This window comes from Bacteroidota bacterium (assembly GCA_018266835.1).
In the GTDB taxonomy this organism is placed as follows: Bacteria; Bacteroidota; Ignavibacteria; order Tepidaquicellales; family Tepidaquicellaceae; genus JAFDZO01.
The window spans coordinates 1-57,671 of sequence record JAFDZP010000001.1; the positions used below are offsets into that span (position 1 = coordinate 1).

Consider the following 57,671-nt stretch of genomic DNA (forward strand, 5'->3'; position numbering starts at 1 on the left):
GGAGTTACGTTTACCTGTCCTCTTTTTAATGTTAATGCTCTCGGACCGTTTGTTGATTTTAATGAATCAGCGCCCGGTGCTCCGGGAGCTTTGAATGCCCAAACATCCCATTGACCAACAACTGAGTCAGTTGCTGCACCTGTATTTGTAAATCCGTTAGCAGCTAAAATATCATCAAGAGCGCCTAACGTTGTTGTGATTGAATTTTGACCTGCAGGAATCGTTAATCTTCTTGTCGGTAATGAAGCACCGAAAATGAATTTATAATTTGCAGTAATTGTTGCTGTATCCCATGTAATTGTCACAGGAGTTGTTGAACCCGGGAATGTAACAATTCTTGCACCTGCTGTAGGTGTCTGAATATTGAATGGGCTTAAAGCATTTAAAGAAATTGTAACTGAACCAACCCATGTCTGGAATAATGTTGATGCTGATGCATTCTTATCATCCATCCATGCAGCATATAATTTACCGTTACCTGAAGTTACGCCAATGTAATCACCCATTGTGTTTACGCCCGGTAATAACTTTGGTTTGAAGTTGTGGTCTGCAATTTTTTGGTCTGTCCATGTGGTACCGCCGTCAAGTGAACGTGACATATATACTGTACAAGAGTCACCTGAAGATGGAAAATCTCTGTTATCATAATAAACTACGTTTACGCCGCCGGCTTCGTCAACTCTAACGCAAGGGAAGAATTGTACTTTTCCGTTATTAAGTGCATCCTGGTTTACTCTGATGTTTGGTGACCATGTTACACCGCCATCTGTTGATCTGTTTAAAATAATATCAGCGTCAGTTCCTGCAGGTGCTAAGTTAATTTGTGATGTAACAATATAGATATTGCCATTTCTGGGTCCGCCTGATTTATCGCAATCTATTCTTGGGAAACCGTTTGTTCTGATACCCCATCCGTTGAATGAAGATGAACGTGAACCGTTATCATCGCAAGCATTTTCAGTAACTGTGAAATTCAATCCGCCGTTAGTTGATTTAGCAAAACCGATAAAATCTTCCGTAAATGGTGAAGAAGAAATACCTGCTGTCCAGGTCACATAAACTTGTCCTTGAGGACCTGTTACAACGTCATGTCCTTGTGCATTATGTCCTGTTGGTGTTGCATTTAAAACTATTGGTGTTGACCAGCTTACGCCGCCGTCTGTTGTTCTGGAGAATCTTCCGTTACCGGGAGTTGTTCCGAAGCTTGTCCATGCCATGTACGTGTTACCATAGTAAGGACTGGCAGGTGCGTTGTCTGAAGTTGCTAAATTCTTATCACAGTTAGCATCTAAAACAACATCAAAAGTAGAAGACCAAGTTACACCTTTGTTAGTTGAATAATTTGCACCCATACCTTTCAAACCGCCGAAGTTGGTTGTAGATGTTAGGTGTGTAAATAAAAATCTTCCGTTCTTATCAATTGCAGGACCTGGATCTCCTCTTTGGTCTGCCTGACTTGGAGCGCCGAGTGTATCAGTACCGTACCATGATGTTCCTCCATTTGTTGAAACATAAGTACCGGCATTGATAGAAGCGCCGCCTACAATATTTTGTGAAGCTACATATAAAATTTGGGGGTTAACCGGGTCTCTTGTCATGTAAATTTCGCATTGTTGGTTTAGCGAAGGATACACTCTGATACTTGGGTTAATAACGAGAGTTTGTTGTGGTGTGTAAACAATTCTCGAATCTGTAGATCTTTGTTCTATTCCAAGATCAGTCGCAACAGGGAGCTGCGCGCCGTTCTTTTGTGCTGCCATCATCTGAGGATTGAAAGACCACCTGGGGCTTTCATCCGTTTTTTGACCTGTGAAATACACAAAGCCAATGATAACTAGTGAAAAAAGTAATATTAACTTCTTCACGGTTTCTCCTTAAGGTTTAATTTAAATTAACAAAGTCAAATTAACTCATTCGGATTTTAAAATCAATTATGAACAAGTTACAAGTGTAAGAGTTTTTAGGACTTTAGGATTGATTTTCAAGAGCATCAAGCTCGTCAAGTTTATGCTTTGAATGTTTATTGTAGAAGTAAACTGATATTACCCCAACAACTACTGCAAACCATAAAGTGGCTACGCGAATGATAATGGTTGATGCAGCGGAAACATCTTTAGGAATTTTTAAGATAATTAAAAGTCCGGTGAGAGATGCTTCTGTAACACCGAGTCCTCCCGGAAGCATAGCAATAGCCCCGACAAGAGTTGAGAAGCAATAAATAAATGATGCGGTAAGCAGACTGGTTTCTATATTTGAAGTAGATGAGAAAATTTTTAATACAAAATAAAATCCGCCGCATTCAAATCCCCAGGCAACAAAACTCATTAAAATAGCAATCAGAAGTGGTTTTATTTTTACTAACTGATATATACTTTCATAGGCGACATGAATTTTGTGAACATGTTTTGAGATGAATTTTATCTTTTCTAATGAATCTATAATTGCTAACGAAAGCTTTTGAAAGCTGAGAATTAAAGTTACTCCTATGAAAAATATTCCAACTCCTATGATAATAGTGCGACCATAATCAAAAAAATATGCTCCGACTATACATATAATTATTATTGAAATAAAATCAGTGATTCTTTCGGCAATGATTATTGGGGCAGATTTTGCAATAGGCGTTCCGGTTTCTTCTTTAAGCAAATAAGATTTTAAAACCTCACCCATTTTCCCGGGAGTAACACTCATTACAAATGCAGATAAAAAAATTTTGAAGCTAAGAAGAGGTGCGACTTTTATTTTTAAAATTTTAAGATAATATTCCCACTTAAAAAATCTTGCTACGTAATTTAAAAATGAAAGTGAAAGTATAACAGGAAAGTACCACCAGTTGAATTTTCCTAAAGCAGTTACCAGCTTATCAAAATCAGCATAGAGACTGATACCTAAAAATATCAGCGCCCCGAATGCAGCTGAGAGTAAAATTTTCTTTTTGTATTTGGAAAACAAATCAGATTACTTTTTTAATTGTACTGTAAAGATTTACAAGCGGTAGTCCCATTATATTATAATAGTCACCGATAATTTTTTCAACAAAAAGGCAGCCGAAATCATCCTGTATCCCGTAAGCTCCTGCTCTATCCAATGGTTTAAACTTATTCACATAATAATTAATTTCTTCATCGTTAAGCTTTCGGAAAACTACTTCAGTCTTTTCATATGAAAATTGCTCTTTGCCGTTCTTTGTATTGATAACATTCAATCCGGTATAAACGTAATGTTTCTTTCCGCTTAGCTTTTTCAGATATTGTTTTGCTTCTTTTAAAGTAGCAGGCTTATGAAGGATTGTATTACCTATAAGTACAATAGTATCTGCACCTATTATTATTTCGTTTTTATAACCCTCAGCAACTATTCTTGATTTCTTTAATGCATTTATCTGAACAAGCTTAATAGGATTATACCTTGCGACTTCCAGCTCTTCAGATTTACTGTCAATAATTTTATGCTTTAATCCAATCTGTGTTAATAAATTTGCTCTGCGCTGAGACTTCGATGCAAGAATATACTTTGCAGCTAATATTTTTTTTAGAGACATTATTTTAGAAGCTCTTGAAGTTTGTTCATTAAATCATCTTTTGAAATAATATGTCTCTCGCCCGTCTTTCTTATTTTAATCTCAACGTTGCCGTTCTTTAAATTCTTTTCGCCTAAGATAACATGAATTGGTGTTCCAATTAAATCAGCATCTTTAAATTTAAATCCTGCAGATATTTCCTTTCTGTCATCATATAAAACTTCAATTCCTTTTTCATTAAGTTCATTATAAACCTGTTCCGAGTAACTTACTACGCTATCGATATTCGTATTTGCACAAATAAGCTGTACCTGGAAAGGAGCAATTTCACCGTTCCAGATTATTCCGAACTTATCGTGATTCTGTTCAATGTGCGCAGCCGCAATTCTCTCAACTCCGATTCCGTAACTTCCCATGATAATCGGATGTGAGTTTCCCTGCTCATCTAAAAAAGTTGAACCGAGAGCTTCAGAATATTTTGTGCCTAATTTAAATATGTGCCCGACTTCAATTGCCTTAGTAATTCTTATCTTATCTTTTTTATCAGTCGTAAGCTCGCCGTCTTTTACTGTTCTTATATCATAGTATTTAATTGAAGGTACATCTCTTTTTAAATCAATATTCTTAAAGTGATAATCGTTTTTATTTGCTCCGCTGATTAATTCATCTGCATCTTCTAATCTTAAATCTGCAATAACTGAAATTTTTGGGTTAGAAATTTTCAAGGGACCTATAGAACCTGCATCTGCACCGCTGATTGACATAAGTTCTTCAGGATGTCCGGGGCGTATATTCTGCCCAAAGATATTCTGAAGTTTAGTTTCACTGACTTCATCATCTCCGCAGACAAGTGTAAGTACATATGAATCGCCGTTCACAAATAAACGTGACTTTGCTAACCTTGTCCAGTCGCTTTCTGTTCCGACAAATTTTGCAAGCTGCTCAATTGTTTTTATGTCCGGTGTATGAAATTCTTCGGGTTCAAGATTGGAATTCTTTCTTTCAACTTTATCAATGTAAGAAACTGCAACTTCTATATTGGAGCAGTAAGAATTATTTTCAGTTACTACAATGTTGTCTTCGCCTGCATCAGATTCAACCATGAACTCTTCTGAATCGCTTCCGCCCATTGCACCGCTGAAAGCAGTAACGACATAGAAATTCAATCCGCAGCGTGTAAAAATATTACGATAAGCCTGCGCATGTTTCTCATATGATACATCTAAAGCTTCCCATGTAGAATCAAACGAATAAGCATCCTTCATAGTAAACTGTCTGCCTCTCAATACGCCTGAGCGTGGACGTGCTTCATTTCTGAACTTAGTCTGTATCTGATACCAGATCTGTGGTAAATCTTTATATGAAATTAAGTTGCTCTTCGCTATTGTTGAAAAAACCTCTTCATGAGTCGGAGCAAGTACAAGCTCTCTGTTCTTTATTCTGAATATTGTATCACCGTAATCTTCAAGTCTTCCGGTTTGACTCCAAAGTTCGTTAGGGGAGAGTGCGGGAAGGAAAAATTCCTGTCCCCCGATTGCATTCATTTCTTCTCTGATAACTTTTTCAACTTTTTTGAAAACTCTGAGACCGAAAGGGAGATAAGAATACACGCCTGAAGTAAGCTGGCGGATCATTCCGGAACGAATCATTAATTTGTGTGAAGTGACAACTGCATCAGCAGGCTCTTCTTTGATAGTCGGTAAAAAAAACTGTGTTAATCGCATTGAATTATTTTGATAAGCATTCAAAATAACTTTATATATTTGGTAATTCAATTCAGAAATAAATTACGGGATTTGTTCAGAGATAAGTTAAACGCAAAGACCGCAAAGTTTGATGCGAAGTTCTGCAAAATTTGAAGTATTTATTTAAGTAAAACTTCTTTGCGTTTAATAAATATTTAATTCAAAGTTGTAGCGCACTAAACCTACAACTTGCAACACATAATACTGCGTTGTAAAAAAAATAAATTTTGGCTATTGTGATAAAAATCAATTTAAAATAATTTATGAGCTCTGCATACCTACACATTCTGCTTAACCATATCCCCGTTATCGGAACAGCGCTTGCAGCATTTGTACTTCTTTGGGGTTTTTTCAAAAGAAGCGATGAAATAAAAAAACTCAGCCTTGTTATTCTTTTTCTTGTTACGCTGGTAACGATTGTTGTCTATACTTCCGGTGATAATTCAAAGGGAAGCGTTGTGAGTATTGAAGGTGTTAATTCCGATTTTATAGACGCTCACGAAGAATTTGCCGAGAAGGCATTTATTGCTTCAGACGTAGTAGGAGTGCTTGCATTGACTGCACTTTTTATTTACAGAAAACCTAAGCATATCCCTATGTGGGTTGCGATTGCTTTTTTTGTACTAATACTTGGACTCAACGGAATGATGGCATGGACGGCGCATCTTGGAGGTATGATAAATCATACTGAGATAATGGGTATATCACCTTTGAAAAAGTAGAATAAAATACTATATATTACCTTTGATTGGTCTTATTGTAATATCTTCTATTACAACTTTTTTGGGCTGGTCAAAAATACTTACTACAATCTGAGCGACTTCATTAGGAGTCATCATCTTGCTTGCATATTTTTGTCTGGTCTTGCTATCCCACATTGCTGTTTCAGTAGGACCGGGCAGAACATTAGAGACTTTAATGTTTAAATGCCTTACTTCTTCCCTTAAAGAATTTGTTAGCGCAAGTAATCCCGCCTTTGATGCAGAGTAAACTGTGCTGTTTTCAAAAACATGGGTAGCTGCAATTGATAAAATGTTGATAATATGTCCTCTCTTATTTTTAATCATCTGAGGAAGTACATATTTCATTGCGAGAAATGAACCGCGGAGATTGGTATTAATGATGTTATCGAAATCGAATGATTTTGTTTCCAGGAATGATTTGAAAGATGTAACTCCCGCATTATTTATCAGGCAGTCTATCCTTCCGTATTTTTCTCTTATCCTTTTGGCAGTTCCTATTATGCTGCGCTCGGAGAGCATGTTGCATACAAACGCAGTTGCTTCTCGGCCTGCGAATTTTATCTCGCTTGCAATTGCTACAAGACGTGATTTTCTTCTTCCTGTCACAACTACTATATGCCCGGCTTTGGAAAATTCATTTGCAATTTCTCTTCCAATTCCGGTTGATGCTCCTGTAACCCAGATAACTTTTTGCACTGCAAAAATTTAATTGCAAAATTTGATTGATAATACAAAAATAGTTTTTCAATTATCAATTAGCAATTTGTTTAAAGCGGACAAGTAATTATTTAAAAAGATTAAATTGTTCTTAATATACTTTGAACCTCGCTAACTGAAATATTTCCTGTTTCCGATTTATCGTAAATTGTTAAAAGATATATATCAGATAAATCCTCTTTCAGACTAAGTTCTATATAATTGATTACTCGGAATCCTCCACTTTTTCCTTTAGATTTACTTTTGACCTTTAATCTGATTTTATATAAATTTTTCCCTAGAGGTGTACCAAAGTTAGCTGTGTATATTATATCTTTTTGGAGCTTTAATAGATCTGATTTTAAAGATGGGAATTTTTTTGACAATCTTTTTACTTCCTTTTCAAATCTGGAAGAAGTGAAAAAATTATAGTGCATTTAAAACTTCAGCTAAAGTTTTCAATTTTTTTTTACCATTTCTATGTTGCTCGACTTCTTGAAATGATTTTTTAATATCGAGTAAAGTTTCTAGCTTCTTGATTTTCTGAGAATAGGATTTGTTAACCCTATTCCAGTCTTTTTCTGAAATAACAACTGATTTCCTCTTTCCGTTTATATCTGTTATATATTCTATATTCATGATTTTGCTTTGTTCTTTAAAAATAATATAAAAAGAGAAAAATTAATTGAAAAGGGAATTGATAAGCAATAAAATCTCGTTAAGATTACTCTATCTTAACGAGATTATTAATTCTACCCTTTGTATTCTCCCCATACACTTCTCAGTGCATTGGAAATTTCACCTATGGTAGCATAGCTTTCAATTGCCTCAAGGAAATAGGGGAGCAGGTTTTCACTCGTCATCGCTTTTTGTTTTATCACTTCAAGCTGAGCTTTAACTTTTTCATTATCTCTTTCTGATTTCAGTTTTTTGATCTTTGCAATCTGAATATTTCTAACTTCATCGGAGATTTTATTTACTTCGTGAATCGGTTCATTCTTAGTTGTGAATTTATTCACACCGACAATAATATTATCACCTTTCTCCAATCCAATCTGAAAATTATATGAATTATTTTCTATTTCGCTTTTCTGATATCTTACTTCAATTGCCTTGGTAGCTCCGCCCATCTCTTCTATTTTATGAATATATTCCCAGGCTTTATCTTCAATCTCATTTGTAAGATGCTCAACAATGTATGAACCGCCCATTGGATCAACAGTATCTGCAACTCCGCTTTCATAAGCAATTATCTGCTGTGTTCTTAAGGCAGTCTGTACTGCTTCTTCAGTCGGAAGTGACAACGCTTCATCTTTTCCGTTTGTATGCAATGACTGGCATCCGCCCATTACTGCAGCAAGCGCCTGCATTGTTACTCTTATAATATTGTTATCGATTTGCTTATCTGATAAAGTCGAGCCGCCCGTCTGCGCATGGAAACGAAGCTTCATGCTGTTCTCATCTTTCGCATGGAACATATCTTTCATTATCTTTGCCCATATTTTTCTTGCTGCTCTGAATTTCGCAACTTCTTCAAGGAAATTATTGTGGGCGTTAAAGAAAAATGACAAACGTTTTGCAAATTTATCCACATCAAGACCCGAGCTTATTGCCTGTCTTACATATTCAATTCCATCCGATAAAGTAAAAGCAACTTCCTGCACTGCGTTTGAGCCTGCTTCTCTTATATGATAGCCCGATATTGAAATTGTATTCCACGAAGGTAAGTTATCACTGCACCATGAAAAAATATCGGTGATAAGTCTCATAGATTCCTTCGGAGGATAAATATACGTGCCTCTGGCAATATATTCTTTCAATACATCGTTCTGAATCGTGCCGGATATTTTCTTCAAGTCCGCATTCTGTTTCTTTGCTATTGCTACATACATTAATAATAGCAATGATGCAGTTGCATTGATTGTCATCGAAGTTGTTACATCTGCGAGTTTTATTCCATCGAAGAGAGTTTCCATATCTCTCAATGAATCTATCGCTACACCGACCTTACCAACTTCACCTTCGGACATTTTATCATCTGAGTCATATCCGATCTGCGTTGGTAAATCAAATGCAACGGATAAGCCCGACGAGCCGTTTGCTATTAAATATTTATATCTTTGATTTGATTCTTCTGCTGTTCCGAAGCCTGCGTACTGACGCATTGTCCAGAATTTTGAACGGTACATTGACTGGTGCACGCCGCGTGTGAAATCGAATGTGCCGGGATTTGCCTGCTGATTTGTAGATGTTAGATATTCAGGAAAAACAATTCCTGAATCTGTTTTGAATTCTTCTTTGCGATTAGCCATCTTCTCAGGGTTAATTTTTCGAATTACTTTTCAAAATCACTTTTAGAATTACTTAATGTCCACGCCCGATTTTAAAAACTTATAGTGTTTCTTTGATTCTTTTGAATAAAACTCGTTTGCATTAATTGCTATAATATCCCATGAGTTTTTTTCCCAGTATTTTGGCTTTTCTTTAAGCTCTACTGTGTATGTTGAATCATTAATGGTCTTAATTGTATATTCTGATTTATGTGTCGCAACTCCCAATGAATCATCCCATTTCAGATAAATATATTTTTCATCGAAACCTGCCATCTGTTTTTCGGGTCCGTTTGTATATACGAATACTTTATCTACTAAGTTGAGTTTCTTCTCGTTGCAGGACATAAGCGCAATTGATGTTATAAAAAGTAATACTAATAAATATTTCATAAAATTGTTTTATAGATTTAAAATTACATTACAATACCGCCGTCAACACAGAGTGTCTGACCTGTGATATATGATGCATCATCCGATGCTAAAAATTTTACTACGCTTGCAACTTCCTTTGTGCTCGCAAATCTTTTCATTGGAATGCTTGCCAGATAATTTTTCTTTACTTCCTCGCTGAGTTTGTCTGTCATTTCAGTTTCAATAAATCCCGGAGCGATTGCATTCACATTAATATTTCTTGAAGCAAGTTCCTTTGCAACAGCTTTTGTAAAGCCGATAACACCTGCCTTTGAAGCAGAGTAATTTGCCTGTCCCGCATTACCCATTACACCTGAAATGGAAGTGATGTTTACAATCTTACCTGACTTCTTTCCCATCATGGGACGTGAAACTGCTTTTGTAAAGTTGAATACTCCTTTGAGATTTGTATCAATAACTGCATCCCAATCTTCCTCTGACATTCTCATTAACAATCCGTCTTTTGTAATACCGGCATTATTTACAAGTATATCAATCTTGCCAAACTCTTTTACTAAGGCATCCACTAATTCTGATACAGCTTTTATATCAGAAACATCGCATTTATGATGCTTTATATTTTTTGAGTTGAAGTACTCTTCATCAATTGCATTTTTATATGTAACTATAACCGTAGCTCCGTCATTTAAAAATGACTCAGCAATTGCTTTTCCGATTCCTCTTGAACCGCCTGTAACTACTACAACTTTATCTGTGAAATCCATTATTTTGTTTCAGGTAATTTGATTGTGTATTTAGGGGTGTAATTCTGTTTATAATAGTCTTCAATTTTATTGTACATATCTTCTCCAAGTACATATTTTATTTCCTCTCTTGTTCCGTCAAATGTAGTCTGTGTGAAATTGTGTTCTTTATCAATTCCGCAATAAGCTAAGTCCTGTGAGTGTTCATCGTCGTATGTCAAAATTTTATTTACTATGGTTACGGGGTACATGATACAGTAAGTCGGCTTAATTGCCCACTTATGCATTCCATTTTTAACTGCTGCAACCTGTAAAGAACAATACTGATTCTCGTCATTGAAAACACATTTCTCCACACCTTTTGAATCAGTATAAATATTTGAACCTGCTGCATAACCGGAAGGGAAGTCAGCATCTTCAACCACTTCCTCATCGAACCATTGCGACTCGTCTTTTATCTGGTCAGCGCTCATTACATCTTTAATCATGTCTTTGTGAGCAAGTATGACTTCAGGAAAATGTTTATCCATGTAAACACCTGATTTGCAGCACTCGCCGAAACAGATTTTCATATCACAGCCTGCAACAAAGCCTTGTGTAAAAATAGAAGTGTTAACTTTCTGTCCGTCAAATTCTACAACTTCGTCTCCGTTTGTTATCTCATATTCGTGAGTAGTACCTGAGGCAATTTTATCTTCTGAATTGTGTTCCAAATTATTATTTTAAGTTTTCTAAATTATCAAGATCTTCCGCAGTTGAAATGTTGAAACATTTAACTGACGGATCAATTTTTTTAACTAAACCTGTTAAAACTTTTCCTGAACCAATTTCATAGAACATAGTCGCTCCAGCATGTACCATATTTCTTATACAGGTCTCCCATTTAACCGATGACATTAATTGTCTATAAAGAGCATTTTTAATTTTATCTTTATTTTCAAACGGCTCGGCTTCTACATTGCAGAATACAGGAATCTTTGCATTACTAAAATTTGTAGTATTGATTGCAAGTCTAAGCTCTTCTGCTGATGTAAGCATTAAGTTTGAGTGGAACGCTCCGCTCACTTCAAGCTCCTTTACCATTCTTGCGCCGTATTCCTCTTTTGCAATTTTCATTGCGCGGTGAACTGCTTCAACATCGCCTGAAATAACAATCTGTCCCGGAGAATTATAATTAGCGGGCTGTACAATTTTTCCTTCGCCTGCTTTATCACAGACTTCTGTTACTTTGGTATCATCTAATCCTATAATAGCTGCCATAGTGCCGGGCTGCTGAACTCCCGAGTTCTTCATAAGCTCACCTCTTTTTTTCACAAGTCTTAGTCCGTCTTCGAATGAAAACGATTCAGCGTAAGCGTTTGCAGTGTACTCACCGAGTGAATGCCCTGCAGTAACATCTGCTTTGATTTTATCTCCGATTAATCGTGTTAAAATATATGAGTGAACGTAAAGTGCGGGTTGTGTAATGTGTGTTTCTTTAAGAACGTCTGCAGGTCCTTCAAAGCATAGATTTGAAAGATGAAATCCCATAATCTCATCAGCCTTATGATAAAGCTCATTTGCCAAAGCATGTTTTTCAAACAGATCTTTTCCCATTCCAACTGCCTGGGAGCCCTGTCCCGGAAATATAAAAGCAATTTTACTCAATGTTTCGTCTTCTTAAATTCTATAAAAAACTGATTGTTTTGAAAGTTAGTCATTATGTAAAAGACATTCAATTTAAGATATTTTCCCATGTCATAAGGAAAAATCTTACATTTTAAAATAAATAGTTGTAAATTATTATATCTAAACACCCAGTCAGAATATTTTAAACAAATAAAACTAAATGAAATGAAAACCACTATTTCTCATTTCAGGATAGTTCTGTTTGCTTTAGGATTCTTGGCGTTCTCATCTTTAACATATTCACAAATCAGTTCGCCCGGAACACCCCTCAGCATTCTAAGAAATCTTGAAAGAAATAATATAGAACAAAAAATAATGCCTGGCTTCGATATGGAAGAAGTAAAGAGGCAGGATAAGATTGAATCAGCAATGAAGGATATTCCGTTCAGGTTTGGTTATGGCTATTCAGTCAACATTGGACTAACAAATGCCGGTACTTGGAATACTTTAGCCGATGGAAGCAAAGTGTGGAGAGTAGAAATTACATCTGCAGGTGCCTTCGGATTAAATTTTATTTACAATAAATTCTATATGCCAAAGGGATGTAAGTTTTTTGTATACAGTCAGGATAGAACAATGATATTGGGTGCATTTGACGAAAACAACAATATACCTGAAAGAATGTTCTCAACCGCTCCTGTAAAAGGAGAAACAGTTGTTCTTGAATTAAATGTGCCCGCCGGAGTATCTGAAACTCCTGAACTGAATGTCTCATCTGTTGTTCACGAATACAAAGATATTTTCAGATTTATGAAGGCGTTCACCGATGATTTCGGAACATCAGGTTCGTGCGAAATAAACGTGAACTGCCCGCTAGGTGATCCTTGGAAAAAGCAATCCCGTTCAGTTGCTATGGTATTATTATCTGACGGTACCAGATGGTGCTCGGGTTCTTTATTAAATAATACAAGAAATGACGGAACACCATTTTTTATGTCAGCAAACCACTGTCTTTCCGGTTCTACTACAACATGGATTTTCATGTTCAAATATGAAAGTCCGAACTGCTCAATAATTGATGGTCCTACAAATTTTACAATCACTGGCGCTACATTGCTTGCAAATAATGCTGCATCTGATTTTGCTTTGATGAAATTATCAAGCAAACCGCCATCTTCTTATAATGTATATTATGCAGGTTGGAACAGAGCAGATGTCGGCGCAACTTCAGGCGCAGGTATCCATCACCCTGACGGAGATATCAAAAAGATATCTTTCAGTTTAGTTCCATACACAAGTGATACATGGTCAGGCACTCCTGCTAATTCACACTGGAAAGTAAACTGGTCAGCAATTAACGGTAATACTGCAGTTACAGAAGGCGGTTCCTCAGGTTCACCAATGTATGACCAGAATCAGAGATTCATCGGTCAGCTTCATGGCGGACCTTCTGCCTGCGGAGCATCTCAGCTCTGGGATTTCTATGGAAAGTTCTCAATGTCATGGGATTACGGTTCGACTTCATCAACAAGAGTGAAAGACTGGTTAGACTCAGCTAATACAGGAGTAACAGTATTGGATGGATATGATCCGTTCGGAACTGCCCTAAGCGCATTCAATTTACAAACTCCAACTGCCGGAGCAAGAATAGTAACTATCGGCGGTTCAAATGTCCCTGTAACAATTACGTGGGATACTGCATCACAGGGAATTAATTATAGATTTATATTTGGAAATGTTGTTACTCCAAGAAGAATTTCTATTTCGGCTTCATCCAATAGCATTACCACAACACTTGGAGCATTAGATGCAATGCTTGCATCGGCAGGATTTACCAATAACGGAACAGCTTCAGACTCACTCGTTGGTCAATGGGATATCTGGGCTTATAAAAATCCGGGCTCGCCGGGAGCTGACTCTATCAAGTCAACTAACGGGCCGAGGGCAATTACATTCAGAAGACAGCAAACTACAATTTCTGCTTTCAATTTAGTATCTCCTGCTACAGGATTTAGAATTGTAACTAATCCGATAGATCCAACCCCTATTAATATAATATGGAATAAATCCGGCAACGGAGGCGCAGCTTATAAATGGTTGTTTAAAACAGGAGCCTCATATTCTGATCCTGCTACAATCAGATTAACTTCTAATAATCTTGGATACGATACAGTTTTATCTTTCAGAACTTCTCAGGCAGATTCTCTGCTGGCTTCTTTTGGTCTTGCACCCGGGGATTCAGTTGTCGGTTACTGGAGAGTCAGAGCTTATGCTACAGATTCTATAAATTCAACTGGACCTGACAGACAAATTACATTAAGAAGAGCAAGCCTTCTTCCATTGTATCAGGATTTCACTGATGCTGCTTTCCCGCCGGCTTTCTGGACACTTACCGGAACAGGTACTCAATACTGGACAAGAGCTACTGTTAGTGGTTATGGTCATGGAACAGCTTCCGCAAAGTATGACTTCTGGACTGCAACTGCGACGACAGGTTCGCAGACATTGGTATCAAACCAATTTCCACCTGTAACTGCAGGAAGCAATTATTTGAGGTTCAATTATGCGGCTGCATATTATTCAGCTACGGCAATTGATTCATGCGTTGTTGAAACATCAACGGATAACGGAACGACCTGGACAAGATTAATAGGAATGTATCAGTCAACATCCTTGTCATCAGGGGTAAATTCTTCCTCTATAATGTCAACTGTTTCATCAACTTCGTCATTCACACCGACAAATACTCAATGGGCAACTAAAGTTTACACAATGCCTATCGGTACAAATAAAGTAAGATTCAACGCCAAAAGCGCATACGGAAACAATTTATATATTGATGATATCATAGCGGGAGTAGCAACGGGTATTGGCGGAACTCCGTTAACACTTACACCTGATAAATATGAAATATCTCAGAATTATCCGAATCCGTTTAACCCGACTACAAAAATAAACTTCTCATTACCTAAGCAGGGCTTTGTGACTTTGAAGGTTTATGATGTTCTTGGAAAGATGGTAGCAAAGTTGGTAAGCGAAGTAAAACCTGCAGGTGTTTACTCAGTGGATTTCAACGCAAATACACTTGCCAGCGGAATTTACTTCTATAGAATTGAATCGTTAGACTTCGTTGAAACAAAACGAATGATGCTTATTAAGTAGTTCTTAGATATAGTTAAGAGTTGTTAATAAATTCAAAGCCCGGCGATTGTAAAATCATCGGGCTTTTTATTTAGAGTAAATGTTCCCCTCCTTTTCAAGGAGGGGTTAGGGGTGGTTATCCTTTCTCAAATTTAAATTTTATTTAACCGATGAAATTCGTAATTTCTGAAATTCAATAAATTTCTCAACATTTTATTTTATAATAAAACACTATGAGCTCATCAGAACAAAACATTACGTCTTTATCAACAGAAAAAAGATTATTCAAGCCGAAGAAAGCATTCTCCGAGCAGGCTCACATAAAATCATTTGACCAGTATAAAAAAATGTATGCGCAGTCTATTAAGAATCCTGAAAAATTCTGGGGCAAAGCTGCTGAAGAACTACACTGGTTTAAAAAATGGAAAAAGGTTTTGAAATGGAAAGCCCCTCACTCAGAATGGTTCGTAGGCGGCAAATTGAATCTTTCTTATAACTGTCTTGATATACATGTTGAGAACGGAAGAAAAAACAAAGTTGCTTTGTTCTTCGAAGGTGAGCCCGGTGATACAGCAACATATACATACGGTCAATTATTAAATGAAGTAAAGAAATTTGCAAACGTTTTAAAATATAATAATGTAAAGAAAGGCGACAGGGTAGTAATCTATATGCCTATGATTCCTGAAGCCGTAATTGCAATGCTTGCTTGCGCAAGAATTGGCGCAGTGCATTCAGTTATCTTTGGCGGATTTGCGGCTCATGCATTAGTCGATAGAATAAACGATGCAGAAGCATGTATGGTTATCACTGCCGACGGTGCTAACAGAAGAGGGCAGCTTGTTGAGCTAAAGAAAAACGTTGATGAAGCTATGCCGAAATGCCCGACAATTAAGAATTGTATAGCAGTAAAAAGAACGGGAACTCCAATCGGATGGAATGACCTGCTTGATAAATGGTATCACGTTGAAATGGACGCAGTTGATAATAACTGTCCTGCTGAAAAACTCGATTCAGAACATCCACTCTATATATTGTATACCAGCGGAACTACAGGTAAACCAAAGGGAATTTTACATACTACAGGAGGATATTCTGTTCAAACTTATCTTACTTCCAAATATGTTTTCGATTTAAAAGACGATGATATCTACTGGTGTACTGCCGATATCGGCTGGGTAACGGGACACAGTTATGTTGTTTACGGTCCTTTGCAAAACGGTTCAACAGTTTTAATATACGAAGGAGCACCCAATTATCCCGAGCCTGATAGATTCTGGAAGCTTATTGATAAATACAAAGTAACAATTTTCTATACAGCGCCTACAGCTATCCGAGCATTTATTAAATGGGGAACTCACTGGGTAGATAAATATAAACTCGATTCTCTTAGACTGCTTGGAACAGTAGGGGAGCCTATTAATCCTGAAGCATGGATGTGGTATAACAAAGTTATCGGTAAGGAGAAATGTCCTATTGTTGATACATGGTGGCAGACGGAAACGGGAGCTATCATGGTCTCGCCAATTCCGGGTGCAACTTCAACGAAGCCGGGAAGCGGAACGTTGCCTTTCTTCGGAATCGATATTGAAGTACTGGATAAAGATGGCAAGAAAGTAGCTGCTAACCAGGGCGGTCTGCTTGTAATCCGCAAGCCATGGCCTTCAATGCTCAGAACAATTTACAGAGATGATGAGAGATATCAAAAACAATACTGGAGCGAGTTTGAAGGAATGTACTTTACAGGTGACGGAGCACGTAGAGATAAGGACGGATACTTTTGGGTCATGGGTAGAGTTGACGACGTACTAAACGTAAGCGGTCACAGACTCGGCACTGCTGAAATCGAATCTGCATTAGTAGCACATGTTAAAGTCGCAGAGGCTGCAGTAGTCGGCAAGCCGGATGAAATGAAGGGCAGCTCAGTATTTGCATTCGTCACACTTGAAGGCAGCCACACACCAAGTGATGAATTGAAGACAGAACTTAAAGCATGGGTAGCGAAGGAAATCGGCGCCCTTGCAAGACCTGATGAAATAAGATTTACAGACGCATTGCCAAAAACCCGCAGCGGAAAAATTATGAGAAGACTTTTAAGAGAGCTCGCCGCCGGCGGAAGCGTAACAGGCGACGTAACTACTCTTGAAGACTTTGCAGTACTTGAAAAATTGAGAGAGGGCGAAGAGGAGTAGTTTTAAAATTAAGAATTTAGAGTTATGAATTAAGAATTACCTGATCACATACAACGTGATCAGGTTTTTTATTTATATTCAATTCCTTACATAATTTCCTCTGACCAGCCTTCCACCCACGTTATAATAATAAAAATAAAACGTATTATCTTTATAATCACTTGCTGTGATGTAGCCCGTTGTTGTTCCGTAACCAATTCCTTCAGGAAAGTTTTCTTGCTTTTTCAAAATATTTCTATCCCATGCATAAACTGAAAATATTGAATTACTGTCATTCAATATCATTACAAATTTATTTCGTGATTCACCTGTAACGTGCCAAATTCTATCGAGAGTAGATTCAGTATTAAAAGTATAAAAATCTGTCCAGTCGTTTTCAGTAAAATATGAGAAAATATTTTCATTATTCAATGTTCTTACTTTTATTAAATCGTTCTCTAATCTGTACTGAGTTATATGCATTTCAATAGGTTCTCTTCGTAAAAAATTAACTCCTTCATTGGTGATTTTATAAATATCGTTTCCTGAACCGGGTGACGAATTCGCATAAAGATAAAGATTCCCCTGTGATTTAAAGATTGTTCCCGGTGTACTGTTCAAAGAATAAGAAGTTACTATTCCATTATCGAACAAGTAAAGCTTATTCTGTTGATACAGCATAAAGTAAAACTTCCCGGGTGATACAGTATATAAAACAACGTTATATCCAAAGAGAGAAGAGTCCTGAAAGTTTACCTTTGTAAAAACTCCGTTATTATAAATTTTGAACTGAGGAATCTTATAGCCGTTAACAACCGGCGATTTATATCCGCTCATTACAAAATAATTTGCATCATAAAAATTAGTTGCATTGCAGCTGAATGTCGTATCCGTATTTGAGAGGTCAGTTGTGACGCCATCTTTTATTTGATAAACATGCCCCAGTGTTTCTATAAATGCTGTATGTGAATCTCCAGCTGCCATTCTTATAATAGTATCATGAGGAACATACATTGTTGTAAAGTTATAAATATTACTATTCCTGAAAGGTGAGGAATCAACCGGCATATCTGATTTGCATCCAAAGAAACAGAATGAAGTAATGCCGATAAAAAGTGAGACAATGAAATACTTAATGATTGATTCAAATAAGAGTTTCATAGGATTGGGTTAAATTATGAAATTGCTTTTCCATTTAAATTGAAAAACAAAAGCAATAAAATTTTATCCTATATACTTACTTGATTTAGATTTGTATCATTAATTTAATTAATATTTATTTAAAATCAAACTAAAAATTCTGTAACCTTATTCCGTATTTTAAAGTAAATGAAATCGACTTTTTGAAAAATAAATTAGCCTATTTAATTCTTCAAATATTATATCATTTAAACCATCTCACAAACAGAAAAAATTGTCGGGAGTATTTTTAAAATTTACACTGATGATTTAGAATTCTTAAAGTAAAAATTGTTAATCTAACTTCATTTTAAGTGATGTTAAAATAAATTCCATATACCTTATTCTTTGCATTGATAATATTGGTATTAACTTAGTATGCACAATTTTAAAAAACAATAATCACTTACCATTCGTAATCGCATTTAAAATACAAAGCACGTTTTTTAATTTTAAAAAACGAAAATCAGCTATGAAAAAAATTCTAATTACCTCCCTCTTTATTTTTACTTTTATATTAAATTCCCTCAATGCACAATGGGTTCAGCAAACTAGCGGAACAACGGCATTATTAAAATCAGTCTCTGCAGTCAGTGACCAGATCTGCTGGGCAAGCGGCGCAGGTGTCGTTCTCAGAACAACGGATGGCGGCGCAACATGGATTAATGCCCTGGGAAACATTGCCTCAACCTTCGGTGGCTCAAACATCTGGGGCGTTGACGGACAAACTGCTTTAGTTACAGGTACAATTTCCGGAAACGCATTTGTTTACAGAACATCTAACGGCGGTACATCATGGTCTCAGGTATTTACACAAACCGGAGGCTTCATTAATTCAGTTCAGCTTACAGGAGGATTAAACGGTTACATGATGGGTGACCCCGTTGGTAACAGATGGTCACTCTGGAATACAGGTACAATCGGTTTAAGCTGGGACTCAACCGGCATCAGACTTGACGGTACAGGCGAAGCCAGCTGGAACAACGGCATGATGATATCCGGTTCAAAAATGTGGTTCGTTACAAATACAGCAACAGGCAAAATTTATTATTCAACAAATTCAGGAACAACTTTTACAGCTCAACAAACAGGTGCAACATCTGCTACCTTTGGAGCAATCTGGTTTAACTATCCGTTTCAGGGATTAGCAAGCTCTAATGGCTCACTTTTCTCAACATCAAACAGCGGAACGACTTGGACTGTAGTTTCTAATGCTCCGGGCGGAACCGCTAACATTGGCGGCATCACCGGCAAAAATTTAAAATGGTGGTTTACAAGAAACACTGCCAGCACAAGTATTTATACTTCCGGGGATAACGGGACAACATGGTCATCACAAACCTGCCCGAGCGGAGCTTACTCACATATTTCTATGGGAAGACTTTCCACCGGCGGCACTGCAAATATATGGGCAGTCGGAGATGCAGGAAAAATAATTTTCCTTTCGGGAGTAGTTGGTGTAGAGCCAATTAACTCACAAATGCCTTCCAAATATTTATTGGAACAGAATTATCCTAATCCATTTAATCCTCAGACAAATATAAATTTTTCAATTCCGAAAAATACATTTGTAAAACTTAAAGTATTCAATACAACAGGTAAACTTATTTCTGAACTTGTTAACGAATACGAAACTGCAGGCAATTACTCAGTCAAATTTGACGGAAGCGATTTAAGCAGCGGAATTTATTTTTACACAATTGAATCAGAAGGATTTAGAGAAACAAAATCAATGATGCTGATAAAGTAATTTCTAATTTGTCGTTAAATTTCCCTATTATACAAGGCGGCGGAGTTTCTACCCCGTCGCTTTTTGTTTTTAATTGAAACTTTTTTCCTTTCATCACTATTAAGTTTTTAAGATATTGTTCTTAACTAAACATTGTTAAAATGAAAAACCTAGTATTAATCCTCTTCTCTATTTTTTTACTGAGCACTGTTTCAAATGCTCAGACAAAAACATCTACTTCTGATACATCAAAATCCAAAGGGACGATAAAAAGAACCGTAACGGCAATTGCTGTAATTTCCGGTAACACATACGATGGAATTACCGGCGTTATCCGTTTCACAAGATTGAAAAAAGGCGTCCGCATTTCAGGTGAACTTTATGGTTTGACTCCCGGTAAACACGGATTCCACATTCATGAAAAAGGATTATGTGACCGTCCTGACTTTTCAACTGCGGGCGGACATTTTAATCCGGGCGGTATGAAACACGGAAGCACGCATTCCGAGCAAAGACATGAAGGTGACTTCGGAAATATAATTGCAGATGACTACGGTGTAGCAAAGTTTACTTTTACTGACTATACATTAAGCTTTAAAGGAACTAACAGCATTATTGGTAAAGCTGCTATTATACATGAAAAAGAAGATGATTTAAAAACTGACCCGAGCGGTAACTCAGGCAGCAGAATAGGTTGCGGAGTTATACAATTAAATACCTATAGAAGACACTGATAGATTTCAGATTTCAGATTTTAAATGTTATTAAAGAAAGACCCTTGTATATTTTTCATACAAGGGTTTTCTTTTTACAGCAATTATAGAAATGAAAATTATTTAAAATTATTTTATAAGAAGCATGGTCTTTGTTATAGACTCAGTTCCGCTAGTTAATTTATAAAAATATGTACCGCTTGCAAGTCCGTAACTTCCTGCATCAAAATTTATTGAGTAACTTCCTTGTGTTTGCACTCTGTTTACCAATTCAGTAACTTCTTTCCCTGTAGAATTGTAAATTTTCAGTGATACAAAACTTGCGCTTTTAATATCGTAACTGATTTTAGTTGTTGGATTAAAAGGGTTCGGGAAGTTCTGCTTTAACTGAAATGAACTTACTAAAGAAACAGGTTCCTGTACGCCTACCATAGTATTTGCAATTAATTTACTTAAAGGACCGCCGTATGCACCCATATCATTTATCAGAGTTCCTCTTGCTGGGAATTTAGCCTGTCCGGGTGTTGAGCTTTCAGGATCGTTAAATGCTGCGCCTGGATTTCCTGCATCTATACATGGCGATGAAGCAGAAATTAAATAATTTGTTGAATCAAACTGCGGTGCTGATGTTATATTTCCTGTTCCTGTATAACCATCCTGTACACATGAATACGTAACTGCAGCAGTGCCTGAAAACCCGTCTGCAATCTGTTTTAAAGTAATCGAACTCACTGTAGCAGTGTTGCCCCAGACAATATTATTTCTTATAGTAGTTGGTACAGCATTTACTAAAATCCCGCCTCCTTGTCCTGCAACTGATGAGCCGGCTCCGGCAGATGAATTATTTACTATTGTATTGTTTTCTACTATAGAAATTGTGGTGCTGTTGCCATTTGTCCATACACCTCCGCCTCCATAAGTCGGAGTTGAAGCAACTGCCTGATAAACTCTGTTATTAAAAATCACATTATTCTTTAATTGGGAATTGCTGTAATTAAGCACAACTCCTCCGCCGTACATTCCTTCGTTATTGAAAATAATGTTGTTCAGAATTTTAGCACGTCCGTCTCCCATTCTAATTCCGCCGCCGCCTGTGCTTGCAATGCCTGATGGTCTTCTTATTACCTGATTATTTTTTATGATATTGAACTGTACCGTTGCGCGGGTGTATTGCATGAGTATTCCTCCGCCTTCGCAGTATCGGCCAGCGCCATGTTCATCCTGCCAGAAAGTCCCTTGACCGCCTGTGATAGTAAATCCCTGAAGAACAGCTAAGGAATCATTGTTTGAGGAAACAATGCGTACTACACTTGCAGAATCGGAATTGAGAGGGATGCTTCCGTTTATAATTGTATTGGATATTAATGATAAATTAAATGTCTGATAAAAAGTTGAAGTTACTACTATGTTCTTTCCTCTGAGATGGATGTTCTCAAAGTAAGTCCCGGGAGCTACTAAAACCGTATCACCGTCAACTGCAGCGTTAATGCCGGCCTGAATTGTTACGTATTGTGAAGGGACATTTTTTATTGCAGCATGTAATGAGGGTAACAATGCAATCAATAAAAGAACTGTAAATATTTTTTTCATTATTTGTTAAGTGATGATTTAATTCGCGTTAAATATATTTAAGAATCTCTCGCTTTCTAAAATTTTTCTTAGTGATAGAATAAAGTCAGGGGATTTTTCAAACGGATGAGTTCTGAATAAATCGTTACATTCATTATCAAGAACGCTTACAAGCTCCTGTACTTTTTCACCGGCCATTTTATCCATTTTAAAATAATAGCTTCGTGTGAATTTCAGATTATTAGGATTCACATAACCAATGTTAATAAGAGCTTTTGTTTTTTTACTGCATCTGCATGGATTTTCTTTATTAACCAGACCGCATTTATTGTTCATAAAATTGTGAAGGTCTCTTCTTGCGCGTGAAAGTTTCTGTCTGAAATTATCTTTTGAGATTTCCATTATTTCGCTTCCTACTGTATCGGATATTTGCATCAGTCCTCCAAGTGTATATACCAGTCGCTGCTCTCTGTCTAAACACAGAAGCATTCCGAACATGCAGGATATCTTAACTTCCTCAACAAGAATTTTAGAGTCGACAGGGTAGCTTGTGTTATCGGGAAAATCGGAGTCAGGGCAGTTATCAATATTTTTAGCATATTGTGTGAAGTTATTTGCATGCTGCATTTCACCCATGCTTTTTTTCATGTTGAGGACATGGTTGACTACAATTCTGTATGCCCAAGTCCTGAAGCTGCTTCTGCCTTCAAAGCTGCCGAGCTTTGTAATGATTTTTATAAGGACTTCCTGAGTCACATCTTTAGCCTCATCGGGATTGAATACCATCCTTAAAGCAATATTATAGATATAATCCTGATGTTTCTTTATCAGCTTTTCAAGCGAGGGTTTATCTCCCGATACAGAAAGCGCGACAAGCTCGCTATCGGAAGTATCGCCTTTGTATTTATCTGAAAGTATGTTTTGCGGTTCCATATTGTGTTAGACGGTTAAAAATTGAAAGTGTGACAACATTAGTATAAAGTAGCAGGTATAAAGTAAAAAGTAACATTATTGTTACATTCCGGTGGTCCATTGTTGTTTTTACAATATTGCTCATTTTATTTTTCGAAATTTGACGGGGTTTTGACGGATTTTGGAGAAAAATTTATCCCCATTAAATTTAATCTATTTTCAAAGTATTTAAATTTGATAAAATTATTTTTCAAAATTGATGGTTTTTTGACGGATTTTGGAGAAAAATTTATCCCCATCAAAAATAATCTATTTTCAAAGTATTTAAATTTGATAAAATTATTTTTCAAAATTGATGGGTTTTTGACGGATTTTGGAGAAAAATTTATCCCTATCAAAAATAGAACAAAATTTCCCTGTCTCCCAAACCCCCGTTTGGGAGACATCTTCCGTCCCAAACAGGGGTTTAGGACGGAGAGCAAAAGTAAGTGACAAAAATCTTTTCAAAATTGATGAATTTTTGACGGGTTTTCCTGCAAAATAAAATTCTCTCTTCAATATAAAAAAGATACATTATTGTCACATTTTTGGTATTTGAAACAAACAATCCTACTCACTTTTAAAATTAATATATTTTATTCAGATATAAAAGAAATTCCTCCCTATTAGTAGGTATAGGGAATTTTTTCCCCCCCATTACCATCCGGATTAAATTCAGTGAAAAACTTATCTGTTTATAAACTTTAATAAATTGAGTAAATTGAAAGTTATTACAAAAATTAACTTATCAGAATTAAATGAAAGAAGTATATATTGTTGACGGACTACGCACACCTATCGGAAAATACGGCGGAACATTAAAGGATACGAGACCGGATGACATGATGGCTTTATTAATGAAAGAGCTTGTAAAAAGAAATTTTGAATATAAAGGAATTCAAAAAGAAGAAATAGAAGATGCTATAATCGGAAACGCAAACGGCGCAGGCGAAGAGAACAGAAACATTGCGCGTATGTGCGTGCTGCTCGCAGGACTTCCGTTGACAGTAGGCGGAGTTACAGTGAATAGGCTTTGCGGCTCAGGCATGCAGGCATATCTTGATGCTGTAAGAGCAATAAGAAACGGCGATGGAGATTGTTATTTAGCAGGCGGAGTTGAATCAATGACCCGCGCTCCTTTTGTAATGGCAAAAGCAACTGAACCGTTCTCAAGAAAAGTTGACGTATTCGATACTACTATCGGCTGGAGATTCACAAATCCTTTGCTTGCAAAAATGCATCATCCGTTTTCTATGGGTGAAACAGCAGAGAACGTTGCAGAGAAATATAAAATCACAAGAGAGAGACAGGATGAGTTTTCATACAAATCACAGATGAAAGCTAAAGCGGCAATTGAAACAGGGAAGTTTAATAATGAAATTCTACCAGTTGAAATAAAATCAAAGAAAGATGTTGTAATATTTAATACTGATGAGTTCCCGAGATTCGATACCACAATAGAGAAGCTTGCTAAGCTGAAACCGGCATTCAGAGAAGGCGGAACTGTTACAGCAGGAAATTCCAGCGGGGTAAATGACGGAGCGAGCTTACTTTTAATATGCTCGGAAGATTTTGTAAAGAAGCATAATTTAAAGCCAAGAGCAAGATTTGTATCAGGCGCAGTTGCAGGAGTTGATCCTGCATGTATGGGTATCGGTCCCGTACCTGCAACAGTTAAAGCGCTATCGAGAGCTAACTTGAAAGTTGATGACTTAGATTTAATTGAACTGAACGAAGCATTCGCTGCGCAGTCACTTGCAGTAATAGATGAACTTATGCTTGATGAAAGCAAAATTAATGTTAACGGCGGAGCTATTGCATTAGGCCATCCGTTAGGCAGCAGCGGCTCAAGAATTTTACTGACACTTCTGAATGAAATGGAAAAGAGAAATAAAAGATACGGACTTGCCACTATGTGTATTGGAGTTGGACAGGGAATAGCTAGTATTATCGAAAGAATTTAATTCTGAATTCAGGTTGTTGGTCAGGAGACCAACAACGGCAACTTTTTCTGCTTCCCAAACCCCTGTTTGGGAAGCAAAATCACAATTCAAATAAAGGTGACACTGCCAAATCAATTATCGGTTTTAAGAATAATTCTTGCTCCACTCTTTCTGTATTTTTTTCTTTCAGATAATTTGTTGTTGAAAAAAATCTCAGTAGGTGTCTATCTTATTGCAACGATAACTGACTGGTACGACGGCTGGCATGCGCGCAAATTCGGAGTGGTAACAAAAACCGGAATTTTTCTTGACCCTCTTGCAGATAAAATTCTCACTTCCTGCGCGTTCATCGGATTTTTTCTGATAGGTATGATGCCTCTCTGGATGGTGATTATTATTGTGGTTCGCGATATAGTGATTACACTGATGCGTTCATATTCTGAAATGAACGGCAAAACTTTACCAACTTCCTACATAGCAAAAGTGAAGACATTCGTACAGATGACGTATATATTTGCAATTCTTGTTTTATTTTTCTGGAGCATATCAACAAAAGATTTAACTATTAGTGTTGATATTGGTGTGTTCCTCCTCTCTCCATACAATTATTTTTTAATGGCATTAGTCACATTCCTAACTGTATATACAGGCATCACATATTTTTTTGAAAAGAAATCTTAACCCTGTTTAAATATGAGATTTGTAAAAACTAAAGAGATTGTAAATCCCGATTTCAAAGTCGATTTTTTCAGTAAACTGATTGCAAGCTGGTTCTTCACAGGATATTTCCCAAAGGGTTCGGGCACTGTCGGCAGTCTTGCTGCATTTGTTATATTTCTTTTTCCGTCTATGAATGACCCTTACATGCTCAGTATTGCCTTCCTTATTGTTTTTATTTTGGGAACGTATGCAACAATTCCTATGATGAAACGTTATGGAAATGACCCCTCGACAGTAGTTGTTGACGAAGTGGTAGGGCAGTGGTTTACAATTATGATAGTAATGGCTGCAGGATACTGGAAGCTGAATTTTATATGCTGCGCTGTAACTTTTATAGGATTCAGAGGTTTTGATATATTGAAGCTTCAGCCTGCCAAATATTTCGATAGAAAACACACTGCTTTAGGTGTAATGCTTGATGACGTTATGGCTGCTATTTACGGCGGTGTTGCTTCAATCTTTGCAATTATTTTACTACAAAGATTATTAAATTTATAATAAATGAACTCAAAGATACTGACAGTCGGTGATGAAATTTTAATCGGGCAGATTGTAAATACCAATGCCGCATTCTTGGGTGATGTATTGTTTAATACTGGACTTCCTGTAGAAAAATCGGTAACAATCGGTGACGATGAAAAAATACTTATTGATGAACTGCAGGACTCTCTTTACAATTATGATGTAACAATTATAACAGGCGGATTAGGACCGACGCACGATGATATAACAAAGCCCGTACTTCTTAAATTTTTCAAAGATAAGCTGATACTTGATGAAAAGGTTTTAGAGCATGTAAAAAAAATATTTTCGACACGCAATGTTCCAATGCCGGAAACAAACATAGGGCAGGCAATGGTGCCCTCCAAGTCAAAAGTAATATGGAATGAAAACGGAACAGCTCCGGGAATATGGATTGAGAAGGCAAATAAAGTTTTTGTTGCTTTGCCGGGTGTTCCTTATGAAATGAAGGCGATGATAAGTGATACAGTAGTTCCGATGCTGAAAGAAAAATATTTAAAAGATTTGGGATATGTCCTGAAACAAAAAACATTACTAACAACGGGAGTAGGGGAATCTATCCTAAATGAAATGATGGGAGATGTCCCTTCGATAATCGGAGAAGATAAACTTGCGTTTCTTCCCAGCATTGAAGGAGTACGATTAAGAATAAATGTGAAGGCTGATACTGAAGAAAATGCTTCTCAGAGAATTTCAGAGATTGAAAGTAAAATCCGGGAAAAAATAGGTGAGCATATTTTCGGGGAAGGTGAAGAAATACTTGAAGAAATTATCGGCAAATTACTTACAAAAAAGAAATTTTCAATTGCAGTTGCGGAGTCGTGTACAGGCGGAATGATTTCATCCAGAATTACTGATGTAAGCGGAAGCTCTGAATATTTTAAAGGCGGGATGGTAACATATTCCAATAAGTCTAAAGTGAAATTTTTAGATGTAAAGAAAAAAACTCTGACTAAGTATGGAGCCGTAAGTGAAAAGACAGCGAAGCAAATGGCAGAGGGAGTTCGAAGGCACTTTAAAACTGATATAGGTATTTCAACAACAGGAATTGCCGGACCAACAGGCGGCAGCGATGAAAAACCGGTTGGTTTAGTTTACATTGGCTACTCAGATAAAAAAAATACTTTTGCAAAGAAATTTCTGTTTGGAAATTTCAGAGACAGAAACAAGAAAAGAGCAGCGCAAATGGCTCTGGAAATCGTAAGAAAAGAATTGTTGAAATTACAAATATGAATTGTTAATTTTATTGACCTCGAGAACTATTTTTCCCTTTAAAAATAATTATAAAATTGCTTCATTACACGATAGCAAAAATTAAACTTCTGGAAGGAGAAGAAAATGAACAAAAATTACTCTTTAGCATTTAAGAGTATGTCAATATTTACAATGCTATTCTTGATTTTTAACTTAAACACAGGAAAGGCAGCGTCAATGTTAGACGACCCTCGGTTTGACCGCATACCTCAAAGCTACCTTGAGCAGGTTGCGATGCAAAACGATTTCTTTGCCCCTGCAACGGTTACTATTGGCGATTACGACAATTTTGATATGGGAACCAGTACTGCCGAACCGCACATCTCACAAAATCCATTGAATCCTCTTTGGAATTTCTGCGCATACAATATAAATACAAGTTTCAGAACATTGGATGGCGGAATGACATGGACAGCAACTTCAGTTCCTTTTGCAAACACAGCAGGTGACCCTGTAACAGCTTATGACAGTTTAGGAAATCTTTTCTACGATAACATGAAGAGTCCAATCACCGGAACATGGACAAATAAATCTACTAACGGTGGTGTAACATGGGGTACCGGTGTATCAGCAAATGTAGGTAATGATAAGAACTGGATCTGCGCTGACCAAACTGGCGGTCCTTACGGCGGATATATTTACGGCGGAATGACACCCGGTAACTTTGTAAGAAGCACAGACCACGGTGCAACATTCTCAACAATGTTTACAGCAAGCACGCAGACTCTACCGGGAAGTATGACAGCAGTCGGACCAAACGGTAGTGTTCAGGGTGGAAGTGTTTATTACATGACACACTCAGGAGCTAATTCAGCAGGTGTTTATACATTATACAGATCAACAAACGGAGGAGCTAATTTTACGCAGATGTCCTCAAATCAATTTTCGAATTACATCGGAACAGAAATCAGCTCACGTTCCACAGTTCAGGGAATGAGAACAAGACCATATCCAATGATTGCATGTGATAACAGCTACGGACCATACAGAGGTCGCGTATATTTAGTTTATGCATCAAACAATCCTGCAGGAAATGGAAACAAATCAGATATATTCTTAAGATATTCAACGGATTTTGGCGCAACTTGGTCAGCCCCAGCTGTAGTAAATGATGACCTGAATTCACAAAATAATTTTCAGTTCTTCCCTGCAATATGGTGTGAAAAAAATACAGGAAAGCTTTATTTAAAATGGTATGATACAAGATTATGTCCGACATCTGACAGTATGGATGTTTATGCAACTTATACCACAAATGGAGGAGCATCGTTTGCTCCAAACCAAAGAGTTACAAACAAAACATTTAAGATTAAATTAGCTTCATCAGGTTCAGCACCTGCTTATCAGGGTGATTATGATGCTATCTGCGGAAATCCTATTTCTGCAATGGCTTGTTGGACAGATTTCAGAAACAGCAATTACGGTTCATACACAGGTTACTTCCCTGATTTTGCCATGAGGGTAAGTAGCACAAGCCTTAATATAAATGGAAACGGCAATACAACGATCTATACTTCTGTTCCGGGTGTAAAACTTTATACAAATTCAGTTAAGTTATCTGCAACTGTTTCTCCAACTCCTTCGGCTGGCTCCGTTTATGTTCAATTTATAGGAAGAGATTCATTGACTGTATATCCGGATTCAATCCAAACCAGAATCGGAGCAACATCAGGTACAACAACAGGCACATATACAGTAACTATTCTTGCTCAGGGACCTAACGGAACACCTAGACACCAAAGAACAATTACAGTTAATGTTGGACCTACAGGAATTATCGGAAATGAAGTTCCTGCAAAGTTTGAACTTTCACAAAATTATCCTAATCCATTCAACCCCACAACGAAAATTCAATACTCAGTTGCAAAGCAAACTGATGTAAGAATTATTGTATTCGATGCAGTTGGAAAGCAAGTTTCGGAAATGGTTAAGAGTGATGTTCCTGCGGGAAGTTATTCTGTAGATTTCAACGGAACAAGATTAGGCTCCGGAGTTTACTTCTATAGATTAATTACAAATGAATTTACAGATACAAAGAAAATGATGCTTGTTAAGTAATATTATTTTCTTTTAGTTTTTTAAGAATGGCTCATAGCTGAAAAGTTGTGAGCCATTTTTATTTTAAAACGGTTTTAAAATTATAAAGAAGTATTCCTGCCGAAACGGAGAGATTGAGTGATTCACAATCGGAGTAATCATCAATTTTTATCAATTCAAATTCCTGATTCTTAATTTCTTGAGAAATACCATTCGCTTCATTGCCGAAAACAATAGCATATTTTTTATTTTTATTGATAGGAAATTGTGAGAGATTTTTCTTTGCCCCGAGATCAGTAAGAAGAACCTCATATTGCTCACTTAAATTAAGGAGTTCTAAATTTAAGTCACAGTCAGGCAGTATATCAACATGAAACATTGCTCCCTGTGAAGCGCGGAGTACTTTGGAGTTATACAAATCAACACTGTTTTTAGAGATAAGAATTTTATCAACATTGAACCAGTAACAAGTCCTTATTATTGTTCCGAGATTTCCCGGGTCGTTAATGTTATCGAGCGCAACAATCAGTTTTGCAGATTCAGATAAAACTAATTTTTCAGGATGTTCAGGTTTCCTCACGACTGCAATAATTCCTTGGGGATTAACGGTATCCGCTAATCTGTTAAAATTCTTTTCAGATGCGTAAAGAATTTCGATATCTTTTGTAGGTACGAGGGATAAGTCAAAATCATCTCTGGCAATAATGCAGTCGATATAATCTTTGTAATATAAATCAGATGAAAGACATTCCTTAATTAAGTGAATTCCTTCAATAAGAAATTTCCCTTCTTCGTCACGTGTCCGCTTGTTTTTTAAATCAGCAAAGTACTTTATCTCTTTATTTGTTAACATGTGAAGAATTAATGTTCTCTGGATAAAAATTTCTTGAATTTCTTTAACGCAAGTGCTCTGTGTGATATATCATTTTTCTTTTCATCTCCCATTTCAGCATAAGTCTTTGCAAATCCTTTTGGAATGAAGAGTGGATCATAGCCGAAGCCGTTATCTCCTTTTGCCTGCTTTATTATTTTACCTTCAACAATTCCTTTAAAAAAATAATGCTCAGTTTCATTTATATAAAGACATTGAACTGATTCAAATTTAGCAGTGCGGTTTATACCGTCGACATCTTTCAAATTAAGTAAAAGTTTATCACAATTATCTTTGTAAGTTGCATTTTCTCCTGCGTATCTTGCAGAGTAAACTCCGGGTTGACCATTCAATGCATCAACAAATAATCCTGTATCATCGGCAAGAGTAGCAACATTGAATTTTTCAAAAATAGTTTTTGCCTTAAGCAAAGAGTTTTCTTCAAGAGTTGAGCCTGTTTCTTCAACCTCGGGGAAGTTTGGAAAATCTTTCAAGGATAGAATTTCTATTTGTAATGGTGCAAGTATATCAGAAATTTCTTTTATCTTGTGAAGATTATTTGATGCTATTAAAAGCCTGGTAAGTTTCATCTGTAAATTTATTAAACCTTTTTGATATTATTAAGTCTTATAAGAAGACAGTAAAAGATATGAAAAGAAAAAACGAATATGTTAAAATCAATTTTATTTGCGCTTGTATTCTGCTTGGCCGCGGCATTTTTTACTGCGTCAAAAGCAGATGCATGGCCAAAACACAGACATCATCACATTAAAAGAGTTTACCTAAGAACTTATGTAGCTCCGGCAACAGTATGGGTTCCGGGTCACTGGGCTTATAATAAATTTGGTATTGCCGTATGGAGAAAAGGTCACTGGAAAAGAGTTTACAGATAAATGGAACTAAACATAAAAGAACAAGTTTAAAACATAACTATAAAAAATCTAAATAACATATCGAGATTTCCTACTATAAACCCACTAAGCTCTATTCAGCAATGAACAGGGCTTTCCTCTTTGGTAAAAATTAATTAAAAAAATTGATTAAGCTGTAATATCTTCTTTGTATTGCAACTGATAAAGTTTGTGATACAAACCTTTCTTATCAAGCAACTCCTGATGTGAACCCATTTCTTTTATTTCACCCTTATGCATTACAATAATCTTATCACAGTTCTGAATTGTCGAAAGTCTGTGGGCAATAACTATTGAAGTCCTGCCTTCGATGAGTTTCTTTATTGCTTCCTGAATAAGAATTTCTGTAGTAGTATCTATATTAGATGTCGCCTCGTCGAGAATTAAAATCTTCGGATCGTATGCCAGCGCTCTTGCAAATGAAATAAGCTGTCTCTGACCTGTTGAGAAAGTTGAACCTCGCTCATTCACTTTGTGATACATTCCGTCCGGCAGCGAATTAATAAAGTATCTTAATCCTGTTTGGTCAATAGCGTTGTTAATTGCTTCATCGGTAATATCTTTGTTTCCGAGAGTAATATTTTTTCTTATATCACCCGAAAATAAAAATACATCCTGCAATACTACTGAGATGTTTCTTCTTAAATCTCTTTGCTTTAAATTGTTAATGTTAATTCCGTCTATAGTTATCTCACCTTTATTAATCTGATAGAACTTTGAAATCAAATTTATGATTGTCGTCTTGCCTGAACCCGTTGCCCCAACAAATGCAACTTTCTCACCTTCCTTAATATTGAATGAAATATCTTTCAGTACATAATCTTCATTGTTATATGCAAACCATACATTTTTAAATTCAATATTTCCTTTCAGCTTTTCAATATGAACTGAATCCTTACCGTCAACAATTGCAGGCTTCTCATCAAGTAAAGTAAAGATGCGCTCGCTGGATGCCATAGCAGTCTGAAGAATATTATACTTTTCGGATAAGTCTCTTATAGGACGGAAGAACATTTCAGAATACTGAATAAATGTTATAAGAACACCAAGCGAAACTGCTCCTTGTAAAACTTCTCCGCCGCCGTACCAGATTATTAATCCCGATGATACTGCAAGAAATAATTCAACAATAGGGAAGAAGATAGCATAGTAAAAAATGCTTCTCTTGTTTTCTCTTGTATGTTCCTGATTTATTTCTTCAAACTCATCTACTGTTCTTTTCTCTTTTGCAAAAACGTGTACGATTGAAATTCCGGTTATATGTTCCTGTAAATATGAATTCAGTTTAGAAATTAAAATTCTTATTCTTGAATAAGATACACGGATTTTCCTTCTGAAAATAAATGTGGCGTAAATTAATATAGGAAGAATTGAAAGCGTAACTAATGCCAGTCTCCAGTCAAGCGTAAACATAAAATATAAAATCCAGAACAGAGTAAATATATCTCCGAAAGCTGTTACAAGTCCCGATGAAAAAACATCAAACAAAACTTCCACATCAGATGTAACTCTTGTAATTAATCTTCCTACGGGATTGTTGTCGTAAAATTTCAAATGAAGGTTCTGAAGATGCTCAAATATTTTCATCCGTAAATCCATGATGATATTCTGACCAATCCAGCTGGTAAGGTAAGTCATTCCGTATTGAATTATGCCCTGCACGATTAATGTCCCGAATAGAATAAGCATGATAGTTTGCAATCCGGGTAAATCCTTGTGAGCAATCTTATCATCTATAGCAATAGGAGTCAGTCTCGGTCTAACTGCAGCAAGCGCAGAGACTGTAATAGTAAGAACAACAGCCAGCACAATGTAACGTGTGTACGGCTTGAAGTACGCAATGAGGCGTTTCAGTAAATATGAATCGAGTCCTTTGTGGAGCTGTTCTTCGTTTTTAGTTTTAGTTTCTGCCAATTGAAAATTTAAGATTCTTGTATTTCTTCTTCGAGTAATTGTTTCTGATATATATCATAATAAATTCCGCCGAGACTTATTAATTCGTTATGTGTGCCTTGTTCTCTTATCACAGAATCTGACAGCACAATTATATTGTTAGCATTTTTTATAGATGAAATTCTGTGTGATATGATAATGCTTGTCCTGTTCTTCATCACTTTTTTCAATTCATTCAGTATCTCTTCTTCAGTATGAGTATCAACTGCTGATAGGGAATCATCAAGTATTAAAATTTTTGGATTTTTGTATATTGCTCTTGCAATGGAAGTCCTTTGTTTCTGCCCGCCCGAAAGCGTTATTCCGCGTTCACCAACAACGGTTTGAAATTTTTCAGGGAACTCGGATACATCTTTATAGAGAGAAGCAGACTTGGCTGATTCAATCATTCTGTCATAATCAACTTTATCGTATGAATAAGAAATATTTTTTTCTATGGAAGTTGAAAATAAAAATGATTCCTGCGGAACTACTCCGATAGCTTCTCTTAATGTTCTCAGAGGAATTTGTTTAATACTTTTACCGTCAATTAAAATCTCGCCTTCGCTTATATCATAAATTCTTGATAAAAGACTTATCAGTGTTGTCTTTCCGCTTCCCGTATGGCCTATAATTCCGAGTGTTGTACCTTTATTAACTTTTAAATTAATATTTTTTAATGCGTATGCATGACCTGAATCATATTTGAAAGAAACGTTCTTTAATTCTATTTCACCGTCAATATTTTCCAATGTAATTGTATTATCCGTTTCCGCTGAGTCAGCTATCTCGGGCTTTATTTTCATTATTTGTATAAGTCTCTGCATAGATGGTGCAGCGCGCTGTGATAAATTGATAATCCAACCGAATGCAATCATAGGGAAAGTTAATAATCCAAGATAAATCAGGAATGATGATAGATTTCCCAGAGTCATTCTGTCGTTTATAATTTCAATTCCGCCGAAATATATAACAAGGACTAATGAGACACTTGTAAGAAGGAACATCATTGGAAAAGAAAATGACTGTACCTTTGCCAGTGACAAATTTTTTCTGAAATAATCCCTTGAGCTGTTGTAAAACTCTTCAATTTCATTTTTTTCTCTTACATACGATTTTACTACTCTGATCCCCGATAAATTTTCCTGCGCCTTAGATGTTAAATCTGAAAAAGATTCTTTTACTTTCAGCGAGCGGCTGTGAGTCATTCGCCCGACTTTATAAACTATATAGCTTATTAACGGAAGCGGACTTAAAGAAACAAGTGCGAGAAATGGATTTATATAGAATAAAATGGATACTGTTAAAATTGTTCTGTACACTACCTGTATAGTGTACATTATTCCCGGACCGACGAATTCACGCAAGGCATTAATATCGTTTGTGGCAAGCGCCATTATGTTACCGGTAGAATTTTTATTAAAGAAATCTCTTGGCATATAAACAATGTGCTCGAAGAAATCGAATCTTAAATCATTTTCAATGTCCCGGGATACAACTATTATATGCTGTCTTACTAAATAAAGGAATATCCCTGCAATCAGTGAAGAAAGGACTGCCATTGCAGAATAAAAAATGATGGTAGAAGGTGTTGCTCCTGATTTTAAGGCATCAATTCCGTTACCCACTATAAGCGGGAAAAGTGAGCTGAAAGAAATTGAAAGGAATATAAAAATACATCCCATTATTAATTTCTTTCTGTAATTTTTTATGTAGGGGAGTAAGCTATAGAGTGCTTTCATATGGACAATTACAAATTACAACAAAAAAAATATTGAAATAAGTCCAAAAGAAGGTTAAGAAAGGTTATTTCTTTTTCTTAAGAACCATTCAAGGCAAAGCGTGAAAATTACAAGTGAAAGAAAATATGGATTAAATTTTAAACTGAAATCTTTACGTGACTTGGTGCTTAAGTTTTGTGAAGAGCTTAATGAATCTAAGTAACTCTGTATCTGATTTTTAGAATAATCTGAAAAATTTCTTCCGTTAGTTGCGGCTGATATTTCAGAAAGAATTGTCCTGTCTGCATTTGTTTTCTTGAACTCAAGATTATTCTCATCTGAAAGTAATCTTGCTGATGATGTTTCAATAGAATTTCCATTGGAGAATAATTCCGCTGAGATTTTAAAATCACCTTTGAAGTCAGGAGTAAACTTACCTTCAAAATAGTCGGAAGAAATTTTTGAAAGTTCTAACTCTTTACTGAAATCTTTAGAATTGATTTTAACTTTTACTGAAGGAACGGAAATATCTTCATAATTTTTTAATCGGGCTATCAAAGTAACTTCATCTCCCGGGCCAACTATATTTTTTGAAAGCTCAAAGTCCATTATTTTCTTTTTATCTTTTGATGATATAGAAATTATGGAAGAGGATAATAGCTTACTGAAAACAAGGGAGAAATCATTTTGCTTGTTAAGCCTCAGTTTGTAAAAACCATGAAACAAAAATGCCGCTGAACCCTTTTCATCGCTGTTTGCAATTACTACTACGGGCTGTGAGTTTTTCGAATTAGTTAAAATCGTTTCAGCCCCCGGTTTTACACTGTATGAATTTGAATTCACAAAAATCGCCGGTGATGAGTTTATTGAATTTAAATCCGTATTTTTTAGAAATTCTGAGTTTGAATTTGAAATTAATTTTAGCTGCGATTCAACTTCATTGTTCGATGAACTTATTACAGTCATCGGTAAATTATCTTTAAAAATGCTTAGCTTTGAGTAATCAACATTGCGGCTCTCAATATATATTAACGGAGTTTTATATTTATCAATTGATGACTTAAGTTCGTTCACAACAGATGCATTAGTTTGTACTACAGGAAATCCTGCAAATATAATTGCATCGTAGTCTTTGTAATTGTTGACTGCCGGTTCGTAAAACTCGGCAGGGGACTTTTGAGTCTGATAAGTTACCTGAAAATTATTTATTGATGAGAGCTGCTCTTTCAGAAAAGCAAAATCAGATGACGGTCCGCCGCTGTACACAAGGACTTTGAATTTATTATTGAGATAGTTTATGAAGAAATAATCGGTATTGTTCTTTAAAGTGATTTCATCTTTTAACGGTTCAATTTCAATTTTATATTTTTTAATTCCTTCAGTGCCTGATGAAATCAAAAAATCTGCTTCGTATAAATTGTTTTTATCGTTTGTCTGAATTGTTTTGGAATCTATCTGTGTTTCCTCCTCAAATAAATTTACTTTTATTCCTTCATTAATCTTGTAAGAATTCAATTCAACTCTCACAGAAACTTTACTATCTATAAAAGCAGTATTGTTTACATAAATGTTCTTTACAAGAACATCTCTTTTTTGAGTAGTATCTCCAATTAAAATATATGAAAAAGGTATATTAAATGACTTTGCAAGCTCAGTTGGATTCCCGCCTTCGTTTATATTGCCATCAGATAGAATGGTTACGGAATTCATATCCTGAAAACTGCTTAGGGAACTGATTGATTTCAGCAGATTGGTAGAATTAATATGATTACTTATCTTTTGAATAGAGTCAAAGTCATTTTTTCTTATTTCCTTAATCACTCCGTCTGAAAAAGCAAAGAATGAGTTATCAGAAGGAATTTTATCATTTAAAATACTCTGTTCACCATTAAATCTGTTTTCTATCTCTAAACTTTTGGATGCGTCGATTAAAAAAATATTTTTGTGTAACTGCGCATCAGATGAAATAAAAGATAATACCGGTGTTAAAAACAAAAGAAGTATAAATAGGGTTGAAAAAAATCTAATTGCAGGAAATACATATTTCTTTGGTGACTCAAGTGTGGATTTTCTGTAATAAACATAAGCTACCGCAGCAGCAATAGCTGCTATCAGAATAAAAAAAAGTATGTTACCTGATTTTAAAAAGATATCCATTCGGTCATGTTAGAATGAAATAAGAAAGAATGGCACTCCTGAAAAACAGAAGTGCCGAGAGGGATGATGTTAAAATCGTGTATCTATATAAATTGATTCGCGCATATCGCTTATCCATTTTTCAAGCTCTTTGCCTTCTTTATACTGGTCAGCAAGTTTTTTTACCTTATCATAGTCGCCTTCGATAGTAAGACTATGCTCAGGGGTTTTTGCAATCACTTTTATAATTTCGTATCCGTAGTCAGTTCCGTTTGTTGTCATTCTAGCGGGGTCAGTTATTCCGTTTATCGGAGTTTCATTTATTCTGGAAATAACTGTGCTGTCTAACTGGTCTATTGAAAGGACTCCAATGTATCCGCCCTTATTCTTCGTATTATCATCCTGCGAGTATTCTTTTGCAGCATCCTCAAAAGTTATTTTGCCTGCAATAATTTTATCTTTTAAATCTTTTAAGAACGAAATAGTTTCAAGATCTGAAGATTCAAACTTTGGAAACTTTACTAAAATATGCTGTGAAGTAAAACCGTCAACTTTTTTATCAACCAGTTTGATTATGTGATAGCCGAATTGTGTCTCTACTAAATCTGAAACTTCCCCCGGCTGCATGACCAATACTGCTTCTTCAAACGGTTTCACAAAACTTCCTTTTTTTACGTAGCCTAAGTTACCGCCTGTAATTGCAGAGAGTGAGTCATCAGAATTTCTTCTTGCCAGGTCTGAAAAATCTGCACCTTTCTTTAAGCTGTCAAGAATCTGTTTTGCTTTTTCCTTTGCATAATTCTTTTCTGCATCGCTCACTTTTCTATTAAGAAATATATGTGCTATTTCAAATTCTTCAGGAGCTTTTGGAAGACTATCCTGATATGTTTTGTAAAACTCTCTTACTTCTCTATCAGTTGCTTTTACTCCGCTGCCAAATTTCTGGCGTTTGAGTTTTTCCGTCATCATTCTTTTCTTCAAATCTTCTTTCAATAGCATTCTGATCTTTACAATTGACATCTCATAAATTTCTTCAAGCCTCTGCTGAGAGCCCACCTGGTCAATAAGATTCTTTATCCTGTTATCCAGTTCTTTGGTAACCTCATCATCGGTCACTTCAATACTATCTTGCTGGGCTTTAGCAAGTATAATTTTATCTGTAATAAGGCTGTTGAAAATTTCCTGCGCTAATGAAGGAGGAATTTGTGTAAGTTTGTTCTGTCTGGCGTATAATGAGAGCTGATATTGCAAATCGGATTCAAGTATAATTTCATTGCCGACTACGGCCAATATTCTATCGCCTTCCTGCTGAGCATAAGAGTTGATAGGGAAGTAAATGCTCAATAGAATTACAGGGAATAAGAAAAATTTTATAAGTTTCAAACGTAAAAAATTGATTTTAAAAATAAAGTGATGCCGCAAAATGCAGCATCACTACTTTATACTAACAAAAATAAAATTTGTTCAGTTCTAATCTTTGAATGCTTCCATCAGAACTTTGTCGTTAATCTTTACAGGATATTTCTGACGAAGCTTATTCACGTATTCTGTTTCCATTTCTTTGAATTTCTCCTGCTGCAATGTATTCGATATTTCAGCTTTTACATCGTCGAAAGGTCTGATTTTCGTTTCATTGTTTTCAGTGAACTGATACTTTGCCTTATTATTTTCATAATACTTCATCATATCTTCATTTGTGATTTTAATCTTGCTCCATAATTCTTCCTGGTCAATTTTAAAGCTTAACAGTCCGTTTTCGTATTCGGTTAATAACTCTACATAGTCAGGATCTTTTTCAATCTTATCTTTAAGCGCAATTGCATTTAATAATGGAAGTTCACAGGCGCCGTCTAACAATTTTTTTATATTTTCAGAATTTGCAAAACTGTTTGCAAGGTCTCTGTTTCTGTTATAATAATTAATCAGGTCTTCTACTTTTATATTTCCGTCTTTGAATGTTGCTAATACTTTCTCCCTGTCAGATTTTGAGAACAAGCTGTCGAAATTATAGTTGCCGATTGTTTTTGTGGAATCAAATTTTGATTTTAAATAGCTGAATGCATCGCCATTGAGTTTAAAATCAAGACTTTTCTTTGAGGTCTCAATATACTTTGCATATTCATCTTTAAACGCTTTGCCTTTTTTATATTCCTGCTTCAGGTTGTCTTTTTGTTTATCAAAAGACTGGTACTCTTTTACATCTGTCATCTTAATTATATGCCAACCGAAAGGAGTTCTGACAAGTCCGGATATTTGTCCCGGTTTTAAAAGAAAAGCAGCGCTATCAAATGATTGAACCATTCTTCTTCTGTCAAAGAATCCTAAGTCACCGCCTTTAGGGGCAGAACCCGGGTCCTGTGAGAATTCAGTTGCAAGTTTTGCAAAATCTTCTCCGTTTTTAATTCTATCAAGAATAGATTTAGCTTTATTATATGTGCCGATTGAGTCTATTGTTTTTCCTAAGCTGTCTTTAGTATCCTGAATTAAAATATGTGATGCTCTTATTGATTCAAATCTTGGTCTTTTATCTGTAAGCTTAACAATGTGAAGTCCGTACATTGTTCTTACAGGTTTTTTGGAATGCTCACCGACTTTTAAAGAATAAACTTCATTTTCAAATTCCGGTACTGTCATCCCTGCAGTGAAGTAGTACAGGTCACCGTTGTTTTGCTGAACAGTAAAATCTTCGGAGTATTTTTTAGCTACAGTTATGAAGTCAACACCGGCTTTTAAATCAGCCATGGCATCGTTCGCTTTTTTGTAAGCTTTAATTGAGTCTTCAGGATTTGCTGTCTGAGGAAGATTTATTAAGATATGTGAAGCTCTTACTTCATATTTCTTCATATCATATAAATCTTTTATGTGAGGCTCAACGATTTTCTTATCAATTAAAAAAGCTGAAAGAAAATTTTTCTTATATTCATTGATATCATTTTGAATATCTGCTGATTGAAGAAGTCCTCTGTCTCTTGCGTCTTTTACTTTAAGTCTGAACTTTATTAATAAATCAAGAAAATCTTTTCTATCCTGAAGTGATTTGCTCTTTGCAGAATCTAAATTTGGATTTGATTTTAAGAATTGCTTTTCGTATTCATAAAGATAAATTTTTTCATTTCCGATTTCAGCCACAACCTGTTTCTTCTTCATTGAAGAGCAGGCAACAATCATAGTCACTGAGGAAAGCAATAAAAAAGTTAAAAACTTAAACGTATAGCTGTTTTTAGTCATTTGGAAAATATGGAATAATTTGATTTAAAAATGAGATAGCACAAATTTTACTCATTTTAGGTTTGAATAACAAGTCAGCTAAATTTCTGAATTAATGGTTTATTAGGGTTTTATATGATGTCAGAAAGTCAATTATTTTGCAGATAGAATTGAAAATATTAAAAAAAATAAACAATTTACAAAAAAATAATATAATTATTTTTTAACGTAGAACTTTATCAATTCTTTTCAACCTATATATCTATATATTATTAAGTAAGTTTGGAAAAATTTGCAAGCAATTCTGCAAATTAAAAAAAAAATCTATAATACTTGATTTTATAAACCGAATGAGTTAATTTTGAAGTAATTATGTAATTATCAAACCAAATTTAAAAGGAAATTTGCAATGAGAAAATCATTCGTCTATTTAATACTGGGGATATTCTGCCTCGGAATAATTTCTAACAATGCTTTTGCCCAGTTCACCGCACCTGAAACAGTCCTTGGATTACACATCACCGGGAATATGGCAACCAATGAAGGCTACGGAGTTGGTAATGCAATCTACGGCGGTAATTATTCCGGAGCAACATACGGAATGAAATGGGGAAGAGGTGTTGGCTTAGATTTTTCCATTGGTCTCGGTAAAACCAAAAGAAACAGAATTACACTTGGAGCTGAGTGGAATGCAATGATTAATGCAAATACTGCCAATGTACCTTTCTTACTTATAAGCCCGGATGAAAAAATAATGACATATTACAATATAATCAGTGCTTCAATTGGTTACCAGTATATGTTCAATGCAAGATGCAGACAAAAACAATGGGTAGGTATCGCATTAACAGGCAGCTCAATCAGCGCACCACGCTATAGTGTTATTAACTTCAATAGCGCAATGAGAGGCGGCGTTGCTCTTTCAACAGGTTATGATTGGGTTCTTGGTGATTCAGGTAAATGGGGTATTTCTCTTTACGGAAAATATCACGTAGTAAATTACTTCTTCAATGCTAATGGAGATAACGGTGAAAACTTTATTAATGACGGTAATGGCCAGCCGGGTGCAGGTTATAACAGATACATTGGTTTGTTAAGCATCAACCTTGCTATTAATATGTATGGCGGCGTTCAGTCACTTACAAACTTGATGAAATAATTTTTTTGATTTTTTATATTCAAGCCCTGCACAATTTGCAGGGCTTTTTTTATTCTATTGCTTGTAATACAAGTTACAGTTAATTTATTCAAAAGAATCCTATCGAATAACTACTATACCTTTTTAAAAATTACACCAAATATTTGTTAAGGTTAAATCTATTTAATCGCGGAAAGTTAGTTTTATTAGCACTTATACTCTCCATGATTTCATTTTATTCTTGCGAAAAGAAAAGCGACGCTATTATAGACCCTACACTAATAGCTCCTTCTATTTCAAATCCGTCTAAATCCAAAGATACAGTTTATACAAACTCTACGACTCCGGTTGTAAATTTTATTACATCTGTAAGAGTTCAGCAGGGCGGTGATGACGCTATTACAAGTGTTGTCTGTTCATTGCTTGACCCAAGCGGAAACGTAATCCAAAACTTCAGCATGAGCGATAACGGAGGCTCGCCTGATACTACAGGCAATAACGGAGTATATACGACAACGGTTAATTACTCTATTACAAGCTGTTTAACAGTAGGGAATTACTCATTGCAGTATTTAGCAACGGCTCAGTCAGGCTTAACAAGTAATCTTATTGTAATCAGTCAGCCGGTATATTATAGTAATAACGTTGCTCCGGAAGTTTCATTTGTAAATGCTCCGGATACAGTAATCAGACCAACAACAGGTGATGTACCACTAATGATTGGAATTAAAGCCAGTGACCCCAATGGACAATGTGATATAAAGACAGTATTTTTTAATTCTATTCTTCCAAACGGAAATCCTTCAAATCAAAATCCATTTACAATGTATGATGATGGGGATTTATTGGCTCATGGAGATACAGTCGCAGGGGATGGAAGATATAGTTTGATTATTAGAATTCCTCCATCAGCCTTAATTGGAACTTACCAATTCAAATATCAGGCTTCGGATAATTCAGGTCTTAACAGTGCAATTTTAAATAAACCACTTTACGTAAAAGCTCCATAATTTAATGCGATATTTAGCAATCATATTATTAATAACAGGAAGTTTATTCTCGCAGACGTTTGATAAAAGCTATCAGCTGAATAAAAAACTGTTGGAATTAAAATCCAATCAGAATACTATTCCAAACAGCATTAAAGACAGAATAACTTTTGCGCCTGTAACACCAAACATTTCCAAATACCCTATAAGTAATTTCATTATTGATATTCTTAAAAGCGGAGACACAACATGGTTTTCCACCGGTAAAGGTGTGATGAGAACCGTTGACCACTTCCAGTCTTTTCAGTCGTTCAGAGGATTAGATCCGTTTGGGAATGATGACGTTGCAGGTTTGATGCTATACAATAACGTTGTTGCCGTCTCAACTGCCAGAACAGAAATTATCAACGATGAAGGTGTTGCAACAGGAACAGGAATAAAAATATCTACAGATAGAGGACTTAACTGGACAAGCTGTCCGCAGCCGACAGATGCAAGAGATGCAGATACAATTTTTTACGGAAGCAATATAATTACTACTTTACCCGTAACTGTTCCTCAGCAGAATTTATCTTATGATATAGCAATAACAAAAACTCAGAACGATTTAACAAACTATACAGTCTGGATTACATCATTTGCAGGCGGACTCAGAAAAAGCACTGATTACGGAAATTCATGGGAAAGAGTAGTTCTTCCACCGGATAACTTGGACAGTATTTACATTGGCGGAACAGGATATAATTTTGTTTTAAATCCATTGGTAAATCTAAATCAGAGAGCATTTAGTATTGTATCAGTAAATGATTCAACTCTTTATGTAGGAACTGCAGGCGGTATAAATAAATCTACTGACTGGGGAAAGAGCTGGAGAAAATACAATTATAATAATTCAGGCAGCGGAACAAACCGCGTAGCAGGAAACTTTGTAGTCAACTTAGATGTACAAAGATTTAACGGTAAAGAAATTATATGGGGCGCAACACGCAGAGCAGACAGCCCTCAGGAAACAAATGCTTTAAGTTATACAACAAACGGCGGGCTTAACTGGAACTACACTCTTAAAGATTATTCACCAAACAATATGAGCTTTAAAGACTCTATTATATATGGTGAAACAGATAACGGTGTATGGAAAAGTAATTTCGGTACTTTCAACTGGAATAAGCCGGGATTAATTTACGATGCATCAACAAAAGATCAGTTAAGAACAACACAATTTTACTGCGGAAATTATTTTGGCGATACTTTATTTTTCGGAAGCGCAGATGGTCTTCTGAGAACAACAGAACCGGGTAATGGTTCATGGGTAAGCGACTGGAAAATATTCAGAGCATTTGAACCGATTAATTTATCCTCTGACATAAAGACTTACGCTGCTCCTAATCCTTTTGCTCCCGATGATGAAATAACAAGAATATTTTTCAAAACGGGCAAGACAAATGCAAAAGTTACTATAAGAATCTTTGACTTTGGAATGAATCAGGTCAGAACACTTATTCAGAATGCAACAAGAACAAGTCCCGATGATTTATTTACATCTTGGGATGGAAAAAATAACGAAGGCAACCAGGTTGCAAACGGAGTATATTTTTACAGAGTTGATGTAGATTCAGATACTCCTGTTTGGGGTAAAATTTTAGTTCTTCAATAATATATAGAATAAAGAGCTTGAAAAAATTTATCATAATATTTTTATTTTTTGCATCTGCCACAGCATTCTCTCAGGAAGGCAGTTATGCAGGCGGATTTGCGAGATTAGGTTTCGGCGCGCGCGGTATGGCTATGGGTAATGCAATGGTCTCAAATATATTCGGAGATGTATCGGGATATTATAATCCTGCCCTTGCATGCTTTCAGGAAAAAGGAGTTGTAAATCTTGGCTATACTTTTCTATCAATGGATAGAAAACTTAACTTCGTTGGCTTCTCTAAAAAATTCAAACTTCCAAACCAATCACAAGGCGGAGCGGGGATATCATTCTCATTAATAAACTCAGGTGTTAATAATATTGACGGAAGAGATAACGACGGAACTCAAATAGGAACTTTCACAACCTATGAAAATCAATTTTACTTAGGTACTTCATTTTTATTAAGCGAAAACTTTGCTGCAGGTGTCGGATTTAAAATGTATCTCTCTAAATTGTTTGATAAAGTAACGACAACATCAGTTGCATTTGATATCGGCGCAGTTTATAAATACAGCGATAAGCTTGCATTCGGGGTTGCTGTAAAAGATATATCTGCAAAGTATAAATGGGATACATCGGATTTATACGGAAGCAATGGAAACACAACTGAAGATAAATTCCCAACATTAGCAAATATCGGAGCATCATATTTATTACCGAAGAATTTAGGATGTGTTTCACTGGAGTTCGAAAGTTATTTCAATCCAAAAGTTATAGACAAATCAACCGGCATTACAGGTACCAGAAAAAATATTTCTTATTTTAAAGTTGGCGGTGAAATAATTCTTAACGAATATCTGAAAGTAAGAGCGGGAATGGACAGAATCGATTTTGCAAATAAAACAGAAGATATCGGCGGCAACCTTAAACCAAGTTTTGGTGTTGGATTTGTAAAGCCATTGGGAAAATCAACAATGCTGGGACTTGATTATTCATTTCAGTTTGAACCATACAGCAAGGACCCTATTCAGAACATCGGTATTAATTTTAAATTCAATTAATTATGTTTAGAAAAATAATTTTAGTAACATTTTTATTTGTGTCAGGTTATTCATACTCTCAGAATGACGGTGCAGGAAATACAGGACTCTCATTTTTGAAAACAGGTGTCGGCGCTCGTGAAATATCGATGGGTGAAGCTGTATCATCAATCTCAGATGACGGTACAGCAGTTTATTACAATCCCGCAAGATTATTCAACGGTCCAAATAACAGCCTTACTTTGATGCATAATGCTTCAGTTGCAGATTATACAATTGATTACATCGGGGCAAAAATAAGCTGGAGTAAATTTGCATTCGGCGTAGGAATACATTCAGCAAGTGTAAGCGATATTGAAATAAGAACTGCGCCGGGAGCAGTGATAGATAAGTTCAATTCAAGAGATTTGTCAATCGGTTTATCCTTAGCTTATAAATTAAGTGAAAATTTATCTATTGGCGTAACTCCAAAGTTTTTGTACGAAAAAATTTATGTGGATGAATCATCAGGTATGGCATTTGATTTCGGAGCGAACTACACTAAAAATAATATTAATATGTCATTTGTTGTCGCAAATGTTGGAAGTGTGAATGAATTGAAGAATGAAGAAACAAAGCTGCCTACATATGTAAGATTTGGAGCGAGCTATAAAACAGGCAAAGGAAATATGTCTTACTTAATCGGTGCAGATGGTTTTAAAGTTATGGATGGCGGTATATTTCATCTTCACACCGGGGTAGAAGCCGGATACAAACAAATAGTTTTTTTAAGAGCAGGATATCAGACTCAGTATGAAAATAAAAGTTTTACTGCAGGTGTAGGTTTGAAGTACAAGTCTTTGAATTTTGATTATGCATTTGTCCCGTATAAAAATGAATTCGGTTCAAGCAATTCGTTCTCATTAGGATTTACTTTTTAATTCATAAAATTTCCTGTTCCGGTTAACATGAAAGAATGTTCTTTAATCCTCTCTCATATAAAAAATTTTCAGATTACATAAATGACAAGAAAAACTTTTATGTAATCTTTTTTGTATTAGTAATTTTTTTATCAATCCTGAAGTTACCTCCGGTTTTTAATACAGATATTCAGCCATGGGATGAAGGTATGTATGCCTCCCGTGTTCTCTCAATAGAAAAGTTCGGCGATTTTTTTGACCAGTCAAGCCACTCAGTCGGCAAGTATTATTCGGGTTCTCATCCTCCTTTACTAATATGGATAGGCTACGCAGTTTCCCGGGTAACAGGTCTCAATGCTGTAACGTTAAAACTAATTTCATATTCTTTCGCTTTGCTTTGCCTTTTATTTTTAATGAAGATAGGAACGTTACTGCGTTCAATGGAAGTTGGCATTTTTGCTGCAATTATTTTTAGTTCAAATATATTATTTAATATTTTCTCGAAGCGGTTCCAGTTTGATATTGCTTATACTTTTTTTGTAATATTATCGTTTTATTTTTTCTTTAAATATTTAGTTGAAGGTAAGAAAAAATTCGTTATCTATTGCGGTATTGCTGCAGGATTATGTCTGCTCTCCAAGCTTCTTGTTGGCGCAATTGTTCCGATTGTTTTGTTTGTCACGTATTTTATTCTCAGGAGAGAAACAAAATATTCCTTTAAAGATTTTCTGTTCATAACCGGGTTATCACTTCTGATATCGTTACCATGGTACGTATATTTAATAGTTCACAACGGTAATGAAGCATTAGATTATATTTTAAATTTTCATTTATATCAGAGAGCTACTGTTGGCATAGAGCAAAACGCAAAAAGCACCGGAGTTTTTTATTTTGTAAATTATGTGCTTACTATTATACCCTATGGATTTTTAGCTTTTTATGCAATTATCCTTAACTTAAAGAATTTTAAAACTATAGACTGGAAAATAAAATTTGTTACTATCTGGTTTATAATTGGAATGGGAATTGTAACTATTTTTAAAACAAAACTGGAATCATATTCTTTTCTATTCTTACCGGCAGCCTGCATTCTTATTGCTAATCTGATATATGAATTTAAAACAACATCTTCAAAAGAAAAAATTTTTACTCTTGTATTATTTGTCCTGAATCTAACTTGGTATTTTACTGAGCACTACCGGACTGTCATAAAAGAATTCTTGTTAAACGGTTTTATACCTAAACTGGAAATATTTGTCTGTGTAATGTTTTTAGTTTTGTTCTTACTGTTTTTGTTTAGGTTAACTTCTACGAGGATTAATTTAAATTTTGCTTTTACTCTGATTGTTTTAGTTACATTTGCTTTGAGTAATGTTTATTATCTCATACGTGTACCGTACTGGGAAGACGGTTACAAAATAAGCAATATAAAAACGGAAATTGATAAAAATAAAGAAAAAGATATCCTGTATGTTTCAACAGATTACAGACATAATCCTCAATTAACTTTTTATTTTAATGGGGCTGATTTAAATTGGGGTAGGGAAGTAACAGGGTACAACTTTAACATGATTGATACGAAAGTCGGAACAGATAGCGTTAAAAAAAAAATAAACCAGCTTGCAAAAAATTATTTTATTATTGTAGAGAAAGATAATATTAACCGCGCTATTTATCCTGATTCAAAATTATTTATTCCTGAAGGTTTTACTTTGATTAGCAAAACTTCCGGATACGAACTTTATAAAAATTTTTAAATGCTTGAAAAAGGTCAGTCTTTAGAAGTAATACAATCGGATATCGAGACCGATATTGAATGGAAGGAGTTTGTCCGAAATCAATATAATTTGTTTTATGATGATAAATTTTTGAAGTATCACAATGAATTCAAAAAAAATATTAACTGGCATCATCTTAAAATAAAAATTAAAGATACTAACAGGGTGTTTGCAATAATAACCGGATGTATTGAAAATGATACTTTTGTTTCGTGCAGAGGTGTGAGTTTCGGAGGTTTTTTATGGAAGCACAAGATAAATGTTGTTGATTATATGCAGCTTGTAGATGTTTTTAAAAAATATTTTGCTAATACCGATATTAAAAATTGTATTCTGACTGTACCGCCGTTTATTTATATGACAAGCCGCAATGAAGAAAATGATTATGCACTTTTTAAAAATGGATTTAAAATCAAAGATGTTTCTATAACTAACATTATTGACCTATATGACTTTAGCCATAATAAAATATCTTATACAGTTTATAAGCAGGTTGTAAAGCAGCCCGTTGATACTATTGAATATGAAATGATTGAGGATATAAAAGATGGAGACCTGATTGATATTTATAATCTATTGAAAAAAGACAGAGAGCTTAAAGGTGCAATTCCAACCCATACAAGGGAAGAGCTTATTTACTTGAAACAAAATTTACCTGATAACATTAAAATATTTCAAGCTAAAATTAGCGGTGAATTGGCAGGCATTTGTGTATTATTTGTCATAAATAAAAATATTATTTTGAATTTTTACCTGGCTGCAGGTGAAAAATTTAAAGATACAACTGTTATGAAAAATCTTCTGCTTTATACTATAGAATGGAGCGTCGATAATAAATACAAGTACTACGATATAGGCACATCTGATGTAAACGGAAAATTACTTGATGGATTGTTCAAATTTAAAAAGAGATTTTCTGCTCACGGATTTTTAAGAAAAAATTTTGAAATTAATTTATAATCAAATTGAGTTTAAAAAATAAAAGAATATTTTTAACAGGCGGCGCAGGATTTATAGGAAGCACTTTAGTTTCTAAGTTATACAAAGATAATGAAATTTTAATTTACGATAACTTTTCAAGAGACTCTCTTAAATACAAAAATTTAAAATCAAAGAATATCACAATTGTAAAAGGTGATGTCTTAGATTTAGATTTAATTAAAAAAACAGTTGAAGGCTTTCAGCCTCAGGTCGCAGTGCATCTTGCTGCTATCGCAGGAATCGATACTGTTATCAAAAGTCCGGTAAGAACTCTTGAAGTAAATATGGTTGGCACATTTAACTTTTTGAGAGCTTTGCAAAAATATTCCTCGAAGCTTGAACGAGTTCTTGATTTTTCTACCAGTGAAGTACTTGGTTCATATGCGTACAAATCGACTGAGCTATCCGATACTAACTTTGCTCCTGTCGGCGAAGCGCGATGGACATATTCCATAGGCAAAGTAGCCGGTGAACATCTTGTTCACTCATTTTATAAAGAATACGGTTATCCCGCGGTCACTATCAGACCGTTCAATATTTACGGGGCTGGTCAGGTTGGCGAGGGTGCAATACATGTATTCATAAAAAATGCAGTCAGGAATAAAACGATTGAAATTCATGGCGACGGAGATCAAATTCGTTCATGGTGTTATGTAGATGATATGATTGACGGATTGTTTTTATGTCTTACTAAGAAACAGGCGATAGGAGAGATATTCAATATTGGAAATCCTAAAGGGACGATAACTATTTCATCGCTTGCAGAAAAAATTGTTTCAATATGTAAATCAAAATCTAAGATAAAATATATACCTAAAAATTATGTAGATGTTGAGCTTAGAATTCCAAGCATTGAAAAAGCAAAAGAACTTCTGGGATTTATGCCTAAAGTTGATTTAAATGAAGGTATAAGAAGAGCAAGTTTGTTTTATAAAAAGTATTCATAAATATTTCTGAATGAAGTTCTTTATTCTGATTCATTCCGTTTCGAGTCTTGTTTGTCTTAACAAATTAATTAAAAAAGGTTATGCGCCTGATTTAGTTATAGCTCACGATAAATATGAAAGAGAAAAGTTAGATAAAGTATTTTTCACTCCTGTAAAAAAGCTTTGTAAGAGATTCAATATAAAGTTCATAGAATCCGATTACCCCAATGATTTTAAAGTTGATGTAAGAAATTATGAAATAGGTTTTTGTGTCGGGTACATGAAAATTCTAAGAAAAGATTTTTTTGAAATTCCGAAGTACGGAATATTCAATCTTCACTGTGGAAAGCTGCCTGAATACAGAGGGCGCGCGCCGATTTCCAGAACCATTATGAACGGCGATGAGAATTTAATAGCATCGCTGCACAAAATTGATGAAGGTGTTGATTCAGGTCCGGTTGCAATCGAAACTAAAATAAAAATCACTTTAAAAGACGACGTAAATACTCTCTATGAAAAATTTAGTGAAAATTCTTATAAAAGTATAGTTGAACTGCTAAAAATTTTAAAGAACGGAAAATTAAAATTAAGAAAACAAAGAACAACTAACAGAAAACCATACACAAGATTAACTGAGGAGGAATGCAGGATTGACTGGGGTAAAGGACAATTAACTGTCTTTAATAAAATTCGCGCACTGAAGTTTCCTTATCCGGGAGCATTTACTAAGTTGAAAGATAAGAAATATATTATAAATGATGCAGTTATTACTAAAAGAAATGTTTCTGGGAAACCGGGTATGATAAGAGAAGTAAAAAGTGATGCTATATATATAACTGTAAAGAGCGGGGTAATAAAAGCAAGCGACATTTACTGCGGAGGAAAGAAGGTAAATATTGTTAAAGAATTTTTAACGGGAGATAAATTTATTTAATGAAAATAATTGATGCACATATACATATTGGCAAGTGGAGCGAGATTTTTTTAAATCTTGAATCTACAGTTGATGAAGCAGTCGCTGAGTTAAAAAAATCAGGAATTGATGAAGCCATTTGTATGCCTACAGATAGAACTTCGAACACAGAGCTTCTTTCTGAAATAAAATCACGAACTGATTATAAGTTTTATTTTAATGCCTGGATAAATCCTAAGGATGCAGAATTAGATGAGTTTCTAGAAAAAAATATTTCCGATGTTCATTTTTTTAAAATTCATCCTTCTATAGATAAATTAAAAATTACAGATCCATCATTTGAAAAATATTTATATCTTGCTTCAGAAAAGAAAATTCCGATAGTTGTTCATTGCGGAAGATGGAAAGAAATGGCAGGATATGAAATCTGTCTGGAAGCAGCAAAGAAATTTCCGGACTTGAGATTAATTCTTGCTCATCTTGGCGGAGACCAGCCTTCAATATGTACGCAATGTGCCAAAGATGTTAAGGCAGGGGGATATGAGAATGTTTACCTTGGTACTGAGTCAGTAAGAGAATTTTATTTTGTAAATGAAGTGGTGAAAACTCTCGGTGCAGAAAGAGTTTTATTCGGCAGTGATTACAATTTAGGATTACCTGCATCTTACCTCCCTATAATTGACAGACTAAAAGTCAGCAATGAAGAGAAAGAGCTGATATATTCAGGCAACGCAATGAAGCTGCTTCAGAAATTGTAACAAATTAAGCGGAGCACAGTTGGCAAAAATTCTTCACATAGCCCCACAGAATACCGCCGGAATGCCAATGGATTTTGTAAAAATGCACAGGCAGTTCGGTTTCGAATCCAATCTTGTAACCATATATAAAAATAAATTACACTTCGAAGAAGATATATCTTTAAATCTTGAGCTCCCTCAAAGCAATTTAGCTAAAAAATGGCGTGATAAAAAAATTGAAACTCCATCTGAGCCCGCACTAAAAATTTATAAGCCAAAAAATATTGTTGAAGAAATATATTTCGGTTTAAGAGATTCTAAGAATAAAAAAAGAATTAATGAACTGATTGAAGAATATAATCTGTTTGATTACGATATTTATCATTTTGACGGGGGAATGGATTTTTTCCGGAATCTCAGCTTTGCAAAAGAACTAAAAAAGAGAAAGAAAAAAATTGTATGCTGCTACTTTGGAAGTGATTTACGAACCCGGGGGATTTTCAAAGAACTTGAAGATATGTCTGATTTATTGCTAACTGTCGAATACGACCATCTTTTACTCCACAGTAAAGTAAATTATATTTTTTTCCCTTTTGATGTAAAGAATATTAAATTCAAACCGGCGAATAATAATATAAAGAAAATAATTCACTCGCCGACAAACCGCGCATTTAAAGGAACAGATAAGATTTTGCCTGAAATAGAAAAAGCAAAAAAAGAATGTGACTTTGAATTTTTATTAATGGAAAATATTGATAGGGAAGAACTCTTAAAAATAAAATCAGGCTGCGATTTAGCAATTGATCAGGTTGGGGGAGAAATGGGAGGAAGCGGATATGGGAAAAATTCGATAGAAAATTTATCAATGGGAATTCCGACATTCACAGAATTTTTTGATGACTATTATAATTTTTTGGATTCAAATCCGTTTATCAATTCAAATATTGGAAATCTTAAAGAAAATATAGTTAAGTTTGTAAAGAGTGTGGCATTAGTTGAGGAGTATGCAGTTAAAGGAAGAAAATGGGTTGAAGAAACTCATTCCTTTGAAGCAGTGAATGAAAAACTGTTATCATATTATAAAAAGTTCAATATTATTTGATGGCTAAGTCACCTATAAAAACATTGCTTTCGCATACTGCAATTTATGGAGTAGGATTAGTGCTCAATAAATCGCTTGGCTTTTTATTGCTCCCTGTTTATACAAATTATTTTACTCCGGGTGACTGGGGAGTTTTTAATATTGTCTGGTCACTATGGATTTTTCTTTCAGTGCTATACAGCCTTGGATTCGAAAATTCATTCATGAAGTACTTTATTGAAGAAAAAAATAAAGCAAAAAAATCCGTTATTTATTCTTCCATACTAGCTGCATTATTGATATCATCTTTTATCTTTTCAGTTTGTATTTATTTCGGCGCCAATACTATAAACAACCTTCTTCATTTCGAAGATACCATAAAGGGAGTGTTTCTTATCAAAGTTCTTGCAGTTCTCCTATTCTTTGATACCATTTACAGAATTCCTTTGCTTCTGCTGCGCGCTGAGCTCAACACAAAAGTTTATACATACCTTACAATTGTAACACTTATCATAAATCTAGGATTAAATCTTTTTCTAATAATCGTCCAGCACTATGGTATTGAAGCAATTTTCTACAGCTATATCGTTTCGGTTTTTGTCACTACAGTTATTTGTTTGTTTGTTACCGGCCCTTATCTGACACTAAAAATTTCATTCAACGAAATTAAAAGACAGCTTTCGTTCGGTTTTAAATTTATTTTTATTGGTCTTTTTATTTTAGTAATAGATATTTCGGATAGATTTTTTCTCAAGTATTATTACAACGAAAGCGTTGTTGGTGTGTACAGCGCAAATTACAGACTTGGTACGGTTATGAGTTTAATAATTTCAGCTTATAAATTTTCGTGGACTCCGTATTTCATGAATCTTTCCGAAAATCCCGATAACAAAAATATTATTTCAAAAATATTCACCTACTTTGTATTTACAGGTTTATTTTTATTTCTTTTCTTTTCCTTTTTCATTGCACCGATTGTTCAGTTAAAAATCAGCGGCTATTATATTCTCAACGAAGCTTACTGGAGCGGTCTGAAAATCATTCCTATAATTTTGCTTTCATATTTTTTCTCGGGACTTCATTCAAACTTAACAGTCGCCCCATTCTTTTCTGACAGGACAGATGTACTGCTTAAAATTTCCATTATTGGATTAGCTGCAAATCTGGGATTGAACTTATGGCTAATTCCGAATTACGGAATGACCGGGGCAGCTCTTTCTACTTTGTTTACTTATGTAATAATGTTCGTTGTACTTTATATCCAGTCTCAGCAATTATTCAGAATTGATTTTGATTTAAGAAAATTAGGGATTATCTCTCTTTTAACTATCATTTCTTATTTCGCAGTTTTTTTTCTGCAAAGTAATTATTTTAAAAATCCACTTTACCATAGTATAATTGCTATAGTAATATTAAGCTTATTTTTACTTTTTTGCGTAAAATTTAATATAATTCAGTTTAATTACCTAAAGAAAATCTTTGTTAGAGAGAAGACTTAAAGTAATACTTTAAGCTTTTATCTTGACTTTTTTACCGCGATTAATTACGTTTATATAATCTAATTTTACCAATGAAAAATATATATCTACTCCCTATATTTTTCCTCCTATTTTTTTCCGGGCAGGCATTCTCCCAGCTCACTGGCGAAGGGGAGCCAAGTGAAGAAATTGAATCCGCAGATGTATCAATGGAGCAGATGCTCGGAATGTTCGATGGTATTATTAACGAGGATTTGATTGATAATATTTCTGAAATTTTACCGAACGATGCTGTTATCGTAAACTATGGCGCAGGTGATTTTTCCGGCGAAGGAATGACAGATATAACTATCTCGTACAAAACCAAATCTACTCCCGATCATAAATTAAACGTTATATTTCTTATCAATGAAGATGATAAACAGTTTAAGGTAATGAAAGAAGATGTTGTGGAATGGGTAGATGTTCCTTATGATGTTGCATTCAGTATCAGTGAAGGCACATGCGTTTTTACTTATAGAGAAGGCAAGCAGTGGAGATTCCAAAGATACTTCTATTATAATGATACAGTCTTCCTTCTTCAGGATGAAACAATAGACTAAAAATATTTATTTTATATCAGAGATTTCAAAAGGCGAACTTATAATGTTCGCCTTTTTTATTTGAAGTTATATGATATTAAAAATTAAAAGGAGCGCTTAGCTTCAGGTTAAAACTTCTTCCCGGATTCATTGCATATGTTTTGTACCTGCTGAGATGGTCAACATATTTTGTATCTGCAAGATTATCTATTGAAAAATCCATTGAAGCTATTGACTTGGATAAAACAAAATCAAATCCTATTCCCGTCTTTAATAAAACATATCCGTCAGTAGAAGTCTCAAGCGGATTAACCTGGTTTTGTGCTGAAACAATTTTTGTTGAAAAACTGAAGTATGGATTATAAATAGAATTCCCAAACTGTCTCTCCTGAAATTTTACTTCAATAATATTTTTTGCCGGAGGAATAAGAGGCAGATAATTTCCGGTTGCATCATTCTTTGCTGTTACATAATCACCGGTTAAGGAAAGCAGAATAAAATTTACAGGTTGAATTTGCAGGGAATATTCAAACCCCCAAAAGACCCCTTTTGCCTGCCTTAAATTATAAACAGGAAGCATTGCAGTCGAATCGAAAATCCCGGTTGGAGCAGGATAGATGAAATCATTAATGATATTATTGAAAAATGACAAAGATGCATTTATTTTTTTAAAATTTGCTCTTAACCCCAGGTCAATATTCCATGAAGATTCAGGATTAGGATTTGAAGTTGAATCTAATGTAATCAACCCTTTTTCGTTTCTTCCTGTCCCTTCATGTTCTCCGTCTACAAAAAGTTCAAACTCCGATGGCGCTCTCCATCCTCTTCCCAGATTTGCAAATAAATCAATATTACTTACCGGGTGAGTTACAATTCCTAAAGAACCTGTAAAAGCATTAAACTTAAGATTCCTATCCGAAACTGATTTTAATGTATTGCCGAGGGAATCTGTTTCAAATACCGTATTTTCTACATTAAGATTTTTTGTATCAAATCTTCCGCCAATAGAAACTGAGAAATATTTCTTCTGCATTTTTTCAGAAACATAGAAACCAATAGCTGATGAATTGTAATTGGGAATAAGTTTTTCTATTCCCAAAGTTTCATTTATTGTTGATGTCAAAGAAGCTCCTATTGTTCCAGAAATATCTTTGGTAAGTATATGCTGCAATCTTAAATCACTCTGAAAATTTTTCATTTCAAGATTTAACGAAGCATTATCTTCATCTTTATCTGTATTAGTTTCAAATTCTTTGCGCGACTGAATCTGATAAGAAATAACAGGCTCAAGAATTAATTTTTTATTAAGACTGAATTCGCCGCTAAGCTCAAATTGTTTTGTTCTTATTTTTTGATTTGCTGTGGAGAGCGGATCAATATCATGCATTTGAATATCACGGTTGAACAGTTCAAAGCCTGCTACAATCTGTCCGTACTTTCCTATTGTGCCAAACGAAACTCCTCCTTCAAGTTCCTTTGCACCGCTATTGCTAAGTAAACCGCCTGTAATTGTATCTTTTATATCGGGATTAATACTGTTTGTAATTAAGACTCCATCGGGAGTTTTAGTGTCGTTGTTGCTTCTATAACCGAGATGTCCCTTTACTCCCCAGTTACTTAATCCATATCCCAGAGTTAAGTTTCCGGTTTTTTGTTCATTCACTGAGTAACCTGCAGCATCAAATCCTCCGTAAAGAATACTCTTTTTCCCTGAAGAGAATTGCAGCGGTTTAGAAATTATATTTATAACTCCTCCGATTGCATCTGAACCGTAAACAAGGCTGGCAGGTCCGCGGAGAATTTCAATCCTATCAAGATCGTATAACGAAACTTCGGGAGCGTGTTCATCTCCCCATTGCTGAGATTCATGTTTTACTCCGTCGTGAACAATTATCACTCCCAGTGAAGTTAGTCCTCTGATGACCGGCTTTCCAAGTGATATGCCGGTGGAAATATTATTTATACCGGGAATATTTTCTATTGTAGATGCTAAAATTTCTCCGCGATGCTTTGTAAGTTCACGCAGACTGATTGTAGATAAAGAAAAAGTACTGTTTTTTATTTCGGTTGGAGTGAAAGAACTTGTAACATCTATTGTGGGAGTTTCGATTAGCGTCTTTTCCAGTTTGAACTCAAGATTGGTTGTGTTCGCATTAATGTAAATTAAAAAAGTATTAGATTTATAACCCGTCAAAGAAACTATAAAGTGATAGTTTCCCGGAGGAATTGTATTAAATTCAAACTCTCCTTTTGTATTTGAAGTTGTGGATATTGAAAGCTCTTCCATTCTGACTTCGGCTAAATGAAGAGAAGTGTTTGTCTCGGAATCGATAATATTTCCTGAAACCGAATAATATTCTTCAGCAAAAATATTCTGAAAGCAGATAAAAATAAATAGTATGGCTGAAAGGACTTTTAAACTTTTCATAAAATTATAAAGCGTTATAATTAATAGATGTGTAACTCAGTTAACAAAACTGAATTAATTTATTGTAAGAGAATGATATGATATGAAAAGTTAAATCTTGGGCGGAGGAAAAGGGGAATCTGCTATTTCCTGAGGTGACGAACTGATAAAAGAAATAGCTAAAGTATGTTTCGGAATTTGAGGAGCAAAGATGAAATAAGTATATGTATGTGATGAAAAATTATCTAAACTGATTTTAATTGATTTCGTATCACTGCTCTTATCTGATTTTTCGGCATCAATAATAATAGTACAGGAACCGTCGCAATCTTTATCGTTGTGCTGTTCATTGCTTATTTTATGGAATAAGTTGTGACTTGAGTAAACAAAGCCGAGTTTCGTAATCCCGAAAACATAAAAACACAGAAGCAGTATTGAAAGCAATTTTTTCACACTTAAAGTTATTGCAAACGAATTGCAAATGCAATGCAGAGAAAATTATATAAATTTACCTCATTACCACTAATAGGGAAGAGTTCATTTGAATGAAAAATTAAATATTGTATTTTTGAATTTGTATTAATTAGAAATAAGAGCACTTATTCTGTAGTGAATCTTAAGTT

48 protein-coding genes are annotated in these 57,671 nt (G+C 35.1%); 24 read left to right on the forward strand and 24 right to left on the reverse strand.

Annotated elements, in window-relative coordinates; all coding sequences use genetic code 11:
• The 4 genes from JST55_00005 to JST55_00020 form a co-directional block, all read right to left on the reverse strand.
• The coding region (locus tag JST55_00005; protein MBS1491854.1) for an exo-alpha-sialidase at window positions 1-1,865 on the reverse strand (1,865 nt) is incomplete at its 3' end.
• A 103-nt stretch (window positions 1,866-1,968) separates the two neighbouring features.
• Entirely contained in the window at window positions 1,969-2,952 is a 984-nt protein-coding gene (locus JST55_00010) for a flippase-like domain-containing protein (protein MBS1491855.1), read from the reverse strand.
• Between the two features lies 1 nt (window position 2,953).
• Window positions 2,954-3,541, reverse strand: a complete 588-nt coding sequence (gene maf / locus JST55_00015; GenBank protein ID MBS1491856.1) for a septum formation protein Maf — start codon at window positions 3,539-3,541, stop codon at window positions 2,954-2,956.
• Entirely contained in the window at window positions 3,541-5,244 is a 1,704-nt protein-coding gene (locus JST55_00020; GenBank protein ID MBS1491857.1) for a proline--tRNA ligase, read from the reverse strand. The genes maf and JST55_00020 overlap by 1 nt, the downstream gene beginning before the upstream one ends.
• Window positions 5,245-5,528: 284 nt before the next feature.
• Between JST55_00020 and JST55_00025 the strand changes: the two genes are divergently transcribed.
• The gene (locus tag JST55_00025) at window positions 5,529-5,987 is read left to right on the forward strand and encodes a hypothetical protein (protein MBS1491858.1); all 459 of its coding nucleotides are present in this window, start codon (window positions 5,529-5,531) and stop codon (window positions 5,985-5,987) included.
• A gap of 9 nt (window positions 5,988-5,996) precedes the next feature.
• On the opposite strand, the gene JST55_00030 is transcribed toward JST55_00025, so the two are convergent.
• The 8 genes from JST55_00030 to fabD form a co-directional block, all read right to left on the reverse strand.
• Window positions 5,997-6,704, reverse strand: a complete 708-nt coding sequence (locus tag JST55_00030) for an SDR family oxidoreductase (GenBank protein ID MBS1491859.1) — start codon at window positions 6,702-6,704, stop codon at window positions 5,997-5,999.
• A gap of 101 nt (window positions 6,705-6,805) precedes the next feature.
• Window positions 6,806-7,141 carry a hypothetical protein gene (locus JST55_00035; protein ID MBS1491860.1) on the reverse strand — a complete coding sequence of 112 codons (336 nt, stop codon included), beginning with the start codon at window positions 7,139-7,141 and terminating at the stop codon, window positions 6,806-6,808.
• Window positions 7,131-7,343, reverse strand: coding sequence for a hypothetical protein (locus JST55_00040; GenBank protein MBS1491861.1), 213 nt, complete (start codon window positions 7,341-7,343; stop codon window positions 7,131-7,133). The genes JST55_00035 and JST55_00040 overlap by 11 nt, the downstream gene beginning before the upstream one ends.
• Window positions 7,344-7,456: 113 nt before the next feature.
• Entirely contained in the window at window positions 7,457-9,016 is a 1,560-nt protein-coding gene (locus JST55_00045) for a methylmalonyl-CoA mutase (protein MBS1491862.1), read from the reverse strand.
• A gap of 48 nt (window positions 9,017-9,064) precedes the next feature.
• A complete protein-coding gene (locus tag JST55_00050; protein ID MBS1491863.1) occupies window positions 9,065-9,427 on the reverse strand; it encodes a hypothetical protein in 363 nt (120 codons plus the stop codon).
• A gap of 23 nt (window positions 9,428-9,450) precedes the next feature.
• Window positions 9,451-10,173, reverse strand: a complete 723-nt coding sequence (gene fabG, locus JST55_00055; GenBank protein MBS1491864.1) for a 3-oxoacyl-[acyl-carrier-protein] reductase — start codon at window positions 10,171-10,173, stop codon at window positions 9,451-9,453.
• Window positions 10,173-10,865 carry a DUF3109 family protein gene (locus tag JST55_00060; GenBank protein MBS1491865.1) on the reverse strand — a complete coding sequence of 231 codons (693 nt, stop codon included), beginning with the start codon at window positions 10,863-10,865 and terminating at the stop codon, window positions 10,173-10,175. The genes fabG and JST55_00060 overlap by 1 nt, the downstream gene beginning before the upstream one ends.
• Before the next feature lie 4 nt (window positions 10,866-10,869).
• Window positions 10,870-11,799: an ACP S-malonyltransferase gene (gene fabD, locus JST55_00065; GenBank protein ID MBS1491866.1), complete on the reverse strand. Its 930-nt coding sequence runs from the start codon at window positions 11,797-11,799 to the stop codon at window positions 10,870-10,872.
• Window positions 11,800-11,985: 186 nt separating this feature from the next.
• Here fabD and JST55_00070 point away from each other — a divergent pair, with 186 nt between their 5' ends.
• Together JST55_00070 and acs are read left to right on the forward strand one after the other, a co-directional pair.
• Complete coding sequence (locus JST55_00070; GenBank protein ID MBS1491867.1) at window positions 11,986-14,922, forward strand: T9SS type A sorting domain-containing protein; 2,937 nt, start codon at window positions 11,986-11,988, stop codon at window positions 14,920-14,922.
• A gap of 212 nt (window positions 14,923-15,134) precedes the next feature.
• Entirely contained in the window at window positions 15,135-17,093 is a 1,959-nt protein-coding gene (acs, locus tag JST55_00075) for an acetate--CoA ligase (GenBank protein MBS1491868.1), read from the forward strand.
• Between the two features lie 78 nt (window positions 17,094-17,171).
• Here acs and JST55_00080 read toward each other — a convergent pair whose 3' ends face one another.
• Window positions 17,172-18,233: a hypothetical protein gene (locus JST55_00080; protein MBS1491869.1), complete on the reverse strand. Its 1,062-nt coding sequence runs from the start codon at window positions 18,231-18,233 to the stop codon at window positions 17,172-17,174.
• A 490-nt stretch (window positions 18,234-18,723) separates the two neighbouring features.
• Between JST55_00080 and JST55_00085 the strand changes: the two genes are divergently transcribed.
• Complete coding sequence (locus tag JST55_00085) at window positions 18,724-20,001, forward strand: T9SS type A sorting domain-containing protein (protein MBS1491870.1); 1,278 nt, start codon at window positions 18,724-18,726, stop codon at window positions 19,999-20,001.
• Window positions 20,002-20,141: 140 nt separating this feature from the next.
• On the forward strand, window positions 20,142-20,714 hold the full coding sequence (locus JST55_00090; GenBank protein MBS1491871.1) for a superoxide dismutase family protein: 573 nt from the start codon (window positions 20,142-20,144) through the stop codon (window positions 20,712-20,714).
• 108 nt (window positions 20,715-20,822) lie between these two features.
• Here JST55_00090 and JST55_00095 read toward each other — a convergent pair whose 3' ends face one another.
• Complete coding sequence (locus JST55_00095; GenBank protein ID MBS1491872.1) at window positions 20,823-22,283, reverse strand: T9SS type A sorting domain-containing protein; 1,461 nt, start codon at window positions 22,281-22,283, stop codon at window positions 20,823-20,825.
• Window positions 22,284-22,301: 18 nt separating this feature from the next.
• The gene (locus tag JST55_00100; GenBank protein MBS1491873.1) at window positions 22,302-23,195 is read right to left on the reverse strand and encodes an RNA polymerase sigma factor; all 894 of its coding nucleotides are present in this window, start codon (window positions 23,193-23,195) and stop codon (window positions 22,302-22,304) included.
• A 776-nt stretch (window positions 23,196-23,971) separates the two neighbouring features.
• On the opposite strand from JST55_00100, the gene JST55_00105 reads away from it, so the two are divergent.
• The 5 genes from JST55_00105 (at window position 23,972) to JST55_00125 (ending at window position 29,710) form a co-directional block, all read left to right on the forward strand.
• On the forward strand, window positions 23,972-25,177 hold the full coding sequence (locus JST55_00105) for an acetyl-CoA C-acyltransferase (protein MBS1491874.1): 1,206 nt from the start codon (window positions 23,972-23,974) through the stop codon (window positions 25,175-25,177).
• A 96-nt stretch (window positions 25,178-25,273) separates the two neighbouring features.
• Window positions 25,274-25,837, forward strand: coding sequence for a CDP-diacylglycerol--glycerol-3-phosphate 3-phosphatidyltransferase (gene pgsA, locus JST55_00110; protein ID MBS1491875.1), 564 nt, complete (start codon window positions 25,274-25,276; stop codon window positions 25,835-25,837).
• Window positions 25,838-25,849: 12 nt separating this feature from the next.
• Window positions 25,850-26,374, forward strand: a complete 525-nt coding sequence (locus JST55_00115; GenBank protein MBS1491876.1) for a phosphatidylglycerophosphatase A — start codon at window positions 25,850-25,852, stop codon at window positions 26,372-26,374.
• A 3-nt stretch (window positions 26,375-26,377) separates the two neighbouring features.
• Window positions 26,378-27,631 carry a competence/damage-inducible protein A gene (locus JST55_00120; GenBank protein ID MBS1491877.1) on the forward strand — a complete coding sequence of 418 codons (1,254 nt, stop codon included), beginning with the start codon at window positions 26,378-26,380 and terminating at the stop codon, window positions 27,629-27,631.
• A gap of 105 nt (window positions 27,632-27,736) precedes the next feature.
• Complete coding sequence (locus tag JST55_00125) at window positions 27,737-29,710, forward strand: T9SS type A sorting domain-containing protein (protein ID MBS1491878.1); 1,974 nt, start codon at window positions 27,737-27,739, stop codon at window positions 29,708-29,710.
• Window positions 29,711-29,768: 58 nt separating this feature from the next.
• Here the strand turns inward: JST55_00125 and JST55_00130 are convergent, their stop codons facing one another.
• Both JST55_00130 and rdgB read right to left on the reverse strand, forming a co-directional pair.
• Entirely contained in the window at window positions 29,769-30,542 is a 774-nt protein-coding gene (locus JST55_00130) for an RNA methyltransferase (GenBank protein ID MBS1491879.1), read from the reverse strand.
• A gap of 8 nt (window positions 30,543-30,550) precedes the next feature.
• Entirely contained in the window at window positions 30,551-31,150 is a 600-nt protein-coding gene (gene rdgB, locus JST55_00135; protein ID MBS1491880.1) for an RdgB/HAM1 family non-canonical purine NTP pyrophosphatase, read from the reverse strand.
• 78 nt (window positions 31,151-31,228) lie between these two features.
• Here rdgB and JST55_00140 point away from each other — a divergent pair, with 78 nt between their 5' ends.
• Window positions 31,229-31,453 carry a hypothetical protein gene (locus JST55_00140; GenBank protein MBS1491881.1) on the forward strand — a complete coding sequence of 75 codons (225 nt, stop codon included), beginning with the start codon at window positions 31,229-31,231 and terminating at the stop codon, window positions 31,451-31,453.
• A 147-nt stretch (window positions 31,454-31,600) separates the two neighbouring features.
• Here JST55_00140 and JST55_00145 read toward each other — a convergent pair whose 3' ends face one another.
• The 5 genes from JST55_00145 to JST55_00165 all read right to left on the reverse strand — a co-directional run bounded on the left by JST55_00145 (window position 31,601) and on the right by JST55_00165 (window position 40,488).
• The gene (locus JST55_00145) at window positions 31,601-33,385 is read right to left on the reverse strand and encodes an ABC transporter ATP-binding protein (protein MBS1491882.1); all 1,785 of its coding nucleotides are present in this window, start codon (window positions 33,383-33,385) and stop codon (window positions 31,601-31,603) included.
• Window positions 33,386-33,393: 8 nt separating this feature from the next.
• Entirely contained in the window at window positions 33,394-35,145 is a 1,752-nt protein-coding gene (locus tag JST55_00150; GenBank protein MBS1491883.1) for an ABC transporter ATP-binding protein, read from the reverse strand.
• Between the two features lie 54 nt (window positions 35,146-35,199).
• Window positions 35,200-37,281 carry a hypothetical protein gene (locus JST55_00155; GenBank protein ID MBS1491884.1) on the reverse strand — a complete coding sequence of 694 codons (2,082 nt, stop codon included), beginning with the start codon at window positions 37,279-37,281 and terminating at the stop codon, window positions 35,200-35,202.
• A gap of 69 nt (window positions 37,282-37,350) precedes the next feature.
• A complete protein-coding gene (locus JST55_00160; GenBank protein MBS1491885.1) occupies window positions 37,351-38,643 on the reverse strand; it encodes a peptidylprolyl isomerase in 1,293 nt (430 codons plus the stop codon).
• A gap of 87 nt (window positions 38,644-38,730) precedes the next feature.
• On the reverse strand, window positions 38,731-40,488 hold the full coding sequence (locus JST55_00165; GenBank protein MBS1491886.1) for a peptidylprolyl isomerase: 1,758 nt from the start codon (window positions 40,486-40,488) through the stop codon (window positions 38,731-38,733).
• Window positions 40,489-40,876: 388 nt separating this feature from the next.
• Between JST55_00165 and JST55_00170 the strand changes: the two genes are divergently transcribed.
• The 13 genes from JST55_00170 to JST55_00230 all read left to right on the forward strand — a co-directional run bounded on the left by JST55_00170 (window position 40,877) and on the right by JST55_00230 (window position 54,662).
• Window positions 40,877-41,626, forward strand: a complete 750-nt coding sequence (locus JST55_00170; protein MBS1491887.1) for a hypothetical protein — start codon at window positions 40,877-40,879, stop codon at window positions 41,624-41,626.
• A gap of 203 nt (window positions 41,627-41,829) precedes the next feature.
• Window positions 41,830-42,615 (forward strand): hypothetical protein, encoded by a 786-nt coding sequence (locus JST55_00175; protein MBS1491888.1) that lies wholly within the window; start codon window positions 41,830-41,832, stop codon window positions 42,613-42,615.
• A gap of 4 nt (window positions 42,616-42,619) precedes the next feature.
• Entirely contained in the window at window positions 42,620-44,248 is a 1,629-nt protein-coding gene (locus JST55_00180; GenBank protein MBS1491889.1) for a hypothetical protein, read from the forward strand.
• Window positions 44,249-44,265: 17 nt separating this feature from the next.
• Window positions 44,266-45,288 (forward strand): PorV/PorQ family protein, encoded by a 1,023-nt coding sequence (locus JST55_00185; GenBank protein MBS1491890.1) that lies wholly within the window; start codon window positions 44,266-44,268, stop codon window positions 45,286-45,288.
• A gap of 2 nt (window positions 45,289-45,290) precedes the next feature.
• The gene (locus tag JST55_00190) at window positions 45,291-46,187 is read left to right on the forward strand and encodes a PorV/PorQ family protein (GenBank protein ID MBS1491891.1); all 897 of its coding nucleotides are present in this window, start codon (window positions 45,291-45,293) and stop codon (window positions 46,185-46,187) included.
• A gap of 35 nt (window positions 46,188-46,222) precedes the next feature.
• A complete protein-coding gene (locus JST55_00195) occupies window positions 46,223-47,923 on the forward strand; it encodes a glycosyltransferase family 39 protein (GenBank protein ID MBS1491892.1) in 1,701 nt (566 codons plus the stop codon).
• A complete protein-coding gene (locus tag JST55_00200) occupies window positions 47,924-48,904 on the forward strand; it encodes a hypothetical protein (GenBank protein ID MBS1491893.1) in 981 nt (326 codons plus the stop codon).
• Between the two features lie 5 nt (window positions 48,905-48,909).
• The gene (locus tag JST55_00205) at window positions 48,910-49,872 is read left to right on the forward strand and encodes an NAD-dependent epimerase/dehydratase family protein (GenBank protein MBS1491894.1); all 963 of its coding nucleotides are present in this window, start codon (window positions 48,910-48,912) and stop codon (window positions 49,870-49,872) included.
• A 10-nt stretch (window positions 49,873-49,882) separates the two neighbouring features.
• Window positions 49,883-50,785, forward strand: coding sequence for a methionyl-tRNA formyltransferase (locus JST55_00210; GenBank protein MBS1491895.1), 903 nt, complete (start codon window positions 49,883-49,885; stop codon window positions 50,783-50,785).
• Complete coding sequence (locus tag JST55_00215) at window positions 50,785-51,522, forward strand: amidohydrolase family protein (protein ID MBS1491896.1); 738 nt, start codon at window positions 50,785-50,787, stop codon at window positions 51,520-51,522. The genes JST55_00210 and JST55_00215 overlap by 1 nt, the downstream gene beginning before the upstream one ends.
• 19 nt (window positions 51,523-51,541) lie before the next feature.
• Complete coding sequence (locus JST55_00220; GenBank protein MBS1491897.1) at window positions 51,542-52,603, forward strand: hypothetical protein; 1,062 nt, start codon at window positions 51,542-51,544, stop codon at window positions 52,601-52,603.
• Window positions 52,603-54,081 (forward strand): polysaccharide biosynthesis C-terminal domain-containing protein, encoded by a 1,479-nt coding sequence (locus JST55_00225; protein ID MBS1491898.1) that lies wholly within the window; start codon window positions 52,603-52,605, stop codon window positions 54,079-54,081. The genes JST55_00220 and JST55_00225 overlap by 1 nt, the downstream gene beginning before the upstream one ends.
• 71 nt (window positions 54,082-54,152) lie before the next feature.
• The gene (locus JST55_00230; GenBank protein MBS1491899.1) at window positions 54,153-54,662 is read left to right on the forward strand and encodes a hypothetical protein; all 510 of its coding nucleotides are present in this window, start codon (window positions 54,153-54,155) and stop codon (window positions 54,660-54,662) included.
• A 76-nt stretch (window positions 54,663-54,738) separates the two neighbouring features.
• Here the strand turns inward: JST55_00230 and JST55_00235 are convergent, their stop codons facing one another.
• Both JST55_00235 and JST55_00240 read right to left on the reverse strand, forming a co-directional pair.
• The gene (locus tag JST55_00235) at window positions 54,739-57,069 is read right to left on the reverse strand and encodes a TonB-dependent receptor (protein ID MBS1491900.1); all 2,331 of its coding nucleotides are present in this window, start codon (window positions 57,067-57,069) and stop codon (window positions 54,739-54,741) included.
• A gap of 90 nt (window positions 57,070-57,159) precedes the next feature.
• Window positions 57,160-57,492, reverse strand: coding sequence for a hypothetical protein (locus JST55_00240; GenBank protein ID MBS1491901.1), 333 nt, complete (start codon window positions 57,490-57,492; stop codon window positions 57,160-57,162).
• Window positions 57,493-57,671 lie beyond the last annotated feature (179 nt).

What these genes read in the sequence shown, in the direction of transcription:
- JST55_00165 (MBS1491886.1), bottom strand. Translation starts at nt 40,488, where the DNA reads ATGACTAAAAACAGCTATACGTTTAAGTTTTTAACTTTTTTATTGCTT.
- JST55_00115 (MBS1491876.1), top strand. Translation starts at nt 25,850, where the DNA reads ATGAGATTTGTAAAAACTAAAGAGATTGTAAATCCCGATTTCAAAGTC.
- JST55_00210 (MBS1491895.1), top strand. Translation starts at nt 49,883, where the DNA reads ATGAAGTTCTTTATTCTGATTCATTCCGTTTCGAGTCTTGTTTGTCTT.
- JST55_00125 (MBS1491878.1), top strand. Translation starts at nt 27,737, where the DNA reads ATGAACAAAAATTACTCTTTAGCATTTAAGAGTATGTCAATATTTACA.
- JST55_00095 (MBS1491872.1), bottom strand. Translation starts at nt 22,283, where the DNA reads ATGAAAAAAATATTTACAGTTCTTTTATTGATTGCATTGTTACCCTCA.
- JST55_00225 (MBS1491898.1), top strand. Translation starts at nt 52,603, where the DNA reads ATGGCTAAGTCACCTATAAAAACATTGCTTTCGCATACTGCAATTTAT.
- JST55_00050 (MBS1491863.1), bottom strand. Translation starts at nt 9,427, where the DNA reads ATGAAATATTTATTAGTATTACTTTTTATAACATCAATTGCGCTTATG.
- JST55_00155 (MBS1491884.1), bottom strand. Translation starts at nt 37,281, where the DNA reads ATGGATATCTTTTTAAAATCAGGTAACATACTTTTTTTTATTCTGATA.
- JST55_00045 (MBS1491862.1), bottom strand. Translation starts at nt 9,016, where the DNA reads ATGGCTAATCGCAAAGAAGAATTCAAAACAGATTCAGGAATTGTTTTT.
- JST55_00195 (MBS1491892.1), top strand. Translation starts at nt 46,223, where the DNA reads ATGTTCTTTAATCCTCTCTCATATAAAAAATTTTCAGATTACATAAAT.
- JST55_00100 (MBS1491873.1), bottom strand. Translation starts at nt 23,195, where the DNA reads ATGGAACCGCAAAACATACTTTCAGATAAATACAAAGGCGATACTTCC.
- JST55_00215 (MBS1491896.1), top strand. Translation starts at nt 50,785, where the DNA reads ATGAAAATAATTGATGCACATATACATATTGGCAAGTGGAGCGAGATT.
- JST55_00200 (MBS1491893.1), top strand. Translation starts at nt 47,924, where the DNA reads ATGCTTGAAAAAGGTCAGTCTTTAGAAGTAATACAATCGGATATCGAG.
- JST55_00040 (MBS1491861.1), bottom strand. Translation starts at nt 7,343, where the DNA reads ATGAATATAGAATATATAACAGATATAAACGGAAAGAGGAAATCAGTT.
- maf (MBS1491856.1), bottom strand. Translation starts at nt 3,541, where the DNA reads ATGTCTCTAAAAAAAATATTAGCTGCAAAGTATATTCTTGCATCGAAG.
- JST55_00180 (MBS1491889.1), top strand. Translation starts at nt 42,620, where the DNA reads ATGCGATATTTAGCAATCATATTATTAATAACAGGAAGTTTATTCTCG.
- JST55_00070 (MBS1491867.1), top strand. Translation starts at nt 11,986, where the DNA reads ATGAAAACCACTATTTCTCATTTCAGGATAGTTCTGTTTGCTTTAGGA.
- JST55_00150 (MBS1491883.1), bottom strand. Translation starts at nt 35,145, where the DNA reads ATGAAAGCACTCTATAGCTTACTCCCCTACATAAAAAATTACAGAAAG.
- fabG (MBS1491864.1), bottom strand. Translation starts at nt 10,173, where the DNA reads ATGGATTTCACAGATAAAGTTGTAGTAGTTACAGGCGGTTCAAGAGGA.
- rdgB (MBS1491880.1), bottom strand. Translation starts at nt 31,150, where the DNA reads ATGAAACTTACCAGGCTTTTAATAGCATCAAATAATCTTCACAAGATA.
- JST55_00090 (MBS1491871.1), top strand. Translation starts at nt 20,142, where the DNA reads ATGAAAAACCTAGTATTAATCCTCTTCTCTATTTTTTTACTGAGCACT.
- JST55_00020 (MBS1491857.1), bottom strand. Translation starts at nt 5,244, where the DNA reads ATGCGATTAACACAGTTTTTTTTACCGACTATCAAAGAAGAGCCTGCT.
- JST55_00140 (MBS1491881.1), top strand. Translation starts at nt 31,229, where the DNA reads ATGTTAAAATCAATTTTATTTGCGCTTGTATTCTGCTTGGCCGCGGCA.
- JST55_00085 (MBS1491870.1), top strand. Translation starts at nt 18,724, where the DNA reads ATGAAAAAAATTCTAATTACCTCCCTCTTTATTTTTACTTTTATATTA.
- JST55_00175 (MBS1491888.1), top strand. Translation starts at nt 41,830, where the DNA reads ATGATTTCATTTTATTCTTGCGAAAAGAAAAGCGACGCTATTATAGAC.
- JST55_00025 (MBS1491858.1), top strand. Translation starts at nt 5,529, where the DNA reads ATGAGCTCTGCATACCTACACATTCTGCTTAACCATATCCCCGTTATC.
- JST55_00120 (MBS1491877.1), top strand. Translation starts at nt 26,378, where the DNA reads ATGAACTCAAAGATACTGACAGTCGGTGATGAAATTTTAATCGGGCAG.
- JST55_00190 (MBS1491891.1), top strand. Translation starts at nt 45,291, where the DNA reads ATGTTTAGAAAAATAATTTTAGTAACATTTTTATTTGTGTCAGGTTAT.
- JST55_00235 (MBS1491900.1), bottom strand. Translation starts at nt 57,069, where the DNA reads ATGAAAAGTTTAAAAGTCCTTTCAGCCATACTATTTATTTTTATCTGC.
- JST55_00105 (MBS1491874.1), top strand. Translation starts at nt 23,972, where the DNA reads ATGAAAGAAGTATATATTGTTGACGGACTACGCACACCTATCGGAAAA.
- JST55_00170 (MBS1491887.1), top strand. Translation starts at nt 40,877, where the DNA reads ATGAGAAAATCATTCGTCTATTTAATACTGGGGATATTCTGCCTCGGA.
- JST55_00230 (MBS1491899.1), top strand. Translation starts at nt 54,153, where the DNA reads ATGAAAAATATATATCTACTCCCTATATTTTTCCTCCTATTTTTTTCC.
- JST55_00130 (MBS1491879.1), bottom strand. Translation starts at nt 30,542, where the DNA reads ATGTTAACAAATAAAGAGATAAAGTACTTTGCTGATTTAAAAAACAAG.
- acs (MBS1491868.1), top strand. Translation starts at nt 15,135, where the DNA reads ATGAGCTCATCAGAACAAAACATTACGTCTTTATCAACAGAAAAAAGA.
- JST55_00080 (MBS1491869.1), bottom strand. Translation starts at nt 18,233, where the DNA reads ATGAAACTCTTATTTGAATCAATCATTAAGTATTTCATTGTCTCACTT.
- JST55_00035 (MBS1491860.1), bottom strand. Translation starts at nt 7,141, where the DNA reads ATGCACTATAATTTTTTCACTTCTTCCAGATTTGAAAAGGAAGTAAAA.